Source organism: Glacieibacterium arshaanense (assembly GCF_004681125.1).
Taxonomy (GTDB): domain Bacteria; phylum Pseudomonadota; class Alphaproteobacteria; order Sphingomonadales; family Sphingomonadaceae; genus Polymorphobacter_A; species Polymorphobacter_A arshaanense.
Genome location: NZ_SIHO01000001.1, coordinates 395,428 through 451,645 on the forward strand (window position 1 = coordinate 395,428; position 56,218 = coordinate 451,645).

Genomic DNA, 56,218 nt, shown 5'->3' on the forward strand with positions numbered 1-56,218 from the left:
GGAGTTCCCGCGCCCCGATGAACGTCGCCTCGGCCAGCCGTATCGCTACGCCTATACGATGCCGCTGCCGGCGGGCTCGTCGGACTTTGTCTCGCTGCCGCATTACTACAAGCACGACCTGCAAGCCGGCACGCGCGAGACGCACGAGTTCGGCGCCGGCCGCTATCCGGGCGAGTTCGTCTTCGTGCCGCGCAGCGCCGATAGTGCCGAGGACGACGGCTGGCTGCTCGGCTATGTCATCGATACCAATGACGCGACGACCGATCTCGTCATCCTCGATGCCGCCAGCTTCACCGCGCCGCCGGTCGCGACGGTGAAGATCCCGCACCGCGTCCCGCCGGGCTTCCACGGCAACTGGATCGCGGCCTGACGCCGGTTGCCCTTCCCGTCGCCCGCAGGCTATGCGTGCGGGCATAACAAGACGGGGAGGGCGCCGACCATGCGCAAGACAACGATAGCTCTGACGGCGCTCGGCGTGGTGCTGCTCGCGGGCGGCGCCTGGTACGCCAGCCTCGACCGCGAAGCGCGCGATGTCATCGCCTCGATGCCGACCACCGCCGATGTGCTGTCGTGGTCGATACCGCAGCGTGACGCGGCGTTCCGCGCCATGGACCGGCTGCCGATGCTGGCGGCGTTCAACGAAATCGCGCCGTCGGCGACGCCGCTGCCACTGCCCGCGGGCAAACCGCTCGACATTCCCGGCGTCGACAAATTCCTCGCCGACCAGCGCTCGGCCGGCATCGTCATCCTGCAGGACGGCAAGCTGCGCTTCGAACGCTACGGCCTCGGCTTCGATGCCAAGGGCCGCTGGACGAGCTTCTCGGTCGCCAAGTCGTTCACCTCGACGCTCGTCGGCGCCGCCATCCGCGACGGCTATATCAAGAGCCTCGACGACAAGGTCAGCCAGTACATCCCCGACCTGCGCGGCTCGGCGTATGACGATGTCAGCATCCGCCAGTTGCTGACGATGAGCTCGGGCGTGCGCTGGAACGAGGATTACGAGGACCCCAAGGCCGATGTTGCGCAGTTCAATGTCGTGAAGCCCGACCCCGGCGTCGATGCCACCGTCAGCTACATGCGCAAGCTGCCGCGCGCCCACCCGCCGGGCGAGGTCTGGCACTACAACACCGGTGAAACCAACCTGATCGGCGTGCTGGTGTCATCCGCCACCGGCAAACCGCTGGCCCAATACATGCAGGAAAAAATCTGGCAGCCCGCGGGCATGGAAGCCAAGGCAACCTGGCTCAAAGGCAGCACCGGCCACGAAATCGCCGGCTGCTGCATCCAGGCGGCAACGCGCGACTTCGCCCGCTTCGGTCAGTTCGTGCTCACCGACGCCGGCGGCAAGACCGTCCCCGCCGACTGGTTCGCCCAAGCCACGCACAAGCAGAAAGACATCGGCACGCCGGGCATGGGTTACGGCTTCCAGTGGTGGACCTATGATGACGGCTCGGTCGCCGCGATGGGTATCTTCGGCCAAGGCATCTTCATCGATCCCAAACGCCACCTCGTCATCGCCAGCAACTCGAACTGGCCACGCGCCGACGCCGGCCCGCAACCCGAAGCGCGCGAGAAGTTCTACAAGCAGGTGCAGGCGCTGATCGACGCGGGTGGCTGAGGCTAGGACGGGGAAGGGGCAGAAAGGGCCTCCGGCGGGCAGGCCTCAGGCCTGCACCAATTGATTTGGAACCGTGCCACTGTCGGCTGCCGCTGACTATTGAAGCGCGCCACAAAACTATTGGTGCAGGCCTGAGGCCTGCCCGCCGGAGGCCCTTCAATTCACTCGGCGACCGCCACCGCTGACGCCGACCGCGGCGGTGGCGGCAGCGCGAGGATTTCGGTTTCCGCCTGCAGTTCGGCGCCTGCGACGAAGTTTGTGGTGATGCCTTCGAGGGCCAGCCGTGATGCCAGCGTGGTCGCGGGGGCGGTGTTTGACCGCTCGGCAAAGTCATCGCCGGCGGGTAGCCGGATGCTGACGCCGCGCAGGCCCCAGGCCTTGAGCGCCCAGATTGCCGCGTCGGTATCGGCGGCGGCGCGTGCCGGGTCGCCGGCAATGCGGATGACCGCTTGCGGCGGTGGGACGACGCGCAGCGTCCAGCTGCCGAAGCTGCGGCCGCCGGCACCGTCGAGGCTGCGATAGTCGGCGAGAGTCCAGCCGGGGGCGACGGCGAGTTGGGCATGGACGATGTGTGACGTCGGGTCGTGCCACAGCGCGGTCACCGGCAGTTCGAATGCAGCGCGGATTTCGGCAATGGGCGGTTCGTCGCGGACATTACCTTCGGCGCTGCGCGCGAGGGCGGCGGCGATCATCGCTTCGGAGCGCGCGATGCCGCTGCCGATTTCGATCTGCTGGAGGTGCAGGTCGGGCTTCTGGCCGATCTGGGTGGCGATTTCCTTGAGCACTTCGCTTTGCGCGTCGGGGGCAAAGCGCGGGGTGATGACCACGGCCGAGATTTCGGGGCTACCGCGCAAGGGCCAGCTGACGTTGAGTTGCGAGATATCGGTGGTGGGCACGTCGAAGGTCGCGGCGAGCACGCGCTGGCTGACGCGCCGCACCTCGACTTCGCGCTGCAGGCGGAACAGCGTGGCCGCCAACGGCGTCAATAGCGCCACTGTGAGCACCGCACCGATCAGGAAGATGCCGGGGTTGACGCGCAGGCCGGCGCGCGGCGCCGCTGCACCGGTCAGCCGCGCGACGCCGGCAATGGCAATCGCGATAGCGGTCAAGTTGGTCAGGAACAGCAGCATCGCGCCGCCGGCTATGTCGGGGCGCAGCGACGCGATGCCGTAGCCGACGGTGGCGAGCGGCGGCATCAGCGCCGTGGCGATGGCGACGCCGATCGCGGTCTCGCCCTGCTGGCGGACGATGGCATAGCCGCCGGCGATGCCCGACAGCAAAGCCACCGCAAGGTCGAGCAGCGTCGGCTGCGTACGCGCGATGATTTCGGGGGTGATGTCGTCGATTGGACTGATCCAGGTGACAAGCAGCCCGGTGGTGATGCCGATCAGCGCACCGACGGTGACGACGCCCGCGCCTTCGCGCAGCCGTTTGGCATCGAAGGTGGCGAGCCCGAAGCCGAGCGCGGCAATCGGCGTCATCAGCGGCGACACGAGCATGGCGCCGATGACCACCGCGACCGACGATTGCAACAGGCCGAGCGTCGCGATGCCCGCCGACAACACGCACATCAGCACATAGCCGGGGGTCAGCGAGCCGCGTTCGAAGACGCTGCGGCGCAACTCGCGGCCGCGCTCGCCGTCGAGGTCATGGAGCTGGAGCAGCTCGACCAGCCGCCGGCGCCAGCGCGGACCCAAGGCGCGCGGGTCAGCCACCCTGGTTGAAGTCCCAGCCGCGTTCGCCGTGGCTCGACAGGTCGAGGCCGTCGTGTTCGGCCTCCTCGTCAACGCGCAGGCCGAGCACGCGTGCCACCAGCCAGCCGATGGCGATCGTGGCGACGCCGGTCCATAGCGCGACGACGCCGACGCCGAGCGCTTGTGCGCCGAACTGCGTCGCCATGCTGTTGCCCGCAGCAAAGCCGATACCGCCGAGCGCCGGCAGCATGAACAGCGGCAGCAGCAGCGAGCCGAGGATGCCGCCGACGCCGTGGACGGCGAAGACATCGAGCGAATCGTCGATGCGGAACTTGTGCTTGACCAGCATAACCGCGCCGAAACACACCAGCCCGCCGAGCGTGCCGAGAGCGATGGCGCCCGCCGGGCCGATGTAACCCGCCGCCGGGGTCACCGTTGCCAGCCCCGCGACAGCGCCGGTGACGATGCCGATCGAGGTCGGCTTGCGGATTTTGAGATATTCGCCGGCAATCCAGACGAGCGCTGCAGCGCATGCCGCGAGATGCGTGTTGAGGATGGCACTGGCGGCGAGCGCGTTGGCACCGAGCGCCGAACCGCCGTTGAAGCCGTACCAACCGAACCACAGCAGGCCGGCGCCGGTCATGGTGAGCGCCGGGCTGTGCGGCACCATCGCTATGCGCGGGAAGCCCTTGCGCGCGCCGATCATCATCGCGACGATCAACGCTGCGACGCCGGCAGTGGTGTGAACGACAATGCCGCCGGCGAAATCGAGCGTGCCGCGTGCGGCCAGCCAGCCGCCGCCCCACACCCAGTGCGCGACGGGCACGTAAACAATCAGCGACCACAGCAACGTGAAGGCGACGACCCAGCCGAAACGCACGCGCTCGACAAAGGCGCCGATGATCAGCGCCGGGGTGATGATCGCGAAGGTCATCTGGAACAGCGCGAAGGCGTTTTCGGGAATGGTTGTGCCGGCGCGGACGGCGGCGAGATTGGCGAGCAGCAGGTTGGCGGTGCCGCCAAGCCACGGCGAGCCGGTGCCGAACGCGAAGCTGTAGCCGCACACCGCCCAGAGCAGCGAGATCGCGCAGGCGATGACGAAGCAGTGCATCAGCACCGACAGGATGTTGCGGACGCGGACGAGGCCACCATAGAAAAGCGCGAGGCCGGGCAACGTCATAAGCAGCACCAGCGCGCTCGCCATCAGCACCCAGGCGGTATCGCCGGTGTTGGCCGTCGCATCTTGTGCGAACACCGGCGTTGATGTCGCCAATGCCAGCAGCATGGCCCCCATGCGCCGAACGTTCATCATGCCTCCCCGCAAACGCTTTTGTTGCAGCGTCCTATCCGGGAAAGCAGCGCGGCTGTCTATTCAAAAGCCGCGTTTCAGACGCGCGTAGGAATGACCACGCGCATCGATTCATAGCCCTTCACGAACGTCGAGAACACGCGCTTGGGTTCGGCGACGACTTCGATGGTCGGGAAGCGCTTGAGGATTTCCTGCCAGATGATCGTCAGCTGCAGTTCGGCGAGGCGGTTGCCGACGCAGCGGTGGATGCCGAAGCCGAAGCTCAGGTGCTGGCGCGGGCGGGCGCGGTCGATGATATAGTCGTTGGGGCGTTCGATGACGGTGTCGTCGCGGTTGCCCGACACGTACCACATGACGACCTTGTCGCCCTTGCGGATCTGCTTGCCCTGGAACTCGATGTCCTGCGTTGCGATGCGGCGCATGTGCGGCAGCGGCGTTTGCCAGCGGATGGTTTCGGAGACCATCGAGGTGATGAGATCGGGGTTGGCGCGCAGCTTGGCGTATTGGTCGGGGTTCTGGTTGAGCGCCAGCACCGAGCCGCTGATCGTGTTGCGCGTCGTGTCGTTGCCGCCCACCGTCAGCAGCACGATGTTGCCGAAATATTCGCGCGGCGACATGTTGCGCGTCGCCGGCCCGTGCGCGAGCATCGAAATCAGGTCGTTGCCCGGCTCGGCGTTGACGCGCTGGTTCCACAGCTCGGTGAAATAGGCGTGGTATTCGGTGAAGATCGCGAACTTCTGCTCGAGCGTATCGATCAGGCCCTGGCCGGGCACCGCGGTGACGACGTCGGACCAATAGGTCAGCTTGCGGCGGTCTTCCTGCGGCATGTCGAACAGCGTCGCCAGCGTCATTGCGGTCAACTCCATCGACACTTTGTCGACCCAGTCGAACTCCTCGCCGATCGGTAGCGAGTCGAGGATCTTCGCCGCACGTTCGCGGATCAGCGGTTCGAGCCGCGCGAGGTTGAACGGCGACACCGCCGGGTTGACGGTCTTGCGCTGTTCATCGTGCTTGGGCGGGTCCATCGCGATGAACATCGGCAGCGGGCCCTGCTCGCCGTCCTGCGAGGCGATGGTGATGCCGCCCTCGGACGAGAACACCGCATGGTTGGTGTCGACCGCCATGATGTCGTTGTATTTGGTGATTGACCAATACGGGCCGTAGTTGCTTTCGGCGGTGTAGTGCACCGGGTCTTCGGCGCGCAGGCGCTCGAAATACGGCCACATCGTATCGTTCTGGAACTGCTCGGGGCGCGCCGGATTGAGCTCGGCGAGCGGCAGCGCATAGGCCTGTGCGCGTGCGGCGGCGAGGCGCTCTGCGTGAGTGGCAATCATGGGGCGGCACCTTTTTGCGTAGTGTTAGTTCGCATCTTCTGTGCAACGCGGCCCGGCAAATGTCCAGACGGTGCGAAGCCATGTCGCAGGCCGCGGTGCCCGTCCATCCATTCGCCGCTTGTTTGCCGCCCGCGACCTCGCCTACCAAGGTCGCCGGAGCGGGCGCGTGAGACCTGCGGGGATGGTTCGGCATGGCGAGTGAGCAGGCAGTGGCGCGAACAGGCCGCGCGGAGTGGCGGCGCGGCTGGCGCGTTGTTGCGGCGTCGGCGGCCGCCATCGGCACCGGTGCAGCGCTGTATCAATATGTGTCGAGCCTGTTCGTGGTGCCGGTGCAGCACGCGTTTGGCTGGAGCCGCGGCGAGATCGCCACCGGCGCCGCGCTCGGGCTGATCGGCTCGCTGACGGCGCCGCTCGTTGGCTATCTGGCCGACCGCTGGGGCGTGCGCCGCGTCACGCCAGTCAGCATCGTCGCGCTGGCGCTGGCGTTCGTCGGCATGTCGCTGATGAACGGCAGCTACTGGCAGTTCGTGCTGTATTCGTTCGCCATCGGGCTGGCGGCACCCGGCACCACGGGGCTGGTCTATACGCGCATCGTCAACGGCTGGTTCGACCATGCCAAGGGCCAGGCGCTCGGCGTCATGGCGTCGGGGGTGTCGCTCGGCGCATTGCTACTGACGCCGGTGGTCGGCTGGGCGATTGAAAACTGGGGGTTTCGCGGCGGCTATCTGGCGCTGGCGGTGCTGACGCTGGGCATCGGCTTGCCCGCGGTGCTGATCGGCGTGCGGCCGGCACCGACCGATGTCGTGCCCGCCGATCTCGAAGCCGCCGAAGATGCTGCGGTCGAGTCGGTGACCGAAGGTGTGCCGGCAGGACTGGCCACACCTGAACTCGTTGAAACGACCAAGGCGCTGTCGGCGGTCGCCCGGACGAGCGTGACCTGGCGTGCAGCGCTGCGCACGCGTGGCTTCTGGCTGCTGGCGCTGGCGATGGTGTTGATCAATGCGCCGACGACCGGCATCCTGACGCAGCTTGATCCGCTGCTGTCGGGCAAAGGCATCGAAGCCGGGTCGATTGCGCTCTATATCGCACTGTATTCGGTGTCGGTGCTGTTCGGTCGCATCGGCGTCGGCATGCTGTTCGACCGGATCAGCGCCAAGCACGTTGCGGCGGTGGTGGCGCTCGGCGGCGCCGGGGGCGCGCTGCTGTTGACCGCGCCTGCACCCAACGCGTTCATCCCGTTGGCAATCGTGCTGGTCGGGTTGCTGCAGGGCTCCGAAACCGACGTGCTGGCGTGGTTCGTGTCGCGGCTGTTCGGCCAGGCCCATTACAGCGCCATCTACGGCGCGCTGGTGCTCGCCTCATTGCTCGGCACGGCAGGCGGCGTCGTCGGTTTCGGACGGCTGTATGACTATAGCCAAAACTATGACATCGCCCTTGTCGGCGCTGCGGCGATGCTGGCCGGTTCGGCCTTCACCTACTTGCTGTTGCCCAGGATACGCCTGCCTGATTGAAGCCCTTATTTGCCGGTAAAGCGCGCCGGGCGGCGTTCGAGGAACGCTGCGACGCCCTCCTTGTGGTCGGCCGATTTGAAGCAGGCGCTCATCGCCGCGACGTGTTCGGCCATGTGCTCGGCGACATCGCGTTCGAGGCCTTTCCAGACCAGCTGCTTGATGCGGCGCAGCGACATCGGCGAGGCCGTCAGGTAGCGCTCGGCCTCGGTGCGGGTTGCCGCCGCCAGTTCTTCGGGGGCGACGATGCGGTGGGCATAGCCGAAGGTCAGTGCTTCCTCGGCCTCGAGGAAATCGGTCGAATAGAGCAGCCGCAGCGCGCGTGACGGCCCGATGATGCGCGGCAGCAGCCAACTGCCGGCACCGGTGTCGGGCACCAGTCCGCGCTGCGCGAAGTTCCAGGCAAAGCGCGTGCGCGGCGTGATGAAGCGCACGTCGCACTGGCTGGAGAACTCTGCGCCCATGCCGACCGCGTAGCCGTCGATGGCGCCGATGACCGGCACCGGGCATTGCACCAGCGGCCACCATTTGCCGACTTCGTGCTGGCCGCCGCGTACGCCGCGCGTTTCGCCCGGAATGGTCGCCAGATCGGCGAGGTCGGTGCCGGCGCAGAAACTGCCGCCGCTGCCCGTCACGATCAGCACGCGGACTCGGTCATCGTCCGCGATTGCGGCGACCTTGGCGGTGAATTCCATCAGCATCGCATAGGTCATCGCGCCGCGCTTTTCGGGGCGGTCGATGGTCAGTGTGGCGATGCCGTCGCTGTCGAGTTCATAGCGGATGTGGTGCGCGGTCATGTGTGAATCCCCAAGGCTGTTTGGGGCCACTTCGCATCGTTCAGCGCGCTGCTGTCAAGCGCCTCAGCACCAACTGGCCTGATCGGGGTCGGGGGCGCGCAGCAATTCCTCGATATTGGCTTCGAGAATGCGGTAGCCGATGTTGCCGAACAGCTTCTGGCGGCCATCGTTGAGGATGAACGTCGGGCTGCCCTGCACGCCGAGCGCGTCGGCATCCTTATAGTCGCTGGCCAGCGCAGCATGCGCCGCGCCCGACGCCAAGGCCGCGTCGATGGCGGCAAGGTCGACACCTGCATCAGCCAGTACTTCGCGTTGCACAGCGGCATCGGCGATGTCGCGCGCGTCGACAAAGAAGGCATGGCGCAGCGCCAGCGCCGCAGCGTCGGTCACCGTCGCACCCCAAGCGCCACCGGCAGCGCCGAGCTCAACCGCCTTGAGCATCAGATGCGGCGATAGCGATGACGCCGGCCGCACGCTGCGCCAGATTTGCGCGTTTACGGTCAGTTCGGGGAAGCCTGCGGCGGCGTGCAGCAGATGCGCGTTGAAGCCGTCGTAGCCGCCCTTGTCAGCCCATTGTGCCGGGATCTTGCGCGCCGTGTCGCCGAACACCGAGCAGTAGCGCGGCACGAAGCTCACGCGGTCACCGAAATTGGCGCGCACCTCGTCGATGCGCGGCTGCGCGAACCATGCCCAGACGCACAGCAGGTCGGAGAAGTAGGTGATGTCGATACGCTTCATGACGCGGCCCCGATGTGGTGGCGGATTGGAGTCATAGACCCCAATTGCGCCGCCGCGTCATCTCCGTAAAACCCCTCAGCCCGGCTGATACCAGATCGGCGAGCTCCACGCGCGCTCCTGGATGCTGACTGGCAGCTTGCCCGGGATCGGCACGCCGAGTTTTGCTGCAGCAATCGTGCTCCAGCGCGGCGTCGGAATTTCGAGCACGCGGGCATAGTAGAAGGCGCGCACCTTGGGATCGAAATCGGGGTCGGTCCAGGTGCTGGCGAGCGACGCGCTGCCGATGCTGTTGGTGTATTTGCCGGTCTTCAGATCGACAGTGTTGCCGACCGCAGGCAGCTTGCCGGCGGCGTCGGGCTTGCGGTCACCGCTCCACACGACGTCGTAGATTTTCTCATGCTGCGCGCCCTTGGCATCGACCCAGCCCTTGACGATCTGGACGCGGTCGAGGTTGCCGCTCTTGGGGTCCTTGAGCGCTGTGACCATGAACGTAGGGGCCTTGCCCGTGCCCTTGAGGTCGCCGCCCATCGGCACGCCGCGCTTGTAGCCGCGCTGGACAAAATCGCTGGCGGTGACATCGCCCGGCGCAAAGTCCCAGCCGCCGAAGAAGCGCACCTTGATCATCGTGCCCGAGGTGCCGAAGGTTTCCTTGCGCGCCATCGCGTCGTAGATCGCGCCGCGCGTGTTCTTTTCGGCCCAGACGCCGGCGAGACCGCCCGAGCTGAACTCGCGGATCTGCTGGATCTGGCCTTCGGGCATGCCGGGTGCGCCGCCCAGCGCAAAGCGCGGGTCGTTCTCGTGCGCGAACTTGCCGGTGTTGTTGAATTCCTCGTTGGTGCCGGCGGCGTTGTGCGTGTCGCTGTCGCCGATGAAGCCGTATTTGAACGGGTTGCCCTTGCCCGCCGCGTCCTGCGACAGGCCGTCGAGTAGTGCTTGCCGCGCGAAGCTGCCGCGGTGGTTGACCGGGCGCTGGAAGTCCGCCGACAGCGTGTAGTTCCACTGTTCGAAGCCGGCAAATTCGTCGTTCGGCGACAGGCCCGGCCAGGTTTCCGATGTGCCCTTGATCTGGCTGATTTCGTACAGCGGCTCGTTCTTGGCGCGCGTGGCATTGTACGCGGCATCGATCGGCTTGCCGTCGAACTTGGTCAGTTCGAACATGCGGCCGTCGCTGGCGTTGCCGTTGTGCGGAATCGCGAACAGCGTCGCGCCATTGTCGCGCTGCTTGGCCATCCACGCCCACAAAGTTTCGGGGTCATCCGATTCGAGCGACGACAACACCAGATCGGGCAGGTGTGCAGTATCGCGGAACACCACGACGCGGTGCAGGTTGCGCTTCTGCGGGTTCGACGTCCATTCGAAGCCGGCAAAGGTGGTGAACTTGCCGGGCTTGTAGTTGGCGTCGGCGGCCTTGATGATTTCTTCCCAGACCGAATGCGCCAGCTTGGGATCGGTGAACGCCGGATCGATCTTGCCGGCGCTCATGTCGCGCAAAATGCCCGCGAACGTCTGCAGCGCGACATTGGCGTCGGGCGAGGTCACGCCGGCGGCGAGCGGGTGCTTGCTCAGCGGGCTGTCAGGGTTCGACATCTGGTTGAACACGCCCATGAACTCGGCGTGTTCGGACACCATGTAGAAATCGAGCGGGGTGACGATCTGGATCTTGCCGCCAACGCCGCTGTTGGTGATTTCCTTGCCCTGCGCCCAGGCATAGGCGTCTTCGGGCTTGGTCTTGCTGCCGTTGGTCAGCGCGTCGAACGAATAGCCGGTGTGGACATGGACGTTGCCGAAATAGGCGTTGCGCTCGGGGTTCGACGGAATTGCCGCCTCGGCTTCGTTCTCACCGGCGATGGCGGTCGCGGCGACCTCGGTCTTGCCGGGCGTTTCGGCCTTTTTCGAACAGCCCGCGAGCGTCAAGACGCTGGCGCCGAGCAGCAGTGCCGTCATTGTCGATTTGATCATGGCCTTCGTCCTTCGATACGCTGGAAAGCTTGAACAATTTAGCAGACTGGTCCCCGATGGAAAGTCGCGGAATGCGCGGTCAGGCTGGCGTATACCAGATCGGTGACGAGACGGCGCGTTCCTGCAGCTTCATCGTCACCTCGGGCGCCATCTTCACCTTGAAGCGCTTGGCGTCATAGGCGGTCCAGCGCGGCGTCGGGATTTCGATGGCGCGGGCATAGTAGAATGCGCGCTGGCGCGGGTCGAAGCCGGGGTCGCGGAAGCTGCCGACGAGTTCGCTGGCGCCGATCGAGTTGCGGTAGCTGGCGTTGGCGACATCGACGGTATCGCCGACCGGCGGCAGCTTGCCGGCGACGGGCTTGCGCTTGGCCGGGCTGCTCCAGACGACATCGAAAATCGCCTCGCGCGGCTTGCCATCGGCATCGAGCCAGCCCTTGATGACTTGCACGCGGTCGAGGTTGGCGCCGCGCGGGTCCTTCATTGCCGCGACGAGGAAGGTCGGCACCGCGCCTTGCGCCGGCTTGAGGTCGCCGCCCATCGGCACGCCCTTGGCATAGCCTGCAGCGACCAGCTTGTCGGCACGCGCGTCGGCGGCGTCGAAGCCGTAGCCGCCGAAGAAGCGCAAGGTGATGCGCGGCCCCGACGAGGCATAGGTTTCCTTGCGCATCATCGCGTCCCAGATGGCGTCGCGGGTGTTCGCGTTCGCCCAGACTCCGGTGACGCCCTGCGCCGCTTGCGTCCAGGTGCGGCGGACATAGCCGCTGTCTTCCTTGCGGTGGACGGCGTTCCAGGTGTCGGCGGCGGGCGCCCCCTTGGCCCAGTAATTGCTCTCGACCGGCGTGCTCAGGCCGGTGTGCGCGTCGGTACCGGCGGCGGCGCCGAACTTGAACGGATTGACCCCGACGCGCGCGCCGATGACCATCCCGCGCTCCAAACCGGTGCGGGCATATTCGCCCGCGACCATGCCCGGTTGCTTGGTCTTGCCGTTGAGGTTGGCGGTGTCCCAGATTTCGAAGTTGGCGAACTCGTCGGTCGGTGACAGCGCCGGGTGCGCTTCGCTGGCGCCCTTGAACTGGTAATATTCGTACAGCGGTTCCCAGCGCGCGCGCATTTCGGCCCATTCGCGGGTGATGGGCTCGCCGTCGTACTGCTGGTCTTCGAACATGCGGCCGTTCGACAGATTGGCGTTGTGCGGGATCGCCAGAACGCGGCCGCCGGTCTTTTTCTCATAGCCCGCCATCCAGCGCCACAGCACGGCGGGGTCATCGGTTTCGAAGGTGGTCAGCGGGCGGACTTGCCCGGCCTTGTCGGCGGCGTCGCGGAAAATCAGGTTGCGGTGGAGGTTGTCGCCGTTGCCGCCGTTCGACGTCCATTCATAGCCGATCAGCGCGGTGAAGCGGCCGGGCTCGTTGTATTTGTCCATGATGGCGATCGATTTCGCCCAGGCCTGTTTCATCCATTTGGGGTCCATCATGATCTTGGGCAGCGTGCCGGTGGCCTGCGCGTTGATCGCCTCGAGCTGCGCCGCACGCGCCTGCGCGCCACCGGCGGCGGTCATCGCGGCCCAGCGCTTGGCGGTCGGGTCGGCGAGCATTTCGGGGTTGCCGGCGCGCAGTTCGCTGGCGGTGCCATAGCCGTCGCTGTGATCGGTGACCGCCAGCCAGTCGAGCGGCACGTCGAGCTTGGCGTCCTCGCCGGTGCTCGACTTGACGGTTTCGCCGCGTGCGAAGCGCACCGCGTCTTCGGGTGTCAGCGTCGTGCCGCCGAGCGAGGCGTCGCCCGACCAGCCGGTGTGGAGATGCTCGTCACCCCACAGCACGCGCGTCGGATATTTGCGGTCGGCATCGGGCAGATAGCTACCGCGCGCCAGCCCCGGCGCGGCGTTGGTCGCTGCCACCGGTGCGGTGACCGGCGGCAGCAACAGTGCCGTCACCCCGGCAACGCTGACACCCGCCAGCAATAGCATTCCAAACGAAACCCGCATGTTCAAACTCCCCCGGCGTGACGCTTGCTGCGTCGTTGCTGCAACGGTGAAGCCTGGCGCGGCATGGGTCAAGGTGGCGCCCGCATCGACGCTTTATCTATCGGCGGGGCTCGCCTAGAACAGGCGCCGGCTCGGGGCTCAAACCGCCACCGCCGGGAGATTTTCTTGAGTATCCGAACGATTCTGCGCGAGCCGCTGTTGCACTTCCTGCTGATCGGACTCGGGCTGTTCGTGTTGTACGGGCAGGTGTCGCCCGGCGATGCCAACACCAAGCGCATTGTCGTCGGCCAGGCGCGCGTCGATGACATGGCGGCGCAGTACAAGGCGCTGTGGGGGCGGCCGCCGTCCGCCACTGAACTCAACGGACTGGTCGATGGCTTCGTGCGCGACGAGATCGTCTACCGCGAAGGGCTGTCGCTCGGGCTCGACAAGGATGACGCGGTCATCAAGCGCCGCGTGCGCCAAAAATATGATTTGATGGCGGAGGAGGAGACGGCGCGCACCACGCCGACCGATGCCGATCTGCAGGCGTGGCTCAAGGCGCATCCGCAGTCGTTCGTGCGCCCGGCGGTGGTCAGTTTCGACCAGATCCATTTCGACCCCGCCATCGCGACGCCGGCAAGCGTCGCCGCTGCGCAAGCCGAACTGGCACGCGGCGTTGATCCGGCAAAGCTCGGCCAGCCGTCGATGCTGCCCGGCCACGTCAACGCCACCGCGCTCGACCTGGTGGCGCGCGACTTCGGCGAGGATTTTGCGCAGCAAGTGGCCGCAGCGCCGATTGGCCGCTGGGTCGGGCCGTTCCAGTCGGGGATGGGGGTGCATCTGCTGCGCGTCAGCGCGCGTGCCGCGCCGCAACTGCCGCCACTCGCCGACATCCGCACCGAGGTGGCGCGCGAGTGGGAGAACGACCAGCGCATCCGCGCCCGTGCCGATGTGCTGGCGCGGCTGCGCAAGGATTATGACGTCATCATCGAGGCCAAGCTGCCCGGAGCGACCAAGTGATGCGGCGGCTTCTGACGTTGTTGCTGTGGTTGCTCGCCATGCTGGCGGCGCCGGTTGCCGCCGACGAGTTTCGCCCGGCGTATCTGCAGATTACCCAGGCCGGGCCGACCAGCTATGACGTGCTGTGGAAGGTGCCGGCGCTTGACGAGAACACCACGCTCAAGGTCAAGCCGGTGTTCCCCGCGGGCACGACCGCGGCCACCCCCAAGCACACCAGCTATGCCAATGGCATGGCGGTGCAGCGCTGGCGCGTCGAAGTGGCGGGCGGGCTCGACGGCAAGACCATCGGCTTTCCCGACCTGCCGAATTCACGCACCGATATCATCGTCCGGCTGGCGCGCGCCGACGGCACGGTGCAGCTCGACCGCATCCTCGCGGTCGATCCCAACTTCACCGTCAAGGCCAGCCCCGGCGCGTTCGAGGTCGTGCAGACCTACACCGTGCTCGGCATCGAACACATTCTGACCGGTTTCGATCACCTGTGCTTCGTGCTGGCGCTGGTGATGATCGTGCGCGGCACGCGGCGGCTGTTGTGGACGGTCACCGCGTTCACGCTGGCACATTCAATCACGCTGGCACTCGCCACGCTGGGCGTCATCCATGTCCCCGGCCCGCCGGTCGAGGCAACCATCGCGCTATCGATCGTCTTCGTCGCCAGCGAAATCGTCCAGCAACTGCGCGGCCGCGAAGGACTGGCGGCGAAGAAGCCGTGGCTGGTGGCATTCAGCTTCGGGCTGCTGCACGGGCTGGGATTTGCCGGTGCGCTCGCCGAAATCGGCCTGCCGGCGAATTCGATTCCGCTGGCGCTGCTGTTCTTCAACGTCGGCGTCGAAATCGGGCAATTGCTGTTTATCGCTGTCGTGCTGGCGACGACGCGCTTGCTGTGGCGGCTGGTCGGCGACCGTTTCGATCTGCACCGCGCGGCGATTGTCCCGGCTTATCTGATCGGCGGGATCGCCAGCTATTGGGTGATCGAACGCATCGTCAAATTTTGGCTCTGAAGAGTAAGGGCCTCCGGCGGGCAGGGCCTAGGCCCTGAACCCGATTGAAGAGCGCCAAACAAATGGGTGCAGGCCTCAGGCCTGCCCGCCGGAGGCCCTTAAATCCGTTCATTTATCATTCAACCTTTATGCATCCACTGCATAGCTGCCCGTACTTATGCTGCGGTGCACAATAGTCCCTTCAGTTCCTATCTCGCGTTTGTCCGGCAGATCCGGACTTAGAATGGAGATGGAAATGAAACTCGCGACGATGGGCTTGATGCCCAAAATTGCCCCAGCAAAGGCCAATCCGGCTGCGAAGCGTAACGTTACGCCGCGCCGTCCGGTTTCGACCACGCCGGGCAATGCCGAATTCCGGCTGTTTCACGCCTGGCGCGCCTGAGCGCCAATGTTGACTAGCCCTTGACCAGCACCAGGGTCGGCCATTCGCCGACCTTGGGCTGGATAAGCGGCACCAGTCCCCGCCCGCGATAGGCGGCGACGACGCGCTGGCGCTGCCCGTTGAGCAGCCCTGCCAGCACCAATACACCGCCCGGCGCCAGCGCCGCGCTGATATCGCCCGCCATGCCGACCAGCGGCGCGGCCAGAATATTTGCCAGAATCAGATCGTAGCGTGCGCGTTGACGCAGCCGCGGCGCATCCATGCCCTTGGCGGTGACGAATTCGAGCCGCCCCGCGGTGCGCCCCAACCGTTCGCGGTTGAGCCGCGTATTGGCCTTGGCGACATCCACCGACACCGGATCGATATCGCTGCCGATGATGCGGGCGCGGCGAAAGCGCTTTGCCGCGCCGAGCGCCAGCACGGCGGTGCCGGTGCCGAGATCGAGGATATTGTCGAAGCGCCGCGCGCGCTTCGCCAGCCGGTCAATGACTTTGAGGCAACCGTGCGTTGTCGCGTGCTGGCCGGTGCCGAACGCGAGGCCGGCGTCGATGCGGATGCCGATCTGCCCCGGCCGGCGGCGGTGCGCGTGATCGCCGGTGTGGACGTGGAAGCGCCCGGCGACGACCGGCTCGATGCCGGCCTGCGACAGCGTCAGCCAATCCTGCGGCGGCAGATATTCGACCGACGCGCTGCCCGGCGCGGCGCTGGCGACGGCGTTTTCAAGCCGCGCCACCTGTTCAGTTGTCGGCTCGCTGGCGAAATAGGCGTGCAGCAGCCAGTCGTCGGGCTTGTCGGGGTCGGGCTCGTCGGTCAGCAGCGTCGGCTGCACGGCCATGTCGGCGAACAGGTCCTCGGCATAGGCGAGCAGTTCGGCCTCGATGCGGTTGCAGGCTAGCGTGACGCGCCAAGCTTCGGCATCAGCGGACATAGCTGGCGCCATTTATGTCGAGCGTCGCACCAGTCAGCGACGGCGGTGCGTCGAGCGCCAGCCAGCGGATAGTTTCGCCGACTTCCTCCGCACTGGCGACGCGGCCCAGCGGGATGTCGGCGAGCAGCTTTTCGCCGCCGCGGCTCGACAGATATTCCTCCGCCATGCCGGTCATCGTGAAGCCCGGCGCGACCGCAAACGCCAGGATGTTTTCGTGGGCATAGGCGCGGGCGATCGTCTTGGTCATGCCGATCAGGCCGGCCTTGGCGGCGGCATAGTGCCAATGCTGCGGGCTGTCGCCGCGGTGGCCGGCGCGGCTGGCGACGTTGACGATGCGGCCACCGCCGTTTTCACGGAAATGCTTGACCGCCAGCCGGCACAGGTTCGCCGGCGCGCGCAGGTTGATGGCGTTCGACCGCGCCCAGGTCGACGCCCACTCACTGTCGGTCGCATCAAGGTCGACGCTTTCGAACACGCCGGCGTTGTTGACCAGCACGTCGATGCGGCCACCCAGCGCATCGAGCGCGCGGCCCCAGAGCTGTTCGGCAGCGCCCGGAATCGCGAGGTCGGCGCCGATGGCGCCGTCGCGCGGCCGCATGCCGTGACCGACCACGCTTGCACCGCTCGCGGTGAGTGCTGCGAGCGCAGCTGCGCCGATGCCGCGCGTGCTGCCGGTAATCAGGATGTTGGTCATTGGGATATTTCCTGCAGGTGTCGCGCTGCGATGCCATGATCGCCGCCGCGTCACAAGCATAAGGGATGATTAGCCATTGACGTGGTTGCCGTTAACGTAAACTATCATCGGCAAAACACCTTGGGAGAGACGCCGATGACTGCCACCAACTATGATCTCGAACCCGCACTGGTCGCCTATCTGGCCGAGCTTGACGACTTCATCGAGAAGGAAATCAAGCCGCTGCAGGCCAAGGACGACAACGAGCGCTTCTTCGATCACCGCCGCGAATGGGCGCGTACCGATTTCGAAAATGGCGGCCTGCCGCGCCATGAATGGGAAGACCTGCTGCGTCAGGCGACACGGCTTGCCGACAAGGCCGGCCACTGGCGTTTTTCGGCGCCGAAGAAGTACGGCGGCAAGGACGGCAGCAATTTGTGGATGGCGGTGATTCGCGACCATTTCGCCGCCAAGGGCCTCGGCCTGCACAATGACCTGCAGAACGAAATGTCGATTGTCGGCAACTTCCCGTTTGTCGCGATGTTCGAAACCTTCGGCACGCCGGCGCAGCAGGAGGAGTTCATCCTCGGCGGCTTCAACGGCACCCGCCGCACCGCGTTCGGCCTGACCGAGCCCGACCATGGCTCCGACGCGACGTTCATGGAAACCCGCGCAGTGCCCGAAACGCGGAACGGCGTCGAAGGCTGGCTGATCAACGGCGAGAAGATGTGGACGACGGGCATGCACGTCGCGACGCATTGCGCGACGTTCTGCCGGACCAGCGGTGCCGACGGCGCTGCCAAGGGCATCACCTGCCTGCTGGTGCCGACCGAAACGCCGGGATTGAAGATCGAGGAATATCTGTGGACGTTCAACATGCCCACCGATCACCCGCGCGTCAGCTTCACCGACGTCTGGGTGCCGGCGACGGCCATGCTCGGCCAGCTCGATAACGGCCTCGCGCTGGCGCAGAGCTTCGTCCACCAGAACCGTATTCGCCAAGCCGCGAGCTCGCTCGGTGCGGCAACCTATTGCGTCGAGGAAAGCGTTAGATACGCGCGTGAACGCAAGCCGTTCGGCGAAGAGCTGGCGCGCAACCAGGCGATCCAGTTCCCGCTGGTCGAGCTGGCGACGCAGTGCGAAATGCTGCGCCTGCTGATCCGCAAGACGGCATGGGAAATGGACCGCATGCCGCACGAAGCAATCGAGAAGGAACTCTCCGACAAGATCAGCATGTGCAACTATTGGGCGAACCGCCTCGTCGGCCAGGCCGCCGACCGCGCGATGCAGGTCCATGGTGGCATTGGCTATTCGCGCCACAAGCAGTTCGAGCACATCTATCGCCACCACCGCCGTTACCGCATCACCGAGGGTTCCGAAGAAATCCAGATGCGCAAGGTCGGCGCCTATCTGTTCGGCTATCTCGGGCCGCGCCGCGCGATGTTCCCGAAGAGCACCAAGAAGGGCTGACGGCCGCACAACACAGGAGCCAGTGCCATGACCATGCTCGGTAAAGTCGCAATCGTCACCGGAGGCGGCACCGGGCTTGGCGCGGCGGTGGCGCTCGGCCTGGCCGCGCGCGGCGCCAATGTGTTGGTCAATTACTCGCGCAGCAGCGCCGACGCCGAAGCCACCGCGGCTGCTTGCCGGGCGCTCGGCGTCGATGCGGCGGCGGCACGCGGCGATGTCGGCGACGATGCGGATTGCCGCGCGCTGGTGGCAGATGCCGTCGCGCGCTGGGGCCGCCTCGATATCCTGATCAACAACGCCGGCATCACCAAGATGGTCGGGCATGATGATCTGGACGGGCTCAGCGCCGAGGACTTCCTGTCGATCTACCGCATCAACGTCGTCGGCGCCTTCCAGATGATACGCGCGGCCGCGCCGGCGATGGCGGCCAGCGGATCGCAGGGTGTCGTGGTCAACGTCGCGTCGATCGCCGGTATCATGGCGATCGGATCGTCGGTCGCTTATGCGGCCTCGAAGGCCGCGCTGATCAACATGACAAAGTCGCTGGCGCGCGCGCTGGGGCCTGGGTTGCGGATCAACGCGGTTTGTCCGGGCTTCATCGGGACGCGCTGGTTTGCCGACCCGATGGGCGAAGCCGGGCTGGCCAAGATGATCGCCCAGCAGGAGCAATCGACACCGCTGGCGCATGCCGGAACCGCCGAGGATATTGCCCATACGGTGCTGTTTCTCGCCGGCAGCGAGTCGGGCAATATTACCGGCGAAAGCATCATCACCGATGCCGGCGCGCATCTGGGGCCAAGGACCGGCCCGCCCAGAAAGCCGGCGCCAGACCAGTAACAAAAGGAGCCCAGACGATGAATGATGCTTTCAAGGACGGCGTCCTGGCCGGCAAGACCGTGTTCGTCGCCGGTGGCTCGAGCGGCATCAACCTCGGAATCGCCGAACACTTCGCGCGCCACGGTGCGAAGATCGGCCTGATCAGCCGTAGCGCGGACAAGATCGAGGTGGCCGCTGCGGGCATTCGCGCCGCCGGTGGGACCGCGATGGGCATTGCCGCCGATGTCCGTGACTATGCCGCGGTCGAGGCAGCGCTTGCAGCGACGCAGGCGGCGTACGGCGACATCGACATCGTCATTTCGGGTGCGGCGGGCAATTTCGTCGCGCCGGCGCTCGGCATGTCGGCGAACGGCTTCAAGACCGTCATCGATATCGACCTGATCGGCACGTTCAACGTGCTGCGCGCTTGCTATGCGTTCCTGCGCCGGCCGGGCGCCTCGCTGATTTCGATCACCGCCGGGCAGGCGGTCAACCCGACGATGATGCAGTCGCATGTCTGCGCGGCAAAGGCCGGCATCAATATGCTGACCAAGTGCCTGGCAATGGAGTGGGGTCCCGAAGGCGTCCGCGTCAACGCCGTCACGCCGGGGCCGATTGCCGATACCGAAGGCATGCGGCGGCTGGGTTCGACCCCCGAAATCGAAAAGCGCATCAAGGCCAGCGTGCCGCTGCGCGACTATGGCACAAAGCGCGACATTGCCGATGTGGCGCTGTTCCTGTGCACCGACAACGCCAAGTATATCACCGGCGCGATCATCGATTGCGACGGCGGCTCGGGGCTCGGCGATTCGTCGGCACGGCTGGGTTAAGGTTCACAACGACGCTTCTGGGGAGGGGCATATGGGCAACGAACTCTGGCGCAATTCCGCAACCGAACTTGCTGCGATGATCGCGCGCCGCGATACCTCGTCGCGCGCGGTGGTCGAGGCGCATCTGGCGCGCATCGCGGCGGTGAATCCTGCCGTCAACGCGGTGGTGAGTACCGACGCCGCCGGCGCGCTTGCCGCCGCTGACGCCGCCGACAAGGCGGTCGCCGCGGGCGCCGCGCTCGGGCCGTTCCACGGCGTGCCGTTCAGCGTCAAGGCCAACATCGACCAGGTCGGCGTGCCGACCACGCACGGCGTCCCGGCGTTTGCGAACGCCATGCCGAGCCTCGATGACCCGACGGTCGAGCGCATGAAGGCGGCGGGTGGCATCCCGTTTGCGCGCACCAACCTGCCCGACATGGGGCTGCGCATCCACACCGACAGCGCGCTGTACGGGCTGACGCGCAACCCCTGGGACGCCGGCCGCACCGTCGGCGGTTCGAGCGGCGGCGAGGGTGCGGCACTCGCCACCGGCATGACGCCGATCGGGCTGGGCAACGACATCGGCGGCTCGCTTCGCAACCCGGCGTTCGCTTGCGGCATCGCCAGTCTGAAGCCGAGCTTCGGGCGCATCCCCTATGCCCAGTCGATCGAGCTGCGCAGCCCGATGCTCGTGTTCCAGATGATGGCGGTCTATGGCCCGATGGCACGCAGCGTCGGCGATTTACGCACCGCTTTGTCGGTGCTGGCCGGGCCGCATCCGCGCGATCCGTTCTCGTTCCCGGCGCCGCTGGTGGGGCCCAAACCTGCCGGCCGCATCAAGGTCGCGGTCGTTGCCGATCCGCCCGGCGGCACCACTGCGCCCGAAATCAGCGCCGGTGTGCGCGCGGCTGCCGCCGCACTCAAGGACGCTGGCTATGATGTCGTCGAGGTCAATCCGCCGATGGTCGAGGACGCCATCGACGTCTGGGCGAAATGGCTGGTGTGGGAATATGGCACGATGACCGACGTGCTGCGCCAGATCATGTCGCCCGACGCGGTCGGCTTTTTCGAAGCCTTTGCCGCGACGCAGCCGCTGCCGAGCTATGCCGACGGCGTCATGCTGCAGGCGCGGCGCCACGAAATCGCCCGTGCCTGGTCCGAATTCTTCGCCGACTATCCGCTGATCCTCGGGCCGACGTGGTGCACGCCGCAGTTCGTCCATGGCTATGATGTGGCCGGCCCCGAAAGTACCGCGAACATCCTCAACGTCATGCGCTTTGTCGTGCCGATGAACTTGCTCGGGCTGCCGGTGGTGTGCGTGCCGACGGGTACCGCCAACGGCCTGCCGCTCGGCGTGCAGATCACCGGCGACCGCTTCCGCGAGGACCTGTGCGTCGACGCCGGCGCGGCGATCGAGGCGCGGCTGGGTCGGCTGACGCCGATTGATCCGAAGAAGTAAGAGCCTCCGGCGGGCAGGGGCTAGCCCCTGCACCCGATTATTGGGTGCAGGGCCCGAGGCCTTGCCCGCCGGAGGCCCTTCACTTCACGGTCACTTCCCCCTATGTAGCCCGCTCACTTTACGGGAAATCACACAATGCGTGCCGAGGGCCAGGCCCATGTCGATAAAATCCAGCAGGCGCTCGACCTGCTGAGGAGGTTTCTTTGACTGGGATCGCGCCCTCCGCCGTCTCGACGAACTGAACAATCGCGTCGAAGACCCGACGCTGTGGAATGACCCCAAGGCCGCGCAGGCGGTGATGCAGGAACGCCGCCGCCTCGACGAGGCGATCGGCGCGACGCGGCGCATCGAGCGCGAGCTGTCGGACAATGTCGAACTGATCGAAATGGCCGAGGAAGAGGGCGATACGGCCATGGCCGACGAAGGCGTCGCCGCACTCGCCGACCTGGCGAAGCGCGCCGATACCGACAAGGTCGCAGCACTGCTGTCGGGCGAAGCCGATTCCAATGACTGTTACCTCGAAGTCAATTCGGGCGCCGGTGGCACCGAGTCGCAGGACTGGGCCGAAATGCTGCAGCGCATGTACACGCGCTGGGCCGAACGCCATGGCTACAAGGTCGAACTGATCGACTATCACGCCGGCGAGCAGGCGGGCATCAAGAACGCCACGCTGCTGATCAAGGGGCTCAACGCCTATGGCTGGGCGAAGACCGAAAGCGGCGTGCACCGGCTGGTCCGCATCAGCCCGTACGACAGCGCGGCACGGCGGCACACCAGCTTTTCGAGCATCTGGGTCTATCCGGTCATCGATGACGAAATCGACATCGACATCAAGGAATCGGACCTGAAGATCGACACCTACCGCGCGTCGGGCGCCGGCGGGCAGCACGTCAACACCACCGATTCCGCCGTCCGCATCACGCATATGCCGACCGGCGTCATTGTCGCGTGCCAGAACGAACGTTCGCAGCACAAGAACCGCGCCACCGCGATGAAGATGCTCAAGGCGCGGCTGTACGAACGCGAGCTGGCGATCCGCGAGGCCGCATCGGCCGACGTCGAAGCGGGCAAGACCGACATCGGCTGGGGCCACCAGATCCGCAGCTACGTCCTGCAGCCGTACCAGCAGGTCAAGGACCTGCGCACCGGCACCAAGACCAGCGCGACGGGCGATGTCCTCGACGGCGACCTCGACGCGTTCATGGCGGCGGCACTCGCGCAGCGCGTGACCGGTGAGACGGTTGATGTGGAGGATGACGACTAAGCGCGGCTGGCGCGTAAGACGAAATTTGCCCTTCGCGAATTTCGCCTTACGCGCGGACTCGCGCGCAGTCCGGCCGGCGGGGCAGCGGCGCTCTCGCCGCTGAACCCGTCCGACACGCGGGCTTTGCCCGCGCCTGCTTCCGCTCCCGATCTGCGCCCGTTGGCGCGCGCATATCACCCACCCCTGATATCTGTTACAGTCTTGCACCGAGGCCGGTGCATCCACCGTCGCTTCGCTGTCGGGGAGGCAGATATGGGCGCGCTGTTTTGGGTGCTGCTGGCGGTCATTCTGGCCGGGCTGTATTTCTGGTACGCGGCGATTGTCACGCGGCGCAACCGCGTTGCCGAGGCGCTGGCGGGCATCGATGTCCAGCTCAACCAACGCCATGACCTGATCCCCAACCTGCTCGCCGTGGCGCGGCGCTTCATGGAGCATGAACGCGGGTTGATCGAAGAAGTGACCGCGCTGCGTACAGCCGCTGTCGCACTGCCGCCCGGCACCAGCGCGCGCTTTGCCGCTGAAAACCAGCTCGAGGCCGGCGTCGGCAAACTGCTCGCGGTGGCGGAGAACTACCCGGCGCTCAAATCCGACGGCCCGATGATCGAGGCGCAGCGCGGCATGACCGAAGTCGAAACCAACATTTCCGCTGCACGCCGTTTCTACAACAGCGCCGTCGGCGACCTGCGCAACGCGACGCAAATCTTCCCGGGCCAGTTGCTCGCGGGACTGGCCGGCGCATCGGCGCCGCTGCCGTTCTTCGAAGCGCCGGCGGACGCCCGCGCCCCCGTCGACGCCGCAGCGCTGCTGCGGTGACCGACCCCCGCCCAGCCCCTGATCGCAGCGGGCTGGCGCGGCTGGCGATTTTTGGCGGGCTAGGCGCGGGTGCGCTGGTGTTCTTCATGGTGCTGACCGCGTCGGTCCGCCAGACGCCGGGTGCTTCGGGGGTCATGTCGGGGATAGCCGTCGGGCTGTTTGCCGGGCTGTTGGTGGCGATGGCGGGCGCCTGGGCGGCGATGCGGCTTATGGCAAAACCCGAGCCCGCGCCCGACACGGCGGTCGGCGGCGAACTTGCCGAAAGCCTCGCGCCGGTGCTGCGCGAAATTGAGACGACGCGGGTTGACCTGCTGCGGCAGGCGAAGGCGCGCGGGCGGTGGCGGATACCGTTATGCACACTGGGCGGCATCGCGCTGTGGGCCACCGGCTTTTGGAGCGACGATCCGATCGACTATTTCGACCTGCTGACAATGGCCGCCACGGGTGCGCTGGTTGGCTGGGGCTGGGCGGAGTTCGCGCTCAGCGACCGCTATGACCGGCTTTACCGCGACAAGATGCTGCCGCTGATCGCCGCACGCTTCGGCGACATCACCTACACGCGCGCGGTGGACGCCGACCTTTCGGCGCTCACTGCCGAGCATGTCTTTGGCGACTATGACTCCGCTGGCGCACAGAACCGGCTGGCAGGCACGCATGGCGGGCTGCCGATCGACATTTGCGAATTGGCGCTGACCAAAGGCAGCGGTGATAACCGGCAGACGGTGTTTTCGGGGCTGCTCGCCAGCGTCGAGCTGCCGCGTAGCTTGCGCGGCACGACCGCTGTGATCGCCGAAGGCGACGTGTTCGCACCGGCGCGCGACTGGATGAGTGGCCGCGGCCGGCTGCGCGTGCGCATCGAGGATCCCGAATTCGAAAAGGCCTATCAAGTTTACGGCACCGACCAGATCGCAGCGCGCGCGCTGCTGACGCCGGCATTCATCGAACGATTCCGCGCCATGGCGACGCACAGCTGGGCGGGGCGGCCGTTGGCGCTGGTGCAGGACAACCGCCTGACCTTGGCCATTCCGCGCATCGGCAACAGCCTGTTCGCACCGCCGAGTTTCCGCGCTCCCGCCGCCAGTCGCGAGGCGCTGGCGCGGTTGTATCGCGACATCACCGAAGTGCTCGCTACGGTCGATACGGTCATCGACCTCGACCAGGCAGCGCGCGGCATTGCGGCCGGTCATGCGGCCAAAGGCGATGCCCGCGACTAGCGCTTGAAGAAGCCGCGCGACTGCAACCAGATGAACACCGCAATCGCCGCGCCTGCCATCAGCGCGAAAGCCAGCGCCGTGCCATGTTCTTCGGCCGCGAACGGCAGCCCGCCGGTGTTCATCCCGAAAAATCCGGTGACCAGCGTCGGCGGCAGCAGCAGTGCGGTGAGCAGCGACAGAATGTACAGGTTGGCGTTGGTGCGATTGGCGGTCTGCATGTCGACTTCCTCGCGCAGCAGCCGCAGGTTGCCCTGAATCTGCAGGACATCGGTGTCGAGCGCCGCGACGCGCTGCGTCAGCTTGGTGAACGTCGGGTGCAGCGCTTCGGGCACATCCTCGTCGGTCTCGAGCCGGTGCAGCACGGCGCGCAGGCCGGTGAGCTGGCGGTGCAGCAGCACGGCGCGGCGCCGGACCTCGACCAGCGCCCGCGGGTCGGGGGCATGGCCGTAGTCGATCAGCGCGTCCTCGGCCGCCTGGACGATGGTGGTCAGCTGGTTCGACACGCGTGTCGCGACTTCGGTGACCGAACCAATGAGCAATTCGGTGGCGGCAGCTGCGTCGGCCGGGCGCGCGCCAAGATCGATGCGGCGGCGCATTTCGTCGGCGGCGCTCATCGGATGGTGGCGCGCCGACACCATCAGCCCCGGCGTCACCGCGAACACCAGCAAGCCAGTGCGCGTCGGCTCGGGGACATCGAAGTCGCGTTCGAAGTCGAGCAAAGCGCATGCCACCGTATCGCCGTCGACCAGCGCACGTTGGTGGCGTTCGGTGGCGACCAGCAGGTCACGGACAAGCGGCGACAGCATGCTGTGACCACCCAGCCAGCGCTGCGTCCATTGGTCGGCGAGGTTGAGATGCAGCCAGCGAAACACGCCTGCTGGTGGGGTGCGCAGCGCTGTCGCTGCACTGAGCGGCGCGGCTTTGGTGCGCGTGAAATCAAAGCCCCAGATCAAGCCCAGACGCGCGCTGTCATCGGCGCCGGGCAGGTCTCCAGAGGCAAAGGGCAGGTTCATGGGGTAGCCTTATAGCGCGTCCGGCGTGGCATGGCAGTCGAATCGGACGTCATTGACTTGGGCGCGCCGGCGTCCATGATGCCCCAAAATACTTGGGAGGAACTGCCATGCCTTATGCCCCCGCCGACCGGCTGTATTATGACGCCGACAGCCATATCATGGAGCTGCCCGATTTCCTGAAGCGCTACGCCGATCCGGCGCTGCGCGATGCCATTCCGGAGGTCAGCTATTCGGCGTCGATCGTCACCGACGAGGAGGTCGCGGTGATCATGGCGCAGGGTGGGCGTCACAGCCCCGAACATGTTGCGGCACAGGTCGCGATGGGCGATGCGCTGATCGAAAAGTCGAAGGAAATCCAGGGTCTTGGCGCGTTCAACCGCGATGACCGCACCGTCGCGATGGACCTGCTGGGGTTTGCCAAGCAGCTGGTGTTTGCGACCCACAGCGTCGCCATGCCGTTCTCGCCGAGCAGCAAACTTGACCCGGCGCTGCGCTACGGTGCAGCACGCGCGCACAACCGCCACATGGCCGATTTCTGCAGTGTCGATGAGCGGCTGATGGGCGTCGCGGTGGTGCCGCTCGATGATCCGGCGCTGGCGATGGCGGAACTCGACAACGCGCTGCGGCTTGGGCTGCAGGCGGTGTGGGTGCCGCACCGGCCGTGCGGCGACCGCTCGCCAGGCCATGTCGATCTCGACCCGTTCTGGGCGCGGCTGGCCGAAAGCGGTACGCCGTTCGTGCTGCATGTCGGCGGCGCGCCGCTGCAGGCCGCGAAGGCATGGATGAACAATGGCCGGCCGCCGACGAAGGACTGGCTCGGCGGCGGCGAGAATCTGCGCACCAAGGATATTGCGCTGGCGCATGCCGCGCCCGAGGCATTCGTGTCGATGTTGGTGCTCGACGGGGTGTTCGAACGGCATCCGGGGCTGCGCGGCGCCGCCGTCGAACTCGGCGCCGGCTGGGTGCCCGAACTGCTGCGCCGGCTCGACTGGGTGGTCAAGCACTGGAGCCGCAACGACGCCAATCTGCAGGGGCTGAGCCGCACGCCGTCCGAGCAGCTGACGCAGCAAATGGCGTTCACGCCGTTCGTGTTCGAGGAGGTCGGCGTCTTCATCGACGCGTCGAACCCCGACCTTTACCTGTTCAGCAGCGACTATCCTCACATCGAAGGCGGGCGGAACCCGATTGCGCGGTTTGAAGCCGCGCTCGGCGACCGCAGCGCGGCGGTGCGCGACAAGTTCTACACCGAGAACTTCCTGCGCATCTTCCCCGGTGCAAGGGTCGAGGCGCGGCGCGCCGCTAGCTGAGCTGCGGCCGCGTCTCGGCCCAGGGCGCCGCTTGCTCAAGTTGCGCCGCAAGGCTGTAGAGCAACGCCTCGTCGCCGTAGCGCCCGGCGAACATCATGCCTATGGGGAGGCCGGTGCTGCTTGCGGCCAGCGGCACCGACATCGCCGGCTGGCCGGTCTGGTTGTAGAGCGAGGTGAACGGGCTGAACGTCGTGATTTCGGCGGTCCAGCGCGCGTTGTCGGCGGGCGCGAGGTCGATCAGCCCGAGCTTGATCGGCGGCTTGCCCATCACCGGCGACAACACCACGTCATATTTGGCCATGAACTGCGCCATGATGATCGCGGTCTTCTGGAACATGTCGTTCGCGGCGATGATTTCGGTGCCGCTGGTCTTGCGGCCGATGTGCGCGAACATCGCGGTGACGGGTTCGATCTCGCCCTCGCGGATCGCGCGGCCCAGTTGTGCGGCGCGGCTGTCGACATCATGCGCGGTGCAGACGCCGAGCACCGCAACGAACGCCGCGGCAATCGCGGCGCCGTCGAGCGGCGGCTGGGCTTCCTCGACATGGTGGCCGAGGCCTTCGAGCAGCTTGGCGGTGGCGCGCGTCGCGGCGATGACTTCGGGATCGACGGGCACGCCGGTCGGCGGCGACAGCATTATCGCGATGCGCAACTTGCCGGGCGCGCGCTGGGTGGCCGCGAGGAAGCTGCCTTCGGGGGCAGGGGCGCTGTAGCGCGCGCCGGGCTCGACCCCGTGCGTCGCATCGAGCAGCGCGGCGCTATCGCGTACCGAGCGTGTCACGGCGTGGGCGATCGACATGCCGAGCCAGCCTTCGGTCTTGTGCGGGCCGTTCGGCATGCGACCGCGCGACGGCTTCATGCCGAACACGCCGCAGCACGACGCGGGTGCGCGGATCGAGCCGCCGCCGTCCGAAGCCGACGCCATCGGCACGATGCCCGCCGCCACCGCGACCGCCGAGCCGCCCGAGGAGCCGCCGCTGGTGCGCGACGGGTCCCAGGGGTTGCGCGTCAGGCCGTAGGCGGCGCTCTCGGTGGTCACCGTCAGCCCGAGTTCGGGCGAGGTGGTCTTGCCGAAGGTCACGAGGCCCGCGGCTTCGTAGCGGTCGAACAGCGTGCTGTTGACGGTTGGCACATAGCCGTCCCACAAATGGCTGCCTTCGCCAGAGCGCGCGCCAACGATATCGACGTGGAGGTCCTTCACCAGAAACGGCACGCCGGCGAACGGCCCGCTGCCGACGGGTGCGCTACGGGCGCGGTCGTAGAGCTTCTGCGCCATGAAATTGAGCTGCGGGTTGACCGCCTCGGCGCGCGCGATGGCGCTTTCGAGCAGCTCGGCCGGCTTGACCTGCTTCGAGGCGACCAGCGCTGCCTGCGCCAAGCCGTCGAGATGGCTGAAATCGTCCATAAGTCCCTCCCCAGGGTTGTCTAGAATTGTGCCTGATAGCGCTCCAATCCGGCGGCCAGATCGGCGATCAGATCGTCAGGGTCTTCGAGCCCTATCGATAGACGCAACAGTGGCCCGGGCGCTTCGAACTGCGTCGCGGTGCGGATCGGCGCGACGTTCGACGGCAGGATCAGGCTTTCGAAGCCGCCCCAGCTGAAGCCGATGCCGAAATGGTCGAGGTCGTCGATCAGCGCCGCGGTCTGGCTGCGCTTGCCTTGCTTGAGCACGAAGCCGAACAGCCCCGAGGCGCCGGTGAAGTCGCGCGCCCACAGGTCATGGCCGGGGCAGCCGGGCAGCGCCGGATGCAGCACGCGCTCGACCGCCGGATGCGCGGCGAGCCAGTGCGCGATCTTCAGCGCCGACTTGCCCTGCTGCGCCAGCCGAACGCCGAGCGTACGCAGGCCGCGCAAGGTCAGGTAAGCGTCATCGGGCCCGACGCAGTAGCCGAGCCGGTAGCTTGCGCTGCGCAGCTTCGGATAGTGCGCGGCGGTGGTGGTGACCGCGCCCATCATCACGTCGCTATGGCCGGCAACATACTTCGTCAGCGCCTGTACGCTCATGTCGATGCCGTGGCCGATGGCCGGAAACAGCAGCGGCGTCGCCCAGGTGTTGTCGAGCACGGTGACGATGTCGCGCGCGCGGGCGACCGCGACGATGGCGGGCACGTCCTGTACGTCGAAGCTCAGCGAGCCGGGGCTTTCGAGCAGGATGGCGCGGGTGTTGGGCCGGACCAGCGCAGCGATGCCGGCGCCGATCAGCGGGTCATAGTAGGTGGTTTCGATGCCGAGGTCGCGCAGCGTGCGGTCGGCGAAGCTGCGCGTCGGTTCATAGGCGCTGTCGGTCACCAGCAGATGGTCGCCGGCCTTGAGTAGGCTGAGCAATGCGGCGGCAATCGCCGCGACGCCGCTCGGGTAGAGGCAGGTGCCCGCGGCACCGGGTTCGAGCTCGGTCAGCGCGGTCTCGAGCGCCCAGCTCGTCGGCGTGCCGCGGCGGCCGTAGTAAAGTCCGGCGTCGGGCGCCGCGATGCCGGCGTCGAGCGCCGCGAGGTTATCGAACAGGATCGTCGAGGCATGCCAGACCGGCGGGTTGACGATACCCGCGCGGGCACCCGGTGGCCGCGTCCAGTCGGCACGGCGGCCGGCCTCGGCGAGGCGGGTCGCCGGTGCCTTGTCCTTGCCGTTGTCGACGGCCAAGCCCTTAGGCCGCGCCGGTGACCACGGGTGCGGTCGCCGAGCTGCCCCATTCCGACCAGGAGCCGTCGTAGATCGCGACCTTCTTCTCGCCGAGCACGGCGGCGCCGAACGCCAGCACGGCGGCGGTGATGCCCGAGCCGCAGGTGGCGACAGTCTGCTTCTTCAGGTCGACACCGGCGGCATCGAACTCGGCGCGCAGCGCGTCGCCCTGCTTCCAGGTGCCATCGGCATTGAACAGATTGGCGTAGAACAGGTTGCGCGATCCCGGGATGTGGCCGGCGCGCATGCCTTCGCGTGGCTCGGGTTCGGTGCCGGCGAAGCGGGCAGGCGAGCGCGCGTCGATGACCTGTTCGGCCTTGGTCTTCAGATTTTCGGTCATCTGCGCCATGTTGCGGACGAGCGCCGGCTCTTCGAAGATCGTGAAATGGCGGTGGCGGATGACCGGCTTGCCCGATTCGAGGCTGCGACCTTCGGCCTGCCACTTGGCGAGACCGCCATCGAGGATCGCCACGTCATGCGCGCCGAACACATCGAGCATCCACCACATGCGCGCGGCACTCTTGAACGGCGAATTGTCGTATACGACGATGCGGCTGCCATCGCCCAAGCCCAGCGCTTGCATGCGGCTGGCGAACTTTTCAGGGCGCGGCAACATGTTCGGCAGCGGGTTCGACGTGTCCGAAAGCTCTTCGATATCGACGAATACGGCACCCGGAATGTGCGCGGCTTCGAATTCGGCCTTGGCGTTGCGGCCCGAATCGGCGGGGAGCATCGTCGCATCGATGATGCGCAAGTCGCTCTTGCCAAGTTCGGCGGCCAGCCATTCGGTCGTTACCAACGGGGTCATGTGGGCGATTCCTTGAATCGATATTGGAGTTTTATTCTGTGCCCTGACATAGCGAGGCAAAGCGCCGCTGTCATGTTCGCAGTTTGACGAAAACGCCGCAGGTTACTACGGCCAAGCACCATGAACGACGAAAACCCCAGCGGTCTGCAGCATTTGGGCCAGAACAGCCGCTTGCCGGCCTCGCCCGAGGCGGCACGGCTCGACTACCCGGCCAATCCGCGCGCCGGCACCGATTATCTGGTGCGCTTCGTCGCGCCCGAATTCACCTCGCTGTGCCCGGTCACCGGCCAGCCCGACTTTGCGCACATCGTCATCGATTATGTGCCGGCGGCGACCATCGTCGAATCAAAGTCGCTCAAGCTGTTTCTCGGCGCGTTCCGCAACCATGCGGCGTTCCACGAAGATTGCACCGTCGGCATCGGCCAGCGCCTGTTCGCCGAAATGGCGCCCAAGTGGCTGCGCATCGGCGGCTATTGGTATCCACGCGGCGGCATCCCGATCGATGTCTTCTGGCAGAGCGGCCCGCCGCCCGCGAACGTGTGGATTCCTGACCAGGGCGTGCCGGGCTACCGCGGCCGCGGATGATGCGGAATAGCCAGCGCTGGGCCACGCTCGTCCCTGAGCTGACGGTTAGCAACCTTGAAACAAGTCTGGCGTTTTATTGCAATTTGATCGGGTGCTCGGTGCGCTTCACGCGCCTGAATTTCGCGTACCTTGAACTTGGCGCTGCCGAACTAATGCTTGACGCGACCAGCGAGGACTGGGCCACCGCCGAGCGACGCTATCCGTCCGGGCGTGGCATCAACCTGCAAATCGAAGTTGCCGACGTTACTGCAATTCGAGACCGGCTGGTTGCGGCACAGGTTGCGCTGTTCCGTCCGCTGGAAGATTGCGCTTACGTGCAGGCGACGGCCATTCATCGTCAGCGCCAATTTCTGGTACAGGATCCCGACGGCTACTTGCTGCGGTTTTGCCAACCACTGCCAAGTTTAGCGTAGTCCCGTCAGCTTGTGCGTTTGCAGCCCGAGCCGCCAGCGCGGGTGGGCGAGGCAATAGGCAATGGCCGCCTGCGTGTTGGCTGCTGCATCGGGGCCGTCCATCGGTTGCAGGAAGAAGTGGTCGAACGGCAGATCGGTGAAGGCTTCGGGTTGCGCTTCGGGTTCGGCCTGCGGATAGACCAGTTTGAGTTCTTGACCGCTGCGCTGGACCAGCGGGGCATTGGCCTTGGGGCTGACGCAGATCCAGTCGAGGCCCGGCGGCGCGGCGATGGTGCCGTTGGTTTCTACCGCAATGCGGAACCCATGCGCGTGCAGCGCGTCGATCAGCGGTGCGTCGAGCTGGAGCAGCGGCTCGCCGCCGGTGCAGACAATCAGACTGTGTTCGCGCGCAGCGCCCCAGGAGGCGGCGGCGGCATCGGCGAGCGCTTGCGCAGTCTTGAACTTGCCGCCGTCGGGGCCTGTTCCGACGAAATCGGTGTCACAGAAGCGGCAGACGGCGGTGGCGCGATCGGCTTCGCGGCCGCTCCACAGGTTGCAGCCGGCAAAGCGCAGGAACACCGCGCGCCGCCCGGCCTGCGCGCCTTCGCCCTGCAGCGTCAGGAACAGTTCCTTGACCGCGTAGGTCACAGCGCGGGGTCCGTCACCCCTGCGTCGGCGAAGCCCTTGGCGCGCAGCCGGCACGAATCGCATTGGCCGCACGGGCGGCCTTCGGGGGTCGGGTCGTAGCAGCTCCAGGTGTGCGACAGGTCGACACCCAGTCGCACGGCTTCGCGGACGATATCGGCCTTGGTCATTGCTGCCAGCGGGGCGTGGACGGTGAAGTGGCCGGTGCCTTCGACGCCGGCCTTGGTCGCGGTGTTGGCGAGATTTTCGAACGCCGCGATGAATTCGGGGCGGCAGTCGGGATAGCCGGAGTAGTCGAGCGCATTGACGCCGATGAACAGGTCGAACGCGCCCGCAGCCTCGGCCCAGCCGAGCGCCACCGACAGGAAAATCGTGTTGCGCGCCGGCACATAGGTGACGGGGATGCCGGGTTCGACGCCGAGCTTGGGTACATCGATATCGGCGGTCAGCGCCGAGCCACCGAAACCGCGCAGGTCGAGCGGCAGCACGATGTGACGCTCGGCGCCGAGTGCGGCGGCAACACTGGCGGCGGCCTGCAATTCAATGCGGTGGCGCTGGTTATAGTCGATGGTCAACGCCAGGATGCGGTAGCCGCGTTCGCGCGCGATGGCGGCCACGGTGGTGGAGTCGAGTCCGCCCGACAGCAGGACGACGGCGAGCGGGGCGGTCATGGTCAGGCGACCACCGCAAAGGTCTTGGCGCAAAACGCACAATCGACGCCGATGTGGCCGTCGGGCCTGCGCATCTGCACACGCTCGGCTTCGGGGAAGCGGCGCAGGACGTCGGTGATGTGCGCGATCGAGCAGCGGCAGCCGCGCACCGGTGTCGGGGCGGGGGTGACGCGGGTTTCGTCCTCGTTGAACAGCCGCCACAGCAGCGACTCTTCGGGCAGTGTGACGTCGGTCAGTTCGGCGTCGGTCGTGGTGCCGGCGAGGATTGCGACATGCTGCCAGTCTGGGTGCTGCGGCGCTACATCGAGGCGTTCGGCGCCCGATTCGGCACGTGCCAGATGCTGGACGAGCAGCCCGCCGGCGATCCAGCCGCGGCCTGTGGCGGCATCGGGGGCGCTGATGCCGAGGCGGATCAGCGTCGGCAATTGTTCGGACTGGGCGAAATAGTTGATGGCAGCGTCGGTCAGCGACGCGCCTTCGAGCGCGACGATGCCCTGGTAGCGTTCGGCGGCAGCGGTCGGGTCGAGCGTGATTGCCAGATGGCCCTCGCCGAACAGCGCCGGCAGGTCGAGCGTCGCGCCCGAGGCTTCGAGCCCCGCGAAACGTTCGGCATCGAAGCGCAGGTAACCGCGCAGCGCGCCGGCGTGATAGTCGCAGACCAGCAGGTCGACGGCGCCGCCGGTGCTTTGCGCCTGCAGCGTCATCTGCCCGGCGTCGCCGGTGGCGCCCGACTTCGCGTCGGGACGCAGTGTCGCGCCGAGCAACGTCGTCAGCAGCAGCGCTTCGGCAAGCAGCGTCGCGAGTACGGGCGGATAGTCATGCGCCGACAGTATGGCGTTGAGGCTGGTGTCGAGCCGCACGATCTGGCCGCGCGCGTTGCGACTGGTGACGCTGAAGCCCAGCGCGCGGTCGGCGCTGGGGGCGAGCGTGTCGGTCGGGTGCTTCACCGCGCTCAAATCTTGCCCAGACACCAGAGCAGGATCGATTTCTGCACGTGCAGGCGGTTTTCGGCTTCGTCCCAGACCGCCGACTGCGGGCCGTCGATGACCGCGTCGAGCACTTCTTCGCCGCGGTGCGCGGGTAGGCAGTGCAGGAACACTGCGCTGGGGGCTGCGGCCGCCATCAGCAGCGGCGTCACCTGAAACGGCGTCATCGCGGCGATCTTGTCCTTGGTTTCGCTTTGCCCCATCGACACCCAGGTATCGGTGACGACGACCTGGGCGTTTTCGACAGCGGCCTTGGCGCTGCGCACCAGTTCGATGTGGCCGCCGCGCGCGCTAGCGGTGGCGACGACCGCCTGATCGGGGTCATAGCCGTGCGGGCAACCAAGGCGCAGTTCGAATCCCAGCACGCTGGCGGCTTCGATCAGCGAGTGCGCCATGTTGTTGCCATCGCCGACATAGGCCCAGCAGGTGTCTTCGACGGGGCGGCCAAGGCGTTCTTCGACCGTCATGATGTCGGCCATCGCCTGGCAAGGGTGCGACAGGTCGGTCAGCCCGTTGATGACAGGGACCGTCGCGGCGCCCGCCATCGTTTCGATGACGGCGTGGTCGCCGGTGCGCAGCATGATGGCGTCGACCATCCGCGACAGCACGCGCGATGTGTCGGCGACGGTTTCGCCGCGGCCGAGCTGGGTGTCGCCGGACGCCGTGATGATCGTGCTGCCGCCGAGCTGGCGCATCGCGAGATCGAAGCTGAAGCGCGTGCGCGTCGACGGCTTTTCGAAGATCATCGCCAGCATGCTGCCGGTCAGCGGTGCATCGGCGTCGGGCAGTGCTTTGGGTTTCCCGCTACGTGCCGCCTTGCGGGCATGCGCGTCATCGAGAATCGCCCGCAGGCCGGCGCGACCGGCGCCGGCAAGGTCGAGAAAGTGGCGCATCGCCTTACGCTGCCGCCGGGCGCTGGTATGCCGACGCGGCTGCCGACAGCTTTTCGACGCATTCGCGGATGTGGCTTTCGTCGATAATCAGCGGCGGCAGGATGCGCACGACATTGTCGGCGGCCGCGACCGTCAGGACGCCATGGCTGCGTGCGTAGTTGACGAAGGCGCGGCTGTCGGACTTCATCTTGATGCCGAGCATCAGCCCGACGCCGCGGACGTCTTCGAACAGATCGTCATGGTTGGGGATCATCTGCTCGAGCGCCTGGCGCAGGCGGTCGCCCATGGTGCGGACGTTTTCGAGGAACGCCGGCTCGGCGACGACATCGAGCACCGCTTCGCACGCCGCCATGCCGAGCGGATTGCCACCATAGGTCGAACCATGCGTGCCGACGACCATGCCGCTCGCGGCCTTTTCGGTGGCGAGGCAGGCGCCGACGGGGAAGCCGCCGCCGATGCCCTTGGCGATTGTCATGATGTCGGGCGTGACGCCGAAATATTCATAGGCGAACAGGTGACCGGTACGGCCGACGCCGCACTGGACTTCGTCGAAAATCAGCAGTGCGCCGTGCTTGTCGGCGAGGTCGCGCAGGCCCTGCAGGAAGGCCTTCGAGGCCGGACGCACGCCGCCTTCGCCCTGGATCGGCTCGACCATGAAGCCGCCGACGCTATCGGCCAGCGGGCCGTTCATGAAGTCTTCGACCGCGGTCAAATCATCGAACGGCAGCACGGTGAACCAGTCGGGCAGCGGCTCGAAACCGCCGCGCATCTTTTCCTGGTTGGTCGCCGAAATCGCCGTCATCGTGCGGCCGTGGAAGGCGTTCGAGAAGGTGACGATGCGGTATTTTTCGGGGTGGCCTTCGACGAACTGGTGACGGCGGCAGGTCTTGACCGCGCATTCGATCGCCTCGACGCCCGAGTTGGTGAAGAACATCGTGTCGGCAAAGGTCAGCCCCACCAAACGTTCCGCCAGATGCGCCTGGGCCGGGACCTTGTAGAGGTTCGACACGTGCATCAGCGTCGCGGCCTGCTTCTGGATGGTGCCGATCAGGTGCGGGTGGCTGTGGCCCAATGCGTTGACGGCGATGCCGGCGGCCATGTCGAGCCATTTGTTGCCGTCGGCGTCGAACAGATAGCAGCCTTCGCCGCGGACGGGTTCGACTTCGCAACGACCGTAAACGGGCATCAGGGGGGTAATGGCCATGGCTTCAACTCCGGCGGGCTTGCACCAACGCAAAAAGGCGGCCCCATTGGCCGCCCGTCCATGATGCGCCTTTAGCGAGTCTGGGAAGGCTTCTCAACCCCTAGCGAACCCCCCGGCGCGTCGCGCGCCGGGGGAGGGGGAGGGTCAACGCAGCGCCAGTTCGTCGCCGAGCGCGCGAGCGACGGCGGGGCGGGCGCGGATGCGGTCGCGGAACGCCGCGAGCACCGGCCAGGCGCTGAGGTCGATGCCGGCGGGCTCGCACCAGCCGAGCATGGTGGTCAGGTAAATGTCGCCGATGCTGAAGCTGTCGATCAGATAGTCGCGGCCAGTGAGGTGGCGTTCGAGCAGGTCGAACTTGGGCTGCAGGCGGATTTTGGCGAACGCCTTGGCGTCGGGGGTCGAGGCGGGGTGGAACATCGGCACGAACACCGCGCTGTGGACCTCCGAGCACAGCAGGTTGAGCCATTGCTCAAGCGCGGTGCGCTGCGCGCTGCCGCGCGGCGGTGCCAGACCGGCCTCGGGGCGCAGGTCGGCGAGATATTGCAGCACGACGGGGCTTTCGGTGATGACGCGGCCGTCATCGGTAGCGAGCGCCGGCACCTGGCCCTTGGGGTTGATAGCGAAAAAGTCGCTGCCGTCGGCGAGCGTCTTGGTCATCAGCGTGACCTGGCTATAGTCGGCGTCCAACCCAAGTTCATAAAGCGTGGCGCGCGAGGCGAACGAGCAGGCGAGCGGGGCGAAATACAGGCGCATGGCGGGTCTCCCAAGGTGTTGTTGATATTTATACCATTTCGCATTAAATTGAGTCGGTCAAGGAATTTCATGCAAATCAGTACACAAATATGTTGACCCCCGCAGCGCGCCCGCGTGGTCGCCCGCGCAGCTTCGATGCCGATGCGGCGATGGCGCAGCTGATCGATGCGTTCTGGCAGGGCGGCTACGGCGCGACGTCGGTCGATGATCTGGCGCGCGCCAGCGGACTGGCGCGGCCGAGCCTGTATGCGGCGTTCGGCGACAAGCACGCGATCTACCTGTCGGCGCTCGACCGCGTCGGCCAGGGCATGGCGGCGCAGGTCGGCGCGTTGCTCGATGCCGAGCCCGATCTGTCTACGGCGCTGCGCGCGGTGCTGCGTGCTGCGACCGATGTCTATCTGGAAGGGCCGATTGGACCGCGCGGTTGCCTTATCGTCTGCACGGCGACCGCCGAGTCGGTGGAAGATCCGGTCATTCGTGCCAAGCTGGCGGAGGTGCTCGGTGCGATGGATGCGCTGGTCGCGGCGCGTTTCGAGCGTGCGCGGGTCGAGGGCAAGCTGGCACTGGGCATCGATCCGGCGCGGCGGGCGCCGCTTGTCGCGGCGACGATCCACAGCCTTGCCGTGCGCGCGCGTGCCGGCATGGACCGGGCGCTGCTCCAGACGATGGCCGACGAGGCGGCGGCGGTGCTGGCGCGCTAGCGCGCCGCCTTGACCATGTTGGTGACGGCTTCGATGACCACGTCGGGTTGGTCGCGCATCAGCAGGTGGCCGCTGCCCAGCACCATTTCGTTGCTGCCGGCGCTCGATTTTGCCGCAAGCGCGTCATGCGCCGCCATCCACGCCGCCAGTTGCGCTTGCGCCTGTTCGGTGAGCGGGCCGGTACCGCCGGGCGTCAATATGACCAACGGCATTTTGCCGTAGCTTTGCCGGCCGCGGCGGAGCTGGTCGGTGGTCGCGCCGGCGATCGCGGCATATTCGCGCGCCAGCGTCTTCCAATACGCCGGCGTCAGCATCAGCGCCGCGACCTGCTTGTCGAACGCCGAAGGTGCCGCCTTGGCGGGCGAATTGCAGCGTGACAGCTCGGGCAGCTTTGACGGCAGTTCGCGGCGCGCCGCTGCCGCCGCGCAGGCGTCATAGCGCGCCACGGTGGCGGCGACCTGCGCGCGCTGGCCATCGAACTGGCCCTCGACCGACGGGTCGAGCAGCACCATGCCGACGACGTTTTTTGGTTGCAGGTCGGCGAACAGCCGCGCCGTCATCGCCCCCGCCGAATGCGCGACGAGGATGTAGGGCGGGGCGATTTTGGCCGCCTTGAGCGTGGCGGCAAGATCGCGCGCCTGTGCCAGTCCGTCGCGCGGGCCCGGCGCCGGATCGCTGAGGCCCAGACCTGCGCGGTCATATGAACAGGTGCGGGTAAGTGTCGATAATGCCGGCTGGATCCTGTCCCAGGCGAAGCTCCACGCCTGGAAGCCGGCCTCCAATATGACGGTCGGGCTGCCGGTGCCGGTGCAGCGCAGGTTGATGTGGCGGCCGTCGGGTAGCGCCACCAGTCTGCCGGGCTGAACATAGCTGTCGAGCGGCCCGGCGGCGCCGAGAAGCAGCAGCAGCGCCGCTGCCAGCGCGGGCTTCACGCCTTGAGCCGCCATCCCGATTTGATGACGCGGTAGCTGGCCCACCACAGCACGATATTGACGCCGAGCAGCACCAGCGCGCCCTGCAGCAGCAGCCCGTCGGCGGCGCCGAGGAAGCCGAAGCGGAAGCCGTCGATGACATAGAAGAACGGGTTGGCGTGGCTGAGGATGGCCATCGTCGGGTTGACGCGGTCGATGGCGTAGAAGGTGCCCGACAGCAGCGTCAGCGGCTGGATGACGAAGTTGGTGATCGCGGCGCCGTGGTCGAACTTGTCGGCCCAGATGCCGGTCAACACGCCGATCAGCCCGAGCATGACGCAGCCCATCGTGCCGAAATACAGCACCGCGAGCGGGTGCGCGACGCCGACATCGACGCCCGGCGCAATCGCCATCGCCAGCCACACCGCAATGCCGACCAGCCAGCCGCGGGTGACGGCGCCCGCCACCCAGGACACCAGCAGTTCGCCGGGTGACAGCGGCGGCATCAGCACGTCGATGATCGAGCCCTGGACCTTGGCGACGAGCAGCGACGACATCGAATTGGCGAAGGCGTTCTGGATCATGCCCATGACGATCAGGCCGGGCGCGAGGAAGTCCGCATAGGGCACGCCGAGCACCTGGGTTTTGGCACGGCCCAACGCGATGGCAAAAATAACGAGGAATAACAGCGTGGTAATCGCCGGTGCCCAGATGGTTTGCAGCTGCACCTTGAAGAAACGCCTTACTTCCTTCAAATAGAGGGTCTTCAGGCCTTGCCAGTTGACCGACGGGATGACCATCTCGCCCGGTTCGCGGTGGCGGAACTGGTGGCCGTCGGAAGTCGGGGCCAACGGGGGCGCAATCGGGGAAAGTTCGGACATGCAACTGCCATAGACCGGCAGATGCATGGCTCGCAAGCGCCGGTGAACAGAGAGAGACATAGAGAATGGCGTGGACCGACGAACGAATTGAGACGCTGCGCAAGGGCTGGGAAGGCGGCAAGACCGCCAGCCAGATCGCCGAGGAACTGGGCGAAGGCGTCAGCCGCAACGCCGTCATCGGCAAGGCACACCGGCTCGGGTTGCAGGCGCGGCCGTCGCCGGTCAAGGGCGGCGAGGGCGAAGCTGTCGAGGCCGTCGCGGCCGCACCCGCCGCCAAGTCGCCCGCCGCACCGCGTGCCAAGCCCGAAGCCGTCGAAGCGCCGGTCCTCGCCGCACCTGTCGAAAAGCCCGCGCCGCGCCGTGCCACGAAGGTGGTCGCCAACTCCAAGCCGGCGAAGACGACGCTGCTCGACCTGTCCGAACGCGTCTGCAAATGGCCGATCGGCCACCCGGGTGAGCCGGACTTCCACTTCTGCGGCCAGCCGAGCAAGCCGAGCTTCCCGTATTGCGAGGAGCATTGCCTGGTGGCGTATCAGGCGCAGCTGCCGCGGCGCGACCGTAGCAGGCCGCCGCCGCCGATGATGCCGGGGATGCGCCGCTAGCGCGGCCAGCGCCTAAGCCGAAAATCGCGCAGCAATTTTCGGCTTAGGCGCGGACTCGCGCAAGGCCGGCCGGCGGGGCAGCGGCTTTCGAGCCGCTGAGCCCGTCCGACGTGCGGGCTTTGCCCGCGCCCCTTACTTACTTGCCTTCTTCAACTTCGACCGCCGCATCCCCCTCACCCCGCCGCGCTGGAGCGCGAGTCGCCCTCTCCCTCAAGGGGAGAGGGGAGAAGAGCGCGGGCTTTGCCCGTGCCGGGCATCCTAAGCCGTCAAATGCGCTCCTTGACGTAACTCCCCGGCGCATCCTCAATCACATTCACCGGCACGCGTGCGGCAACCTTGCCCCCCGACTGCGGCGCCAGCCAAGCGATCCAGTCCGGCCACCAGCTCCCCTTATGCTCGGTCGCCCCGGCAACAAACCCCTCCAAAGTCGCCGGCAACTTCTCATTCGTCCAATGGTTGTACTTCATCGCCGCCGGCGGATTGACCACCCCGGCGATATGCCCCGACCCCGCCAGCAGAAACCGCATCGGCCCGCTGAAATGCCGAGTGATTTCGTAAACCGACTTCGCCGGCGCGATATGGTCTTCCTTGCCGGCCTGAATGTAGCTCGGCGTTGTCACCGTATCGATGTCGATCGGCACGCCGGCCACGCTGATGCCACCGGGCTTCGCCAGCAGGTTGTCGCGGTACAGATCCTTCAAATAGGTCAGGTGCCATTTCGCTGGCACATTGGTCGCGTCGGAGTTCCAATAGAGCAGGTCGAACGGGAAATAGTCCTTGCCCAACAGGTAGTTGTTGACGACATAGTTCCAGATCAGGTCGTTCGAGCGCAGCAGGTTGAACGTCGTCGCCATTGTCCGGCCGTCGGTGAAACCGGTTTCAGCTGCCGCGGCCTCAATCTTCTCGAGGTTTTCCTCGTCGACAAAGACCTTGAGGTCGCCAGCGTGTTCGAAATCGACCTGGGCTGTAAAGAACGTTGCGGTGCGCACCGTGGCGTCGGCGCCGGTGGCCTTGAGATAGGCGAGCGTAGCCGCCAGCGTCGTGCCGGCGACGCAGTAACCGATGGTGTGCGTCGCAGGCGCGCCGGTGATGTCGAGCACCTTGCTGATCGCGGTCATCTGGCCTTCGCCGACATAGGTGTCGAGCGTGGCGTCAGCCAGGCTGGCGTCGGCGTTTTTCCAGCTGACGACGAATACCGTCAGCCCCTGCGCCACGGCCCAGCGGATGAAGCTCTTTTCGGCGGTCAGGTCGAGGATGTAATATTTGTTGATCCACGGCGGGAAGATCAGCAGCGGGATTTCAAAGACTTGCGCGGTGGTCGGGCTATACTGGATGAGCTGGAACAGCCGGTTCTGGAACACCACCTTGCCCGGCGTGATCGCGACATTGCGGCCGACTTCGAACGCGTCCTCGTCGGTCAGCTTCATGCGGCCGGCCTTGATGTCATCGAGCATGTGCTCGAGGCCCTTGACCAGATTGGCGCCGCCCGATTCGGTGGTGGCCTTCAACACCTGCGGGTTGGTCAGCAGATAGTTCGACGGGCTCAATGCATCGACGAACTGCTTGGTGTGGAACAGCAGCTTCGCCTTGACTTCCTCATCGAGCTCGGTGTCGGCGGCGAGGCCGGCGGTGCCCGACAGGATGTAGTTCGACGTCAGCAGGTATGACTGGCGCAGGAAATCGAACACCGGCAGCTTCGACCAATCCTCGGCGGCGAAGCGCTTGTCCTTGATCGCGGCAGCAGGGCTGTCCTCCGCATGGCCGGTGGCGAACGCCTGCCAGAGCTTGGCGGTGTCGGTCCAGTATTTGGTCTGCAGCTCGACGAACTTCGCGGGGTTCTTGGCGAGTGCGCCGGCAATTTCGGCCCAGCCTTCGAACAGGCCGCCGGGGTAGGGGTTGGCGGGCGGCTTGCTCGCCTCGCGCGCCATGAACGCCATCATCAGCTTCTGGCTTTCGCCGAGCAGCTGGCCCCAGCGCTGCAGCGTTTCGGCGGGCGCCGGCAGTGTCGGTTCCGCGGGGTCGGTGGCCGTCATTTAGTGTCTCCGGAGTCGTTCGGGCAGAGGGGCACCGTCATTCTGGACGGTTGCGAGGGTCGAGACAAGCAACTGTCAAATCTATACTTGGCGACACCACACTTGGCGTCGTAGGATATGCGCTGCACCGTGCGACAGGGCCGGTGCCCGAACGGGAGAATGAACATGAAGTTTGCACTGATTGCTGTCGCCGCGGTTCTGGCGTCGGCGCCGGCACTCGCCCAGACCCCGCCTGCCGAGGCACCCAAGCTGCCGTATTGCAGCGCCAAGATCACCGACAGCTGCCAGCAGACCGCTGCCCAGCAGGCCCGCGCGATGACCGGCGAACAGGCCGACAAGCGCGATGCCAAGACCGGCACCTGGACGCCGAACAAGCGCGCCACGCCGGCCGCACCGCAGCCCAAGTAAGCTGTAGACGCCATCAACGCCCGTCCGGTGCCGCATGGCGGTGCCGGGCGGGCGTTTTTGTATCTGCCGCAGTTTGCGGGGCAAATGCTCGCAATCGCGGCGCGCATGTGGCAAACGCCATGCAACGCCGCGCGCGCGGTGCCTGTTGCAACCGATTGACCTGAAACTTACCCACCTGAACTGAAAGCCCAAGTCGATGTCCGAAGAGTTCTACCGCATCCGCCGTCTGCCGCCCTATGTCATCGCCGAAGTCAACGCGATGCGGGCCGCGGCGCGCGCGCGCGGGGACGACATCATCGACCTCGGCATGGGCAACCCCGATCTGCCGCCGCCGCCGCATGTCATCGAAAAGCTCTGCGAAGTCGCGCGCAACCCCGACGCACACGGCTATTCGGCCTCCAAAGGCATCCCCGGCCTCCGCAAGGCGCAAGCCGGCTACTACGGCCGCCGCTTCGGCGTCGAAATCGACGCCGAAACCGAAGTCGTGGTGACGCTGGGGTCGAAGGAAGGCCTGGCCAACCTCGCGCAGGCGATTACCGCGCCCGGCGACGTCGTGCTGGCACCTAACCCGAGCTACCCGATCCATACCTTCGGCTTCATCATCGCCGGCGCGACTATCCGCTCGATCCCGACCAATCCGGGGCCGGGGTTCTTCGACAGCCTCGAACGCGCAGTCAAGTACACCGTGCCCAAGCCGAGCGTCATGGTCATCGGCTATCCGTCGAACCCGACCGCCGAAGTCGTCGACCTGGCGTTTTACGAAAAGGTCGTGGCGTTCGCCAAGGAGCACAACATCTGGGTGCTGAGCGACCTCGCCTATTCGGAACTTTACTATGACGGCTGCCCGACGCCGTCGATCCTGCAGGTGCCCGGCGCCAAGGATGTCGCGGTCGAATTCACCTCGATGTCGAAGACCTATTCGATGGCGGGCTGGCGCATCGGCTTCGCGGTCGGCAACAAGACGCTGATCGCGGCGCTGACGCGGGTCAAGTCTTATCTCGACTACGGCGCGTTCACGCCGATTCAAGCGGCTGCCGTCGCCGCCATCAATGGCCCGCAGGATATCGTTGCCGCCAACCGCGCACTTTACCAACGCCGCCGCGACGTGCTCGTCGAAAGCTTCGGCCGCGCCGGCTGGGAAATCCCGTCCCCGCGCGCCAGCATGTTCTGCTGGGCGCCGTTGCCGCCGGCACTCGCGCACCTCGGTTCACTGGAATTCACCAAGCAGCTGCTCACCCACGCCGGTGTCGCGGTAGCCCCCGGCGTCGGCTACGGCGAGGAAGGCGAAGGCTATGTCCGCATCGCCATGGTCGAAAACGAACAGCGCATCCGGCAGGCTGCCAAGGGCGTGAAGCGTTATCTGCAGAGCATGGGCGTCAACACCCCAGCCAAGGGCGCGACGGGAGGTTGAGCGCTGCGACAATACTGCGGGGGTTGGCGGCGACGCTTGTGTTTGCTGCTTTGATTGCGACTCCGCTGGTTGCAGCGACGTTGCAGGCGCCGCAGCCTAAAGGCGCTCTCTACAATCCCCGTGACTATCCGCAATCGGCGATGCGCAATGACGAGATGGGTGTCGCGCGTATCCGCGTCACTGTGTCACCGAAGGGCAAGCCGATTGACTGCGCAGTGATTTATTCGAGCGACACTGAAAGTCTCGACAAGGCGAGCTGCGCTGTGATGTTGGCGCGTGGCAGCTACACACCTGCGCAGGACGCCACGGGGCAACCGCTTTACGGTGTCGTCCGCAGGTTGGTCAGTTGGTCGTTCGGCCTGAGCAGCGCCAATCACCGCGCGTTCGAGGAACGGAATCAACCCTCAGATATCGACATTATTGTCACCGTCACGGCGCTGCCAGCCGGGCTGGTGGCACCTGTGGCTGTGATCGCCGATGTGCTCGTCACGCCTACTGGCCAGATCGCCGACTGCAACGCGGACGCTGGCGGCGCGGTTCCTGTTGAATTGGCGCAGCTGGCCTGCGTGCAGGCGAAAGCCTTGAGCCACGCAATGCCGGCGGTTGACCCAACGGGGGTGGCGGTCATGTCGGTTCAGCAGATCAAACTTGCCTTCATCACCGAGCCCGCAGCCAAGTAGCGTCGACGGCGCTTTGCGACGCGCTGCGCATAGGCTGGAGCCGGCGCAATAGCATGGTTGAATGTGCACAGCACATCCTGCAAGCTGCCAAGCGGCGACGGACGCCTAACCGAACAATCAGGGGAACCGATGGGTGCGATGAAGCCAATTGCCGCAAGTCTGTGGGCGGCGGCGGCGAGCGCCTTTCTGGCAGCACCCGCCGGTGCTGCAATCACCCCCGCGAAGCTGGTCGCATCGCCCTATACGGCGTGGGACTATCCGCAACTGGCGTCGCACAATTCGCAGATGGGCTATACGCGCATTCGCGTTACCGTGTCGCCGCAAGGCAAGCCGTTCGAATGCCTCGTCATCGCTTCGAGCGGGACCGCCAGCCTCGACGCCGCGAGCTGCGACATCATGCTCAAGCGCGGCCAGTTCACGCCAGCGCGCGATGACAAGGGCAAGTCAAGCTATGCGCTGTACGAGCAGACAGTGCCGTGGTTCATCGCGTTCAACGCCAAGGACATGCAGGCGCTGGAAGCCAGCTACCCCAAGCCCAACGACGCCGATATTGAGGTCAATGTCGCGCGCCTGCCGGCTGGACTGGCATCGCCGCTCGCGGTGATCGCTGACGTCATGGTGTCGCGCGACGGCAAGCTGCTGCAATGCGCCGCCGATGCCGGTGGCAGCGTGCCCGCCGCGCTCGCCAAGGCGGCGTGCGCACAGGTCGCGGCGCTGGTCAATTTCAAGACGGCGCTGGTTGATGGCCGCGCCGTGCCGTCGGTCCAGCAGGTCAAGGTGGTGTTCTTTTCGGAGCCACAAGCGGCGGCAAAATAGCCGGCGCACCCACCAATCCGACACGCCGATTGCGCTCGGCCCTTGCGCTTTGCGACAGACCTCGCAAAGGAAGCTGCTTAGTGTGAAGGACAGTTGCATGACCCAACCTCTCCGCGTCGGCCTCGCCGGCCTTGGCACCGTCGGCGGCGGCGTCATCAAGATTCTCGATACCAATGCCGCGCTGATCGAACGCCGCGCCAACCGGCCGATTGAAGTTGTCGCTATCAGCGCGCGCGACCGCTCGCGCGAGCGTGGTATCGATCTGTCGCGCTTTGCCTGGGTTGATGACGCGACGCAGCTCGCGGCGCGCGACGATGTCGATGTCGTGGTGGAGCTTATCGGCGGCGCCGATGGTCCGGCGCTGACGCTGGCACGCGAAACGCTCGACGCCGGAAAGTCGTTCGTCACCGCGAACAAGGCGATGCTCGCGCACCACGGCCTTGAACTCGCCGGACTCGCCGAAATCAAGGGTGCGGCGCTCAAATACGAAGCGGCGGTCGCGGGCGGCATCCCGGTCATCAAGGGGCTGCGCGAAGGCGCCGCCGCCAACGTCATCGAACGCATCTATGGCATCCTTAACGGCACCTGCAATTACATCCTTACCCGCATGGAAGCCGAGCGCTTGCCGTTCGGCGAGGTGCTGGCGGACGCACAGCGGCTGGGCTTTGCCGAAGCCGACCCGAGCTTCGACATCGACGGCATCGACGCCGCACACAAGCTGTCGATTCTGGCGAGCCTCGCATTCGGCGCACGCGTCGACTTCCCGCATGTTGCGTGCGAAGGCATCCGCGCCGTCGAAAGCGCCGATATCGACCATGCCGCCGCACTGGGTTTCCGTATCAAGCTGATCGGCCTCGCCGCAGCCGAAGGTGGTGCCTTGTTCCAGCGCGTCCACCCGTGCCTCGTCAGCCTCAAGCACCCGCTGGCGCATGTCGATGGCTCGCTCAACGCCGTGGTGGCGGAAGGCAATTTCGTCGGCCGCCTGCTGTTCCAGGGGCGCGGCGCCGGCGAGGGGCCGACCGCATCCGCGGTGGTCGCCGACCTGATCGATGTGGCGCGCGGTGAGTTCGGCCCGGCGTTCGCCATGCCAGCCGCCCGTCTGTCGAAGCTACCGCCTGCCGACCAGCTCGCGCACGAAGGCCGCTTCTACCTGCGTCTGACCGTTGCCGACCGCCCCGGCGTGCTCGCCGAAATCACCGCCGCGCTGCGCGATGCCGGCGTGTCGATCGAAAGCCTGATTCAGCGCGGGGTCGCGGCGAACGGCGGCGTTTACGTCGTCATGGTGACGCACAGCGCCGTCGAGCGCCAGGTGCGCGCGGCGCTGTCGGCACTCGCCGGCTCCGACAGCCTGACCGGCGCGCCGATGATGATGCACATCCTCGACTTTTAGAGCGGCGCGGTTTAGGCACGCGGCAAATTCATCTGCGGTGACATGCCGCAGCAGCAATCCCAGGGAGCAGCCATGAACTCGACCTTGCCGCGCAGCCAGACGCTCGACCGCGTTCTCGTCCTCGAAATGGTGCGCGTCACCGAATATGCGGCAATCGCCGCCGCGACGCAGATCGGCCGCGGCGACGAACACGCCGCCGACCAGGCCGCGGTCACCGCGATGCGCGACGCGCTCAACCAGCTGCCGTTCGATGGCACTATCGTCATCGGCGAAGGCGAACGCGACGAAGCGCCGATGCTGTTCATCGGCGAAAAAGTCGGCCGCGCGCAGGGCACCGGCCCGAAGATCGACATCGCGCTCGACCCGTTGGAAGGCACGACGCTGACCGCCAAGGCCGGGCCGAACGCGCTCGCTGTGCTTGCGGTCGCCGAAGAAGGCGGGCTGCTCAACGCCCCCGACGTCTACATGGACAAGATTGCCGTCGGCCCGGGCTACCCCGCCGGCGTCATCAATCTGGCGAAGTCGGTCACCGAAAACATCAACGCAGTGGCCAAGGCCAAGGGCGTTGCGCCGCGCGACATCATCGCCTGCGTGCTCGACCGCCCGCGCCACGAAGCGCTGATCAAGGAACTGCGCGCCATCGGTTGCGGCATCGTGCTCATCCCCGACGGTGACGTCGCCGGCGTCATCGCGACGACCAACCCCGATACCTCAATCGACATCTACCTCGGCAGCGGCGGCGCCCCCGAAGGCGTGCTCGCGGCTGCGGCACTGCGCTGTGTCGGCGGCCAGTTCCAGGGCCGGTTGATGTTCCGCAACGACGACGAGCGCGGTCGCGCACGCCGCTGGGGCATCGAAGACCTCGACCGGATCTATGGCCTCGAAGACCTTGCCAAGGGTGACGTCATTTTCGCCGCGACCGGCGTCACCGACGGCTCGCTGCTCAAGGGCGTCAAGCACCGCCGCGACGGCGTCACCACGACGCAGACCGTCGTGATGCGCGCCTCGTCGGGCACCGTGCGCTGGGTCAGCGGCGAACATCGTTTGGGTAACCGGGCTTAAGTTTTAAGAGCCTCCGGCGGGCAGGGGCTTGCCCCTGCACCCATTTGTTGCTTCTTCAATTGGGTGCAGGGCCCGAGGCCCTGCCCGCCGGAGGCTCTATACTTGGCCGTCTTCAACGTCATCCAATCGATCCTCGGCCATGAATGGGTCTGGCGCGGCGGCATTGCGCCCGACGTTGGGGCTTCGGGTGACGATGACCTGATCGCGCAACTGTTCCGCGCGCGCGGTGCCAACCCGCAGGACTTCGACCGGCTGCGCGCGCCGACGCTGCGCGACTGGCTGCCCGACCCGTCGATCTTCCGCGACATGGACTCGGCGGCGGCACGCATTGCCGATGCTGTCGCGGCGGGCGAAAACATCGTCATCTACGGCGACTATGATGTCGACGGCGCGACGAGCGCGGCGTTGCTGGTGCGGTTGCTGCGCGGTTGCGGCGCCACGGTCGGCTATTACATCCCCGACCGGTTGCTCGAGGGCTATGGCCCGTCAGCGGATGCAATGGTCGAGCTCGGCAAGGCCGGCGCGGCGCTGGTGGTGACCGTCGATTGCGGCATCCAGGGGTTCGAGGCGTGTGCGGCGGCGAAGGCGGCGGGCGTCGACGTGATTGTTGTCGATCACCACCAGGCGTCGACGGCGCTGCCGGTGGCGGTGGCGGTGGTCAATCCCAACCGGCTCGATGAAGATGCGGGTGCGGCTTACGGGCATCTCGCGGCGGTCGGCGTGGCGTTTGTGCTCGGCGTCGCGGTGTTGCGGACGTTGCGCGGGCGTGGGTGGTTTGAAGGCCGCAAGGAACCGCGGATTCTCGACCTTCTCGACATTGTCGCGCTCGGCACGGTGGCCGATGTCGTGCCGCTGACCGGGCTCAATCGCGCGTTCGTGACTCAGGGCCTCAAGGTCATGGCGGCGCGGCGCAACATCGGCATGAATGCGCTGATCGATGTCGCGAAGATCGAGCGCGCACCGACGCCGCATGATCTGGGCTTTGCACTGGGGCCGCGCATCAACGCCGGCGGCCGCGTCGGCAAGTCCGACCTCGGCGTGCGGCTGCTCAGCTGCGATGACCCTGATGAAGCGGCGGGACTGGCCGCCGAGCTCGACCGGCTCAACCAGGAACGCCGGATGATCGAGGCTGATGTCACCGAGCAGGCGCTCGAAATGGCGGCGGCGCAGGCTTTGGGGGCCGTGGCGGTGGTCGCCGGTGCCGGCTGGCACCCCGGCGTCATCGGTATCGTCGCCAGCCGCGTCAAGGACCGCATGCAGCGCCCGGCGATCGTCATTGCGCTGCAGGACGACGGCACCGCCAAGGGCTCGGGGCGCTCGGTGCCCGGCGTCGATCTGGGCGGCGCGGTGCTCGCAGCAAAGGACAGCGGCTTGCTGATCGCCGGCGGCGGCCATGCGATGGCGGCGGGGCTGACCGTCGAGACCGCGAAGATCGCCGCACTGACCGAATTCCTCGATGCGCGGCTCGGCAGCGAGGTCGCGCGGGTCGGCACGACACGGACGCTGTCGGTCGATGCCGCGCTGGCACCGCGCGGCGTCAATCTGGCGCTGACCGAGGCGCTAGATGCCGCCGGACCGTACGGGCAGGGCTGGGCGGCGCCACGCGTCGCCAGCGGGCCGTGGGTGATGGTCAAGTGCGACATTGTCGGTGAAAATCACGTGCGGGCGATTCTTTCGGGGGCCGACGGCGCGCGACTCAAGGCGATGGCGTTCCGCGCTGCCGACACGCCGCTGGGCGTCGCGATGGTCAGCGCCGGCAAGCGGCCGCTGTATCTGGCGGGCCGCGTCAAGCGCGATGACTGGGGCAAAACGGCGACCGCCGAGCTACACCTTGACGACCTCGCCTTTGCCGACTAATGCACCGGCTCCCGCTTACGGTCCCTTCGTCTAGCGGTTAGGACGCGGCCCTTTCACGGCTGAAGCACGGGTTCGATTCCCGTAGGGATCACCAAACAGCGGACTTCAGTTCTCAGCTTCATGGGGTTGCCGTGCCATTCGGCGAGCGACCGGCTGCGGCAAGCTTATTACCCCATTTTCAGATCCCCAGCATGTCCTGCTGCGTTGCCTGATTGATCGGCATAGGGTGTGACGACGGCGACGTCCGCGTCGTCTTTGGGGCCGGAAGCTGACAGGCAGCAATCGGCCCCGCAATTGTCAAAAGCGGACGTTAGTCTTGAGAATTAGCGCCCGAAGGCAGCCCGCATCGTTTGCAACCCCATCTTCGTTGAGGTTCCAGGCAGGGCGTGTCGCCGATATGAGTGCTCGCGGCTCAGCTGAAGAGCCGAACTGGCAACCGCTTCACGCCGCAAACGAAGTTGCTGCGTAGATACGCGGGGTCACCGGTGGCGCTAATGTCCGGATAGCGTCGCAGCAGTTCGGTGAGCAGGGCGCGGAGTTCGATTTGTGCCAGCCGGGCGCCGATGCAATGGTGGATGCCGGTGCCAAAGGCGAGATGCTGCCGGGCATTGCTGCGTCCGATATCAAGTGCATGCGGGTTTTCGAATACCGCCGGGTCATGGTTGGCTGCACCGTACAGCAGCGCGACACGCTCGCCTGCGGCAATTGTCTTGTCGCGCAGCTGCACATCTTCGACGGCAGTGCGGACCATATGGATGACCGGAGACGTGTGCCGCAGAATTTCCTCGACCGCATCGGGGATCAACTCGGCATTGGCTACCAGTTGCGCGCGTTGGCCGGGATGATCGGTCAGCAACATGACCGACCCGGTCAAGGCGTTGCGGGTTGTTTCGTTGCCGGCGGCGAACAGCGTGGCGCACATGCCATCGCGAGTTGCGTCGCTCAGCGGCTCGCCTGCCAGGGTACCATGCGCGATCAGGCTCATCAGATCGTCGCGGGGTTCTGCGCGACGCTTTTCGACGAGCCACTTGCCGTAGGCGAAGACCTCGAGGAAGGCCTGTTGCGCCTCGATGATATTGGCCGACATGTCGGGGTCTTCCGCGCCGACCATGCGGTTGGTCCAGGCGAGAATCTTGGGTTCGTCCTCGGCCGGCACGCCGAGCAGTTCGCACAATGCGCGGATTGGTACCGCACTGGCGACTTCGCTGACGAATTCGACTTCGGTTCGTCCGTCGAGGCTTTCGAGCAGCTCGGCGACAAATGTCCGGATGCGGTCCTCCAATATGCGCAGTCGCGCCGGCATGAACATGGGCATCAGGATGCGCTTGAAATCGCCGTGCTCGGGTGGGTCGTAGGTCAGGATGTTGCGACCGAGCGCCCGCAGCACCGCCGATGCCGCCGTATTTTCACCTGAGGCTGCGAGATTGAAGCCATTGGCGGACGAAAACCGGCGGGTGTCCCGGCTCACGGCCTGCACATCTGCGTGGCTGGTCAGGACATGGAATGGCAGCTGGCTGGGGCCGCCGGGATGCAAGTGGACGGGGTCGGTGCTGCGCAGCAAATCATAGGCTGCATGCGGGTGACCACCGACAAACTGCTCGAGATCGAGCATGTTGAATATTGCCGGCGTGCCATTCCGGACATCGGCTTGCGCGGTGTTCATGCGTGTTTTCCCTTGGCTAGAGCCGGCGCGCGGCAGTCACAGCAAGTCTGCCGGCGTGGGGTCCAGCCCCAGCGTAATCTTGCCGCCGATCTGGGCGGCGCGGTCCCAGTCAAATACGACATGGCCGCGCATCATCTGGACATCGCGCAGGTGGCGTTGCAGCGGCGAATCCAGAAAGCCCGAACTGGCGCCGGCAGCGGCTGCCATGGTGTTAATGGCAAGATTGGCCATGCGTACGACATCAGCGCTGGCAAGGCGGATCGCCGCCAGTGTTTCCACACCGATTGAATTGCCCTTGTGGCCTTCGCGTTCGAGCAGCGCGATGGCATCGGCCCAGACCAGCCGCGCCGCGCGCACCGTGGCGAGCGCCTCGCCAAGCCGCAGGTGCGTCGCCTGTGCATCACTTTGCTTGGCGCCACCGGTGTAGGCCTGAATCTTGGATTTCATGCGCGCCGTGAAACTGTCGAGCGCCCCCTCGGCCGCGCCGAGTGCCGGACTTGCCGCAACCAGTGCGAGCGCTGCCGACATGGGAAAGCCGACGTTGGAATTCGGGTGCAGTGCGTCGCCCGGCGCCACGCCGAACTTCAGATACACCGCGGCCATGGTGCGATGATCGGGAACGAAAACATCGCTGGCGACAATGGTGTTGCTGCCCGTCGCGGCCATGCCCGCAGTGTGCCAGATATCATCTACGGTGACATCGGCAATGGGCAGCACGCAAAAGCGCGGACCCATGGCGCCGGGTTCGATGCAGTTGACCATCACCCAGTCGGCATGGTTGACGCCGGTCGCCCATTCCCAGCGCCCGCCAATCCGGTAGCCGCCATCGACCTTTCTGGCCTGACCCGTCGGGGCGAGCGGTGCCGGCACCATCGGCACCTTGCCCTCGGCAAAGAGTTCGGCCTGCAATGCCGGCTCGAACTTGCACAACAGCCAAGCGTGCATCGCCAGAAACGACAAGGTCCAGGCGCTTGATGCACAGCCATGGGCAAGCCGCCGGGTGACGTCGAACAACTGACCGAGCGAAGCACCGCCACCGCCGCCGCTGACCGGGACGGCCATGGCGAAGAATCCTGCCGCTGCGGCTTCATCAATCGACGCCTGCGGCACCGATCGGTGCGCCTCGGCATCGCGGGCCCGGGCTGCGAGGCGCCCGGACATTTCGTCGGCCCAGTCCGGCCAGTTTGTTGCAGCTTGCATCAATCACCTCTGTCGTGGTCGGGCCGGATCGACGGGATTTGCCGGATAGCCCGCCTGTAGCTTCACGCTGTCCATCATCTGGCGCACCATGGCGACTTCGGCGTTGGCCCAGTCCGGCGGACTGGCAACGCGGCCGAGAAATCCGAACGCATCGATGAAGCGGGGTTCGAGCGACGGGCCAAGATGATCGGCGCCGCGTACTAGGCGGTATTCATGCGCGACGCCGGCATCGTACAGGATTCGGTGCAGAAACTCGGCGCCATGGTGCAGGAAGAACAGGTCGTGGTCGCCGGCTTCAAAATAGATTTCGAGGCCGGTCAAGCGCCCGGGTTCGGTGGCAGCGATGGTCGCTGGGTTGTTCGCGGCCCACCAATCGGTATCGACAGGCTTGCCGTAGATTTCTTCGAACAGCGCGTCGGACCGCCAATAGCGGTCACGCTGCTTGATGTCGTGAAATGCCAGCGCCGGCTCGATCGCCGCCTCGAGCACGGCCACAGCGGCGAAGCGGTCGGGATGCTTGAACGCCAATCGCAGCGCGCCCATCCCGCCCATCGAAATACCTGAGACGAACGTTCCGGTTCGGTCTGTCGCGATATGCGTATTGGAATGCATCCACGGCAGCAGCTCATTGAGGAGGAAGTCCTCCCAGTTAGCCGAGCCGTCGCGGAAGTTCATGTAGAACGAGCGCCCCGCCGACGGCATGACCGATACCATCGGTGGAATCTGCCCGCGCGCCATCGCCGTTTCGAGATAGGGCGCAACGTCACGCAGCCAGACATTCGACTGCCCGCCGCCATGAAGCTGGATCAGCAGCGGATACGGCTCCGCCCGGTTCGTGTCATAACCCGGCGGGTATGCGATTGTTGCGGGTATCGGCCCCGGCACATGGTTTGACGGGATCGCGACGTCTTCGAAATGCATCACGACAAAGTCGACACCGCGCTCCGCCCCGGCCTAGTAGCGGAAGCGCACGGTCAAACCATACATCTGCGGATCGCCGAGTGACGCCGTCAGTGCGCCGGTGGCGCCAACCCCCGGCGAGACGGTGGTGAAGTATTCCTCGTCGAACAGGTTCTTCGCCCAGACATAGGCGTCCCAGATGCCGCTTTCGGCGCGGATGCCAATGCGCGCGTTGACCAGATTGAGCGGTCCTGAAATCGTGTAGATCGAGTTGGCAGCCGTCGTGTTGATCGATGACCGATAGCTCCAGTCGACGCCAACATAGGCTGTCGCCGGCATCGAGCCGAGGTTCAGTGGCTGGTCGAATTCGCCGCCCGCTGCCGCAGCCCATTCGGGAACGCCGGGCAGCTGGGTGTTGCTGAGGTCGCATGACGGCTTGGTGGCATTCTCCAGACCGCAAGGGCCGGTGGGGAAGCTGTCATACTTGGCGTTATCGTAGGTCAGCGAGCCGTAAAGGCTCAGATTGTCGAACGGCCGCGCCTGTATATCGATTTCGACGCCCTGCGAGGTGACCTTGGGCACGTTCGCCAGATAAAGGACGGCGTGGTCAACGTCGTAGGTCTGCGCCTGATAGTCGTTGTCCTCAATATAGAAGAGCGCGGCATTGAACGTCAGGCGCCGGTCGAACCACTGACTCTTCAGGCCGATTTCGAAATTGTTCAACGTTTCGGTGGCGACCACTGGCGATACGCCCGGCGGCAACTGGATAAGATTGAGCCCGCCCGAACGGCTGCCGCGCGAGTAGGTGCCATAGACCATGAGATTGTCGGCCGCCTGATAGGAAAGGTTCGCCATGCCCGACAGCGCCCCCTCATTCACACTGACGTTGAAGTTTCCCGGGCTCGCGAAGCCGTTGCGGATGGCCGAAAACAACGGTGGGAAGCCGGTGAGCGGCACACCGCCGGCGACGGTCGCGCTATAGATGCCATCCTTCCAGTCATAGGTGTAGCGCAGCCCACCGGTCAGGTTGAGCTTGTCGTTGATGTGCCATGTCGCCTGGCCGAAACCTGCGAGGCTCTGTGTGTGATAGTGGTTGGCGGTGGTTTGCGTCACCCCGTTAAGCACCAGCGCGGGCAGGAACGGGCTGACGAACAGCGACATTGCGGCGTTGCCGTAGCCGATTACCAGATCCTGATCGATCTTCTCGTCGAAGAAGAACAACCCGCCGACATAGTCGATTGTGTTGGTGCCGTTCGAGGCGATGCGCAATTCCTGGCTGAACTGATTCTGCTGGTCAGCGTTGTTGGCCGACGTAAAGGCGCTCATCGGCGTGAAATCGAGATCGTTCTGCGGCGCCCAGTTCCAGAACCGCCACGCCGTGACCGAGGTCAGCGTCATGCCCGACAATGTCCAGTCGACTGCCATCGAAACACCGCCGGTCTCGCCAAAGGCCGAAAGTGGCGAATTGGTGTTCGCCTGCCGCGCGAACGGATCGACGACCGGCGTGTAGCCAAAGGGCTTCGATAGCGCGACGAAGTTCTTGCCGTTCGACGGGGTGACGATGTTCGACAGCACCTGGTTGCAGCAGGCCACATCCTGCTTGCTGTAGTCGCCGATCACCCGGACGGAGATGTCGCTGGTCGGCGTGAACAGCAACTGGCCGCGCAGCGCCAGATTGTTGAGATCGTTCTGCTTTTGGTCGTTATACAGATTGACCAGCGTGCCGTTGCGTACCGTGACCGCCCCCGACAGGCGCAACGCCAGCTTGTCGGCGACCAGCGGCCCGGAGACGCTGGCCTTCCCCTGGAAATAGCCATAGTTGCCGATGCTGACCTCGCCGCCGGCGTGCAGGTCGAACGTCGGCTTGGCGCTGGTCACGACCACTGCGCCGGCGGTGGTGTTCTTGCCGTACAGCGTGCCCTGCGGACCGCGCAGGACTTCGATACGCTCGATATCGATCAGGTCGAAGGTCGCGGTGCCGGGCCGGTTGAAATAGACCTGGTCGACGTAAAAGCCGACGCCGGGGTCTAGGCCGTCGCTGGCCAGCCCGATGTTGTTGCCCAGGCCGCGGATGTTGATGCTCGAGTTGCGCGGATTGAAGGTCGTGAACTGCGCCGAGGGCACGAACGTCAGCGCCTGCTCGATGGTGTTGGTGTTGGTCTTGCGCAGCAGATCGCCGCTGAGCACCGAAATGGCGACCGGCGTGGTCTGCAGATTCTCGGAACGGTGGCGCGCAGTGACGACGATTTCGTCATAGTTGGTCGCGTCGGCGGACGCCGTTTTTTCGGTAGCAGCCGCGTCGGGTGCCGCCACTTCGGCCGCATGCGCGGCAACCGGTGCCCCGATCGCCAGCAAGCTGACCGTGCCTGCCAGCCAATGGCGGTGCAGGCGACGCGTGGCGTTTGCCTGATTGTCCGTGACCATGACCCTGTCTCCCCGCGGTGCGGACGGTTGACGGTCTGATGCCGCTCGACGTCCTATGTTTTACATATGAGTATCTATTCGCACCGATTCGCGGGGGACGTCAAATTGTTTTTACAATTGAGTATCACTGCGCCCTGCAATGAAATATACAGGTTCGACACGCCGTGCCGCAGTGATCGGAATCTTGGGGCGGCGCTGAGCCAAGCCTGAAGTGTCAGATGGGCTTCAAACCCAATCGCAGGACATCGACAACCTCGGTCGCAATCTCGGCGCGCCGTTCTGCACTGACATCGAGCAGTCCCTTCGAGAGCCATGACGGCCCACCCGGTATTACCGTCAACAGCAACCGGAGATTAATCGCGCGCACTTCGCCTTGCGATTGCAACTTGCTGTACCGGCTCTGCCAATCTGTCGTCAGATTGCGTCCTACTGCCGCCAGCAGCGCCCTGTTTTCGGCCGAAAGCGCGCCAAAGCCGAGTGTCGGCCGCAGTGGCTCGATATCAGGCCGCAGCAACGCAATGGCATTGGCGCGCAAAACGCCGACGACGAGATCCATTTCGCTGAATCCGGGCTG

Annotated in this window: 52 protein-coding genes and 1 tRNA gene (2 of these 53 running past the window's edge); 26 read left to right on the forward strand and 27 right to left on the reverse strand. The window is 66.0% G+C overall.

Features of this window, described 5'->3' with window-relative positions:
• Together EUV02_RS01850 and EUV02_RS01855 are read left to right on the forward strand one after the other, a co-directional pair.
• On the forward strand, positions 1–370 hold the end of the coding sequence (locus tag EUV02_RS01850; protein WP_135244517.1) for an 8'-apo-carotenoid 13,14-cleaving dioxygenase. It extends 1,037 nt beyond the left edge of the window; the window shows 370 of its 1,407 coding nt (coding positions 1,038–1,407); its start codon lies beyond the left edge, outside the window; its stop codon occupies positions 368–370.
• Positions 371–439: 69 nt separating this feature from the next.
• Positions 440–1,618 (forward strand): serine hydrolase domain-containing protein, encoded by a 1,179-nt coding sequence (locus tag EUV02_RS01855; protein WP_135244518.1) that lies wholly within the window; start codon positions 440–442, stop codon positions 1,616–1,618.
• Between the two features lie 161 nt (positions 1,619–1,779).
• Here EUV02_RS01855 and EUV02_RS01860 read toward each other — a convergent pair whose 3' ends face one another.
• The 3 genes from EUV02_RS01860 to EUV02_RS01870 all read right to left on the reverse strand — a co-directional run bounded on the left by EUV02_RS01860 (position 1,780) and on the right by EUV02_RS01870 (position 5,955).
• Positions 1,780–3,333: a DUF389 domain-containing protein gene (locus tag EUV02_RS01860; RefSeq protein ID WP_135244519.1), complete on the reverse strand. Its 1,554-nt coding sequence runs from the start codon at positions 3,331–3,333 to the stop codon at positions 1,780–1,782.
• On the reverse strand, positions 3,326–4,624 hold the full coding sequence (locus EUV02_RS01865; protein WP_243445734.1) for an ammonium transporter: 1,299 nt from the start codon (positions 4,622–4,624) through the stop codon (positions 3,326–3,328). The genes EUV02_RS01860 and EUV02_RS01865 overlap by 8 nt, the downstream gene beginning before the upstream one ends.
• A gap of 74 nt (positions 4,625–4,698) precedes the next feature.
• Positions 4,699–5,955, reverse strand: a complete 1,257-nt coding sequence (locus tag EUV02_RS01870) for a cytochrome P450 (RefSeq protein WP_135244520.1) — start codon at positions 5,953–5,955, stop codon at positions 4,699–4,701.
• A 191-nt stretch (positions 5,956–6,146) separates the two neighbouring features.
• On the opposite strand from EUV02_RS01870, the gene EUV02_RS01875 reads away from it, so the two are divergent.
• Positions 6,147–7,466: an MFS transporter gene (locus tag EUV02_RS01875; RefSeq protein WP_135244521.1), complete on the forward strand. Its 1,320-nt coding sequence runs from the start codon at positions 6,147–6,149 to the stop codon at positions 7,464–7,466.
• A 5-nt stretch (positions 7,467–7,471) separates the two neighbouring features.
• Here EUV02_RS01875 and EUV02_RS01880 read toward each other — a convergent pair whose 3' ends face one another.
• The 4 genes from EUV02_RS01880 to EUV02_RS01895 all read right to left on the reverse strand — a co-directional run bounded on the left by EUV02_RS01880 (position 7,472) and on the right by EUV02_RS01895 (position 12,941).
• Positions 7,472–8,260, reverse strand: coding sequence for an enoyl-CoA hydratase/isomerase family protein (locus tag EUV02_RS01880; protein ID WP_135244522.1), 789 nt, complete (start codon positions 8,258–8,260; stop codon positions 7,472–7,474).
• 63 nt (positions 8,261–8,323) lie between these two features.
• Positions 8,324–8,998, reverse strand: a complete 675-nt coding sequence (locus EUV02_RS01885; protein ID WP_135244523.1) for a DsbA family oxidoreductase — start codon at positions 8,996–8,998, stop codon at positions 8,324–8,326.
• Between the two features lie 75 nt (positions 8,999–9,073).
• A complete protein-coding gene (locus EUV02_RS01890) occupies positions 9,074–10,957 on the reverse strand; it encodes a DUF3604 domain-containing protein (RefSeq protein ID WP_135244524.1) in 1,884 nt (627 codons plus the stop codon).
• A 79-nt stretch (positions 10,958–11,036) separates the two neighbouring features.
• Entirely contained in the window at positions 11,037–12,941 is a 1,905-nt protein-coding gene (locus tag EUV02_RS01895) for a DUF3604 domain-containing protein (RefSeq protein WP_135244525.1), read from the reverse strand.
• A gap of 165 nt (positions 12,942–13,106) precedes the next feature.
• Here EUV02_RS01895 and EUV02_RS01900 point away from each other — a divergent pair, with 165 nt between their 5' ends.
• The 3 genes from EUV02_RS01900 (at position 13,107) to EUV02_RS15580 (ending at position 15,326) form a co-directional block, all read left to right on the forward strand.
• The gene (locus EUV02_RS01900; RefSeq protein WP_166430455.1) at positions 13,107–13,943 is read left to right on the forward strand and encodes a peptidyl-prolyl cis-trans isomerase; all 837 of its coding nucleotides are present in this window, start codon (positions 13,107–13,109) and stop codon (positions 13,941–13,943) included.
• A complete protein-coding gene (locus tag EUV02_RS01905; protein ID WP_135245337.1) occupies positions 13,943–14,944 on the forward strand; it encodes a HupE/UreJ family protein in 1,002 nt (333 codons plus the stop codon). The genes EUV02_RS01900 and EUV02_RS01905 overlap by 1 nt, the downstream gene beginning before the upstream one ends.
• Positions 14,945–15,179: 235 nt before the next feature.
• A complete protein-coding gene (locus tag EUV02_RS15580) occupies positions 15,180–15,326 on the forward strand; it encodes a hypothetical protein (protein WP_166430456.1) in 147 nt (48 codons plus the stop codon).
• Positions 15,327–15,339: 13 nt separating this feature from the next.
• On the opposite strand, the gene EUV02_RS01910 is transcribed toward EUV02_RS15580, so the two are convergent.
• Positions 15,340–16,254 (reverse strand): 50S ribosomal protein L11 methyltransferase, encoded by a 915-nt coding sequence (locus EUV02_RS01910; protein WP_166430457.1) that lies wholly within the window; start codon positions 16,252–16,254, stop codon positions 15,340–15,342.
• Positions 16,244–16,948 (reverse strand): SDR family NAD(P)-dependent oxidoreductase, encoded by a 705-nt coding sequence (locus EUV02_RS01915; RefSeq protein WP_135244528.1) that lies wholly within the window; start codon positions 16,946–16,948, stop codon positions 16,244–16,246. Before EUV02_RS01915 ends, EUV02_RS01910 begins: the two co-directional genes overlap by 11 nt.
• A gap of 135 nt (positions 16,949–17,083) precedes the next feature.
• Here EUV02_RS01915 and EUV02_RS01920 point away from each other — a divergent pair, with 135 nt between their 5' ends.
• From EUV02_RS01920 to EUV02_RS01950, 7 genes are all read left to right on the forward strand, one after another.
• Positions 17,084–18,397, forward strand: a complete 1,314-nt coding sequence (locus EUV02_RS01920) for an acyl-CoA dehydrogenase family protein (protein WP_135244529.1) — start codon at positions 17,084–17,086, stop codon at positions 18,395–18,397.
• Positions 18,398–18,424: 27 nt separating this feature from the next.
• On the forward strand, positions 18,425–19,234 hold the full coding sequence (locus EUV02_RS01925; RefSeq protein WP_135244530.1) for an SDR family NAD(P)-dependent oxidoreductase: 810 nt from the start codon (positions 18,425–18,427) through the stop codon (positions 19,232–19,234).
• A gap of 17 nt (positions 19,235–19,251) precedes the next feature.
• A complete protein-coding gene (locus EUV02_RS01930; protein ID WP_135244531.1) occupies positions 19,252–20,043 on the forward strand; it encodes an SDR family oxidoreductase in 792 nt (263 codons plus the stop codon).
• 31 nt (positions 20,044–20,074) lie between these two features.
• Complete coding sequence (locus EUV02_RS01935; RefSeq protein WP_135244532.1) at positions 20,075–21,481, forward strand: amidase; 1,407 nt, start codon at positions 20,075–20,077, stop codon at positions 21,479–21,481.
• Between the two features lie 135 nt (positions 21,482–21,616).
• A protein-coding gene (prfB, locus tag EUV02_RS01940; RefSeq protein WP_135244533.1) for a peptide chain release factor 2 occupies positions 21,617–22,745 on the forward strand; the annotation gives its coding sequence in 2 pieces (ribosomal slippage) (positions 21,617–21,685 and positions 21,687–22,745; 1,128 coding nt in all).
• 252 nt (positions 22,746–22,997) lie between these two features.
• Complete coding sequence (locus EUV02_RS01945; protein WP_135244534.1) at positions 22,998–23,558, forward strand: LemA family protein; 561 nt, start codon at positions 22,998–23,000, stop codon at positions 23,556–23,558.
• Positions 23,555–24,772: a DUF3137 domain-containing protein gene (locus tag EUV02_RS01950; RefSeq protein WP_135244535.1), complete on the forward strand. Its 1,218-nt coding sequence runs from the start codon at positions 23,555–23,557 to the stop codon at positions 24,770–24,772. Before EUV02_RS01945 ends, EUV02_RS01950 begins: the two co-directional genes overlap by 4 nt.
• Here the strand turns inward: EUV02_RS01950 and EUV02_RS01955 are convergent.
• Positions 24,769–25,785, reverse strand: a complete 1,017-nt coding sequence (locus EUV02_RS01955) for a CorA family divalent cation transporter (RefSeq protein WP_135244536.1) — start codon at positions 25,783–25,785, stop codon at positions 24,769–24,771. The genes EUV02_RS01950 and EUV02_RS01955 overlap by 4 nt on opposite strands.
• 107 nt (positions 25,786–25,892) lie before the next feature.
• On the opposite strand from EUV02_RS01955, the gene EUV02_RS01960 reads away from it, so the two are divergent.
• Positions 25,893–27,092: an amidohydrolase family protein gene (locus EUV02_RS01960; protein ID WP_135244537.1), complete on the forward strand. Its 1,200-nt coding sequence runs from the start codon at positions 25,893–25,895 to the stop codon at positions 27,090–27,092.
• Here EUV02_RS01960 and EUV02_RS01965 read toward each other — a convergent pair.
• The 3 genes from EUV02_RS01965 to sseA are packed head-to-tail and all read right to left on the reverse strand — an operon-like array spanning position 27,085 to position 30,576.
• Entirely contained in the window at positions 27,085–28,497 is a 1,413-nt protein-coding gene (locus EUV02_RS01965) for an amidase (protein ID WP_135244538.1), read from the reverse strand. The two genes, EUV02_RS01960 and EUV02_RS01965, sit on opposite strands and share 8 nt — an antisense overlap.
• A 20-nt stretch (positions 28,498–28,517) precedes the next feature.
• Complete coding sequence (gene metC, locus EUV02_RS01970; protein WP_135244539.1) at positions 28,518–29,729, reverse strand: cystathionine beta-lyase; 1,212 nt, start codon at positions 29,727–29,729, stop codon at positions 28,518–28,520.
• A gap of 4 nt (positions 29,730–29,733) precedes the next feature.
• Positions 29,734–30,576 (reverse strand): 3-mercaptopyruvate sulfurtransferase, encoded by an 843-nt coding sequence (gene sseA, locus EUV02_RS01975; RefSeq protein ID WP_135244540.1) that lies wholly within the window; start codon positions 30,574–30,576, stop codon positions 29,734–29,736.
• A gap of 120 nt (positions 30,577–30,696) precedes the next feature.
• Here sseA and queF point away from each other — a divergent pair, with 120 nt between their 5' ends.
• Entirely contained in the window at positions 30,697–31,161 is a 465-nt protein-coding gene (gene queF / locus EUV02_RS01980; RefSeq protein ID WP_135244541.1) for a preQ(1) synthase, read from the forward strand.
• The gene (locus tag EUV02_RS01985; protein WP_207790088.1) at positions 31,158–31,574 is read left to right on the forward strand and encodes a bleomycin resistance protein; all 417 of its coding nucleotides are present in this window, start codon (positions 31,158–31,160) and stop codon (positions 31,572–31,574) included. The genes queF and EUV02_RS01985 overlap by 4 nt, the downstream gene beginning before the upstream one ends.
• On the opposite strand, the gene queE is transcribed toward EUV02_RS01985, so the two are convergent.
• The 6 genes from queE to EUV02_RS02015 all read right to left on the reverse strand — a co-directional run bounded on the left by queE (position 31,566) and on the right by EUV02_RS02015 (position 36,705).
• Positions 31,566–32,201: a 7-carboxy-7-deazaguanine synthase gene (queE, locus tag EUV02_RS01990; protein ID WP_135244542.1), complete on the reverse strand. Its 636-nt coding sequence runs from the start codon at positions 32,199–32,201 to the stop codon at positions 31,566–31,568. The two genes, EUV02_RS01985 and queE, sit on opposite strands and share 9 nt — an antisense overlap.
• On the reverse strand, positions 32,198–32,869 hold the full coding sequence (gene queC, locus EUV02_RS01995) for a 7-cyano-7-deazaguanine synthase QueC (RefSeq protein WP_135244543.1): 672 nt from the start codon (positions 32,867–32,869) through the stop codon (positions 32,198–32,200). The genes queE and queC overlap by 4 nt, the downstream gene beginning before the upstream one ends.
• Positions 32,870–32,871: 2 nt before the next feature.
• Positions 32,872–33,816, reverse strand: coding sequence for an Hsp33 family molecular chaperone HslO (locus EUV02_RS02000; RefSeq protein WP_135244544.1), 945 nt, complete (start codon positions 33,814–33,816; stop codon positions 32,872–32,874).
• A gap of 5 nt (positions 33,817–33,821) precedes the next feature.
• A complete protein-coding gene (gene argF / locus EUV02_RS02005; RefSeq protein ID WP_135244545.1) occupies positions 33,822–34,748 on the reverse strand; it encodes an ornithine carbamoyltransferase in 927 nt (308 codons plus the stop codon).
• Between the two features lie 4 nt (positions 34,749–34,752).
• Positions 34,753–35,952 (reverse strand): aspartate aminotransferase family protein, encoded by a 1,200-nt coding sequence (locus EUV02_RS02010; RefSeq protein ID WP_135244546.1) that lies wholly within the window; start codon positions 35,950–35,952, stop codon positions 34,753–34,755.
• A gap of 144 nt (positions 35,953–36,096) precedes the next feature.
• Positions 36,097–36,705, reverse strand: a complete 609-nt coding sequence (locus EUV02_RS02015) for a glutathione S-transferase N-terminal domain-containing protein (protein WP_135244547.1) — start codon at positions 36,703–36,705, stop codon at positions 36,097–36,099.
• Between the two features lie 89 nt (positions 36,706–36,794).
• Here EUV02_RS02015 and EUV02_RS02020 point away from each other — a divergent pair, with 89 nt between their 5' ends.
• On the forward strand, positions 36,795–37,406 hold the full coding sequence (locus EUV02_RS02020) for a TetR/AcrR family transcriptional regulator (protein WP_135244548.1): 612 nt from the start codon (positions 36,795–36,797) through the stop codon (positions 37,404–37,406).
• Here the strand turns inward: EUV02_RS02020 and EUV02_RS02025 are convergent.
• Positions 37,403–38,338 (reverse strand): alpha/beta hydrolase, encoded by a 936-nt coding sequence (locus EUV02_RS02025; protein WP_166430458.1) that lies wholly within the window; start codon positions 38,336–38,338, stop codon positions 37,403–37,405. The genes EUV02_RS02020 and EUV02_RS02025 overlap by 4 nt on opposite strands.
• Positions 38,335–39,117, reverse strand: coding sequence for an ABC transporter permease (locus EUV02_RS02030; RefSeq protein WP_135245339.1), 783 nt, complete (start codon positions 39,115–39,117; stop codon positions 38,335–38,337). The genes EUV02_RS02025 and EUV02_RS02030 overlap by 4 nt, the downstream gene beginning before the upstream one ends.
• Positions 39,118–39,263: 146 nt before the next feature.
• On the opposite strand from EUV02_RS02030, the gene EUV02_RS02035 reads away from it, so the two are divergent.
• Positions 39,264–39,800 (forward strand): GcrA family cell cycle regulator, encoded by a 537-nt coding sequence (locus EUV02_RS02035; protein ID WP_135244550.1) that lies wholly within the window; start codon positions 39,264–39,266, stop codon positions 39,798–39,800.
• A 266-nt stretch (positions 39,801–40,066) separates the two neighbouring features.
• Here the strand turns inward: EUV02_RS02035 and EUV02_RS02040 are convergent, their stop codons facing one another.
• Positions 40,067–41,833: a PHA/PHB synthase family protein gene (locus tag EUV02_RS02040; RefSeq protein ID WP_135244551.1), complete on the reverse strand. Its 1,767-nt coding sequence runs from the start codon at positions 41,831–41,833 to the stop codon at positions 40,067–40,069.
• A gap of 165 nt (positions 41,834–41,998) precedes the next feature.
• Between EUV02_RS02040 and EUV02_RS02045 the strand changes: the two genes are divergently transcribed.
• The 8 genes from EUV02_RS02045 (at position 41,999) to EUV02_RS02080 (ending at position 49,551) form a co-directional block, all read left to right on the forward strand.
• The gene (locus tag EUV02_RS02045; protein ID WP_135244552.1) at positions 41,999–42,241 is read left to right on the forward strand and encodes a hypothetical protein; all 243 of its coding nucleotides are present in this window, start codon (positions 41,999–42,001) and stop codon (positions 42,239–42,241) included.
• Positions 42,242–42,437: 196 nt separating this feature from the next.
• Positions 42,438–43,652, forward strand: coding sequence for an LL-diaminopimelate aminotransferase (locus EUV02_RS02050; RefSeq protein WP_135244553.1), 1,215 nt, complete (start codon positions 42,438–42,440; stop codon positions 43,650–43,652).
• 23 nt (positions 43,653–43,675) lie between these two features.
• Positions 43,676–44,332: a TonB family protein gene (locus EUV02_RS02055; protein WP_135244554.1), complete on the forward strand. Its 657-nt coding sequence runs from the start codon at positions 43,676–43,678 to the stop codon at positions 44,330–44,332.
• A gap of 138 nt (positions 44,333–44,470) precedes the next feature.
• Complete coding sequence (locus EUV02_RS02060) at positions 44,471–45,148, forward strand: TonB family protein (protein WP_166430459.1); 678 nt, start codon at positions 44,471–44,473, stop codon at positions 45,146–45,148.
• Between the two features lie 97 nt (positions 45,149–45,245).
• Positions 45,246–46,538, forward strand: coding sequence for a homoserine dehydrogenase (locus EUV02_RS02065; RefSeq protein WP_135244556.1), 1,293 nt, complete (start codon positions 45,246–45,248; stop codon positions 46,536–46,538).
• A gap of 72 nt (positions 46,539–46,610) precedes the next feature.
• Positions 46,611–47,600 carry a class II fructose-bisphosphatase gene (glpX, locus tag EUV02_RS02070; RefSeq protein ID WP_135244557.1) on the forward strand — a complete coding sequence of 330 codons (990 nt, stop codon included), beginning with the start codon at positions 46,611–46,613 and terminating at the stop codon, positions 47,598–47,600.
• 102 nt (positions 47,601–47,702) lie between these two features.
• Positions 47,703–49,457: a single-stranded-DNA-specific exonuclease RecJ gene (recJ, locus tag EUV02_RS02075; RefSeq protein WP_135244558.1), complete on the forward strand. Its 1,755-nt coding sequence runs from the start codon at positions 47,703–47,705 to the stop codon at positions 49,455–49,457.
• Positions 49,458–49,476: 19 nt separating this feature from the next.
• Positions 49,477–49,551, forward strand: a tRNA-Glu gene (locus EUV02_RS02080).
• Positions 49,552–49,869: 318 nt separating this feature from the next.
• Here the strand turns inward: EUV02_RS02080 and EUV02_RS02085 are convergent.
• The 5 genes from EUV02_RS02085 to EUV02_RS02105 all read right to left on the reverse strand — a co-directional run.
• The gene (locus EUV02_RS02085) at positions 49,870–51,120 is read right to left on the reverse strand and encodes a cytochrome P450 (protein ID WP_135244559.1); all 1,251 of its coding nucleotides are present in this window, start codon (positions 51,118–51,120) and stop codon (positions 49,870–49,872) included.
• A gap of 36 nt (positions 51,121–51,156) precedes the next feature.
• Positions 51,157–52,281 carry an acyl-CoA dehydrogenase family protein gene (locus EUV02_RS02090; protein ID WP_166430460.1) on the reverse strand — a complete coding sequence of 375 codons (1,125 nt, stop codon included), beginning with the start codon at positions 52,279–52,281 and terminating at the stop codon, positions 51,157–51,159.
• 42 nt (positions 52,282–52,323) lie between these two features.
• Positions 52,324–53,241, reverse strand: a complete 918-nt coding sequence (locus EUV02_RS02095; protein ID WP_135244561.1) for an alpha/beta hydrolase — start codon at positions 53,239–53,241, stop codon at positions 52,324–52,326.
• A gap of 33 nt (positions 53,242–53,274) precedes the next feature.
• The gene (locus EUV02_RS02100) at positions 53,275–55,644 is read right to left on the reverse strand and encodes a TonB-dependent receptor (RefSeq protein WP_135244562.1); all 2,370 of its coding nucleotides are present in this window, start codon (positions 55,642–55,644) and stop codon (positions 53,275–53,277) included.
• 214 nt (positions 55,645–55,858) lie between these two features.
• Positions 55,859–56,218 carry the final stretch of a TetR/AcrR family transcriptional regulator gene (locus tag EUV02_RS02105; protein ID WP_135244563.1) on the reverse strand. It continues 1,002 nt past the right edge of the window, so the window shows 360 of its 1,362 coding nt (coding positions 1,003–1,362); its start codon lies beyond the right edge, outside the window; the stop codon is at positions 55,859–55,861.

What these genes read in the sequence shown, in the direction of transcription:
- EUV02_RS01855 (WP_135244518.1), top strand. Translation starts at nt 440, where the DNA reads ATGCGCAAGACAACGATAGCTCTGACGGCGCTCGGCGTGGTGCTGCTC.
- EUV02_RS01865 (WP_243445734.1), bottom strand. Translation starts at nt 4,624, where the DNA reads ATGATGAACGTTCGGCGCATGGGGGCCATGCTGCTGGCATTGGCGACA.
- EUV02_RS01870 (WP_135244520.1), bottom strand. Translation starts at nt 5,955, where the DNA reads ATGATTGCCACTCACGCAGAGCGCCTCGCCGCCGCACGCGCACAGGCC.
- EUV02_RS01875 (WP_135244521.1), top strand. Translation starts at nt 6,147, where the DNA reads ATGGCGAGTGAGCAGGCAGTGGCGCGAACAGGCCGCGCGGAGTGGCGG.
- EUV02_RS01880 (WP_135244522.1), bottom strand. Translation starts at nt 8,260, where the DNA reads ATGACCGCGCACCACATCCGCTATGAACTCGACAGCGACGGCATCGCC.
- EUV02_RS01885 (WP_135244523.1), bottom strand. Translation starts at nt 8,998, where the DNA reads ATGAAGCGTATCGACATCACCTACTTCTCCGACCTGCTGTGCGTCTGG.
- EUV02_RS01890 (WP_135244524.1), bottom strand. Translation starts at nt 10,957, where the DNA reads ATGATCAAATCGACAATGACGGCACTGCTGCTCGGCGCCAGCGTCTTG.
- EUV02_RS01895 (WP_135244525.1), bottom strand. Translation starts at nt 12,941, where the DNA reads ATGCGGGTTTCGTTTGGAATGCTATTGCTGGCGGGTGTCAGCGTTGCC.
- EUV02_RS01905 (WP_135245337.1), top strand. Translation starts at nt 13,943, where the DNA reads ATGCGGCGGCTTCTGACGTTGTTGCTGTGGTTGCTCGCCATGCTGGCG.
- EUV02_RS15580 (WP_166430456.1), top strand. Translation starts at nt 15,180, where the DNA reads ATGAAACTCGCGACGATGGGCTTGATGCCCAAAATTGCCCCAGCAAAG.
- EUV02_RS01910 (WP_166430457.1), bottom strand. Translation starts at nt 16,254, where the DNA reads ATGTCCGCTGATGCCGAAGCTTGGCGCGTCACGCTAGCCTGCAACCGC.
- EUV02_RS01915 (WP_135244528.1), bottom strand. Translation starts at nt 16,948, where the DNA reads ATGACCAACATCCTGATTACCGGCAGCACGCGCGGCATCGGCGCAGCT.
- EUV02_RS01920 (WP_135244529.1), top strand. Translation starts at nt 17,084, where the DNA reads ATGACTGCCACCAACTATGATCTCGAACCCGCACTGGTCGCCTATCTG.
- EUV02_RS01925 (WP_135244530.1), top strand. Translation starts at nt 18,425, where the DNA reads ATGACCATGCTCGGTAAAGTCGCAATCGTCACCGGAGGCGGCACCGGG.
- EUV02_RS01930 (WP_135244531.1), top strand. Translation starts at nt 19,252, where the DNA reads ATGAATGATGCTTTCAAGGACGGCGTCCTGGCCGGCAAGACCGTGTTC.
- EUV02_RS01935 (WP_135244532.1), top strand. Translation starts at nt 20,075, where the DNA reads ATGGGCAACGAACTCTGGCGCAATTCCGCAACCGAACTTGCTGCGATG.
- EUV02_RS01945 (WP_135244534.1), top strand. Translation starts at nt 22,998, where the DNA reads ATGGGCGCGCTGTTTTGGGTGCTGCTGGCGGTCATTCTGGCCGGGCTG.
- EUV02_RS01955 (WP_135244536.1), bottom strand. Translation starts at nt 25,785, where the DNA reads ATGAACCTGCCCTTTGCCTCTGGAGACCTGCCCGGCGCCGATGACAGC.
- EUV02_RS01960 (WP_135244537.1), top strand. Translation starts at nt 25,893, where the DNA reads ATGCCTTATGCCCCCGCCGACCGGCTGTATTATGACGCCGACAGCCAT.
- EUV02_RS01965 (WP_135244538.1), bottom strand. Translation starts at nt 28,497, where the DNA reads ATGGACGATTTCAGCCATCTCGACGGCTTGGCGCAGGCAGCGCTGGTC.
- sseA (WP_135244540.1), bottom strand. Translation starts at nt 30,576, where the DNA reads ATGACCCCGTTGGTAACGACCGAATGGCTGGCCGCCGAACTTGGCAAG.
- queF (WP_135244541.1), top strand. Translation starts at nt 30,697, where the DNA reads ATGAACGACGAAAACCCCAGCGGTCTGCAGCATTTGGGCCAGAACAGC.
- EUV02_RS01985 (WP_207790088.1), top strand. Translation starts at nt 31,158, where the DNA reads ATGATGCGGAATAGCCAGCGCTGGGCCACGCTCGTCCCTGAGCTGACG.
- queC (WP_135244543.1), bottom strand. Translation starts at nt 32,869, where the DNA reads ATGACCGCCCCGCTCGCCGTCGTCCTGCTGTCGGGCGGACTCGACTCC.
- argF (WP_135244545.1), bottom strand. Translation starts at nt 34,748, where the DNA reads ATGCGCCACTTTCTCGACCTTGCCGGCGCCGGTCGCGCCGGCCTGCGG.
- EUV02_RS02010 (WP_135244546.1), bottom strand. Translation starts at nt 35,952, where the DNA reads ATGGCCATTACCCCCCTGATGCCCGTTTACGGTCGTTGCGAAGTCGAA.
- EUV02_RS02015 (WP_135244547.1), bottom strand. Translation starts at nt 36,705, where the DNA reads ATGCGCCTGTATTTCGCCCCGCTCGCCTGCTCGTTCGCCTCGCGCGCC.
- EUV02_RS02020 (WP_135244548.1), top strand. Translation starts at nt 36,795, where the DNA reads ATGTTGACCCCCGCAGCGCGCCCGCGTGGTCGCCCGCGCAGCTTCGAT.
- EUV02_RS02030 (WP_135245339.1), bottom strand. Translation starts at nt 39,117, where the DNA reads ATGGTCATCCCGTCGGTCAACTGGCAAGGCCTGAAGACCCTCTATTTG.
- EUV02_RS02035 (WP_135244550.1), top strand. Translation starts at nt 39,264, where the DNA reads ATGGCGTGGACCGACGAACGAATTGAGACGCTGCGCAAGGGCTGGGAA.
- EUV02_RS02040 (WP_135244551.1), bottom strand. Translation starts at nt 41,833, where the DNA reads ATGACGGCCACCGACCCCGCGGAACCGACACTGCCGGCGCCCGCCGAA.
- EUV02_RS02045 (WP_135244552.1), top strand. Translation starts at nt 41,999, where the DNA reads ATGAAGTTTGCACTGATTGCTGTCGCCGCGGTTCTGGCGTCGGCGCCG.
- EUV02_RS02050 (WP_135244553.1), top strand. Translation starts at nt 42,438, where the DNA reads ATGTCCGAAGAGTTCTACCGCATCCGCCGTCTGCCGCCCTATGTCATC.
- EUV02_RS02060 (WP_166430459.1), top strand. Translation starts at nt 44,471, where the DNA reads ATGAAGCCAATTGCCGCAAGTCTGTGGGCGGCGGCGGCGAGCGCCTTT.
- EUV02_RS02065 (WP_135244556.1), top strand. Translation starts at nt 45,246, where the DNA reads ATGACCCAACCTCTCCGCGTCGGCCTCGCCGGCCTTGGCACCGTCGGC.
- glpX (WP_135244557.1), top strand. Translation starts at nt 46,611, where the DNA reads ATGAACTCGACCTTGCCGCGCAGCCAGACGCTCGACCGCGTTCTCGTC.
- EUV02_RS02085 (WP_135244559.1), bottom strand. Translation starts at nt 51,120, where the DNA reads ATGAACACCGCGCAAGCCGATGTCCGGAATGGCACGCCGGCAATATTC.
- EUV02_RS02090 (WP_166430460.1), bottom strand. Translation starts at nt 52,281, where the DNA reads ATGTCCGGGCGCCTCGCAGCCCGGGCCCGCGATGCCGAGGCGCACCGA.
- EUV02_RS02095 (WP_135244561.1), bottom strand. Translation starts at nt 53,241, where the DNA reads ATGCATTTCGAAGACGTCGCGATCCCGTCAAACCATGTGCCGGGGCCG.
- EUV02_RS02100 (WP_135244562.1), bottom strand. Translation starts at nt 55,644, where the DNA reads ATGGTCACGGACAATCAGGCAAACGCCACGCGTCGCCTGCACCGCCAT.